53 protein-coding genes and 1 other RNA gene (2 of these 54 running past the window's edge) are annotated in these 57671 nt (G+C 59.9%); 19 read left to right on the top strand and 35 right to left on the bottom strand.

Annotated elements, in window-relative coordinates; translation table 11 throughout:
- Together serB and WDZ78_RS10270 are read left to right on the top strand one after the other, a co-directional pair.
- Positions 1 to 490, top strand: the 3' portion of a protein-coding gene (serB, locus tag WDZ78_RS10275) for a phosphoserine phosphatase SerB (protein WP_425672943.1). The gene continues 401 nt to the left of window position 1, outside the view; the window shows 490 of its 891 coding nt (coding positions 402–891); its start codon lies beyond the left edge, outside the window; the stop codon is at positions 488 to 490.
- Complete coding sequence (locus WDZ78_RS10270; RefSeq protein ID WP_020009339.1) at positions 487 to 1050, top strand: GNAT family N-acetyltransferase; 564 nt, start codon at positions 487 to 489, stop codon at positions 1048 to 1050. The genes serB and WDZ78_RS10270 overlap by 4 nt, the downstream gene beginning before the upstream one ends.
- Before the next feature lie 26 nt (positions 1051 to 1076).
- Here WDZ78_RS10270 and WDZ78_RS10265 read toward each other — a convergent pair whose 3' ends face one another.
- The 8 genes from WDZ78_RS10265 to WDZ78_RS10230 form a co-directional block, all read right to left on the bottom strand.
- On the bottom strand, positions 1077 to 1826 hold the full coding sequence (locus WDZ78_RS10265; protein WP_425672942.1) for an SDR family oxidoreductase: 750 nt from the start codon (positions 1824 to 1826) through the stop codon (positions 1077 to 1079).
- Positions 1827 to 1915: 89 nt separating this feature from the next.
- A complete protein-coding gene (locus tag WDZ78_RS10260) occupies positions 1916 to 3460 on the bottom strand; it encodes a Do family serine endopeptidase (RefSeq protein ID WP_020009337.1) in 1545 nt (514 codons plus the stop codon).
- Between the two features lie 212 nt (positions 3461 to 3672).
- Complete coding sequence (locus WDZ78_RS10255; protein WP_425672941.1) at positions 3673 to 4560, bottom strand: DMT family transporter; 888 nt, start codon at positions 4558 to 4560, stop codon at positions 3673 to 3675.
- Between the two features lie 132 nt (positions 4561 to 4692).
- On the bottom strand, positions 4693 to 5616 hold the full coding sequence (hflC, locus tag WDZ78_RS10250) for a protease modulator HflC (RefSeq protein WP_020009336.1): 924 nt from the start codon (positions 5614 to 5616) through the stop codon (positions 4693 to 4695).
- Position 5617: 1 nt separating this feature from the next.
- The gene (hflK, locus tag WDZ78_RS10245) at positions 5618 to 6736 is read right to left on the bottom strand and encodes an FtsH protease activity modulator HflK (RefSeq protein ID WP_020009335.1); all 1119 of its coding nucleotides are present in this window, start codon (positions 6734 to 6736) and stop codon (positions 5618 to 5620) included.
- A 143-nt stretch (positions 6737 to 6879) separates the two neighbouring features.
- Positions 6880 to 7407 carry a dihydrofolate reductase gene (locus WDZ78_RS10240; protein ID WP_425672940.1) on the bottom strand — a complete coding sequence of 176 codons (528 nt, stop codon included), beginning with the start codon at positions 7405 to 7407 and terminating at the stop codon, positions 6880 to 6882.
- Entirely contained in the window at positions 7404 to 8198 is a 795-nt protein-coding gene (locus WDZ78_RS10235; RefSeq protein ID WP_020009333.1) for a thymidylate synthase, read from the bottom strand. The genes WDZ78_RS10240 and WDZ78_RS10235 overlap by 4 nt, the downstream gene beginning before the upstream one ends.
- Before the next feature lie 91 nt (positions 8199 to 8289).
- Positions 8290 to 8598: a DUF2853 family protein gene (locus WDZ78_RS10230; protein WP_026363424.1), complete on the bottom strand. Its 309-nt coding sequence runs from the start codon at positions 8596 to 8598 to the stop codon at positions 8290 to 8292.
- A gap of 142 nt (positions 8599 to 8740) precedes the next feature.
- On the opposite strand from WDZ78_RS10230, the gene ssrA reads away from it, so the two are divergent.
- The 4 genes from ssrA (at position 8741) to WDZ78_RS10210 (ending at position 10427) form a co-directional block, all read left to right on the top strand.
- Positions 8741 to 9114, top strand: a transfer-messenger RNA (tmRNA) gene (gene ssrA, locus WDZ78_RS10225).
- A 229-nt stretch (positions 9115 to 9343) separates the two neighbouring features.
- Positions 9344 to 9856, top strand: coding sequence for an SspB family protein (locus tag WDZ78_RS10220; RefSeq protein ID WP_020009331.1), 513 nt, complete (start codon positions 9344 to 9346; stop codon positions 9854 to 9856).
- Positions 9857 to 9900: 44 nt separating this feature from the next.
- Positions 9901 to 10104, top strand: a complete 204-nt coding sequence (locus WDZ78_RS10215; protein ID WP_020009330.1) for a DUF4169 family protein — start codon at positions 9901 to 9903, stop codon at positions 10102 to 10104.
- 113 nt (positions 10105 to 10217) lie between these two features.
- A complete protein-coding gene (locus WDZ78_RS10210) occupies positions 10218 to 10427 on the top strand; it encodes a ribbon-helix-helix domain-containing protein (RefSeq protein WP_020009329.1) in 210 nt (69 codons plus the stop codon).
- 360 nt (positions 10428 to 10787) lie between these two features.
- Here the strand turns inward: WDZ78_RS10210 and WDZ78_RS10205 are convergent, their stop codons facing one another.
- The 4 genes from WDZ78_RS10205 to WDZ78_RS10190 form a co-directional block, all read right to left on the bottom strand.
- Entirely contained in the window at positions 10788 to 14498 is a 3711-nt protein-coding gene (locus WDZ78_RS10205) for an AsmA-like C-terminal region-containing protein (protein WP_020009328.1), read from the bottom strand.
- Between the two features lie 91 nt (positions 14499 to 14589).
- A complete protein-coding gene (locus tag WDZ78_RS10200) occupies positions 14590 to 16002 on the bottom strand; it encodes an FAD-binding oxidoreductase (protein WP_425672939.1) in 1413 nt (470 codons plus the stop codon).
- Between the two features lie 134 nt (positions 16003 to 16136).
- On the bottom strand, positions 16137 to 19283 hold the full coding sequence (locus WDZ78_RS10195) for an efflux RND transporter permease subunit (protein WP_425672938.1): 3147 nt from the start codon (positions 19281 to 19283) through the stop codon (positions 16137 to 16139).
- Entirely contained in the window at positions 19280 to 20428 is a 1149-nt protein-coding gene (locus WDZ78_RS10190; RefSeq protein WP_425672937.1) for an efflux RND transporter periplasmic adaptor subunit, read from the bottom strand. Before WDZ78_RS10190 ends, WDZ78_RS10195 begins: the two co-directional genes overlap by 4 nt.
- Before the next feature lie 224 nt (positions 20429 to 20652).
- Here WDZ78_RS10190 and WDZ78_RS10185 point away from each other — a divergent pair, with 224 nt between their 5' ends.
- The 5 genes from WDZ78_RS10185 (at position 20653) to WDZ78_RS10165 (ending at position 25731) form a co-directional block, all read left to right on the top strand.
- Entirely contained in the window at positions 20653 to 21063 is a 411-nt protein-coding gene (locus WDZ78_RS10185) for a carboxymuconolactone decarboxylase family protein (RefSeq protein ID WP_153315526.1), read from the top strand.
- Positions 21064 to 21163: 100 nt separating this feature from the next.
- The gene (locus tag WDZ78_RS10180) at positions 21164 to 23638 is read left to right on the top strand and encodes an ATP-dependent helicase (protein ID WP_425672936.1); all 2475 of its coding nucleotides are present in this window, start codon (positions 21164 to 21166) and stop codon (positions 23636 to 23638) included.
- A 104-nt stretch (positions 23639 to 23742) separates the two neighbouring features.
- Positions 23743 to 24555: a glycosyltransferase family 25 protein gene (locus WDZ78_RS10175; RefSeq protein WP_087744553.1), complete on the top strand. Its 813-nt coding sequence runs from the start codon at positions 23743 to 23745 to the stop codon at positions 24553 to 24555.
- Positions 24556 to 24826: 271 nt separating this feature from the next.
- On the top strand, positions 24827 to 25309 hold the full coding sequence (locus WDZ78_RS10170) for a DMT family transporter (protein ID WP_004430816.1): 483 nt from the start codon (positions 24827 to 24829) through the stop codon (positions 25307 to 25309).
- Positions 25306 to 25731: a DMT family transporter gene (locus tag WDZ78_RS10165; protein ID WP_425672935.1), complete on the top strand. Its 426-nt coding sequence runs from the start codon at positions 25306 to 25308 to the stop codon at positions 25729 to 25731. The genes WDZ78_RS10170 and WDZ78_RS10165 overlap by 4 nt, the downstream gene beginning before the upstream one ends.
- A gap of 63 nt (positions 25732 to 25794) precedes the next feature.
- Here the strand turns inward: WDZ78_RS10165 and WDZ78_RS10160 are convergent, their stop codons facing one another.
- Positions 25795 to 27066, bottom strand: a complete 1272-nt coding sequence (locus tag WDZ78_RS10160; protein ID WP_425672934.1) for a tlde1 domain-containing protein — start codon at positions 27064 to 27066, stop codon at positions 25795 to 25797.
- Positions 27067 to 27522: 456 nt separating this feature from the next.
- Between WDZ78_RS10160 and pncA the strand changes: the two genes are divergently transcribed.
- Positions 27523 to 28149: a bifunctional nicotinamidase/pyrazinamidase gene (pncA, locus tag WDZ78_RS10155; RefSeq protein ID WP_020009318.1), complete on the top strand. Its 627-nt coding sequence runs from the start codon at positions 27523 to 27525 to the stop codon at positions 28147 to 28149.
- Between the two features lie 45 nt (positions 28150 to 28194).
- Here pncA and WDZ78_RS10150 read toward each other — a convergent pair whose 3' ends face one another.
- Entirely contained in the window at positions 28195 to 28431 is a 237-nt protein-coding gene (locus WDZ78_RS10150; protein WP_020009317.1) for a DUF2164 domain-containing protein, read from the bottom strand.
- 179 nt (positions 28432 to 28610) lie between these two features.
- On the opposite strand from WDZ78_RS10150, the gene WDZ78_RS10145 reads away from it, so the two are divergent.
- Both WDZ78_RS10145 and WDZ78_RS10140 read left to right on the top strand, forming a co-directional pair.
- Positions 28611 to 29330, top strand: coding sequence for an AzlC family ABC transporter permease (locus tag WDZ78_RS10145; RefSeq protein ID WP_020009316.1), 720 nt, complete (start codon positions 28611 to 28613; stop codon positions 29328 to 29330).
- Positions 29327 to 29641, top strand: coding sequence for an AzlD family protein (locus WDZ78_RS10140; protein WP_065655824.1), 315 nt, complete (start codon positions 29327 to 29329; stop codon positions 29639 to 29641). The genes WDZ78_RS10145 and WDZ78_RS10140 overlap by 4 nt, the downstream gene beginning before the upstream one ends.
- Here the strand turns inward: WDZ78_RS10140 and WDZ78_RS10135 are convergent.
- Positions 29638 to 31479 carry an aminopeptidase P family protein gene (locus tag WDZ78_RS10135; protein WP_425672933.1) on the bottom strand — a complete coding sequence of 614 codons (1842 nt, stop codon included), beginning with the start codon at positions 31477 to 31479 and terminating at the stop codon, positions 29638 to 29640. The genes WDZ78_RS10140 and WDZ78_RS10135 overlap by 4 nt on opposite strands.
- Positions 31480 to 31772: 293 nt before the next feature.
- On the opposite strand from WDZ78_RS10135, the gene WDZ78_RS10130 reads away from it, so the two are divergent.
- A complete protein-coding gene (locus WDZ78_RS10130) occupies positions 31773 to 31946 on the top strand; it encodes a hypothetical protein (RefSeq protein ID WP_003522343.1) in 174 nt (57 codons plus the stop codon).
- A gap of 148 nt (positions 31947 to 32094) precedes the next feature.
- Here WDZ78_RS10130 and WDZ78_RS10125 read toward each other — a convergent pair whose 3' ends face one another.
- From WDZ78_RS10125 to WDZ78_RS10115, 3 genes are all read right to left on the bottom strand, one after another.
- On the bottom strand, positions 32095 to 32973 hold the full coding sequence (locus WDZ78_RS10125; protein WP_425672932.1) for a 50S ribosomal protein L11 methyltransferase: 879 nt from the start codon (positions 32971 to 32973) through the stop codon (positions 32095 to 32097).
- Between the two features lie 80 nt (positions 32974 to 33053).
- Entirely contained in the window at positions 33054 to 33662 is a 609-nt protein-coding gene (sco, locus tag WDZ78_RS10120; RefSeq protein WP_004430794.1) for a cytochrome oxidase assembly protein Sco, read from the bottom strand.
- A 139-nt stretch (positions 33663 to 33801) separates the two neighbouring features.
- Complete coding sequence (locus WDZ78_RS10115) at positions 33802 to 33960, bottom strand: hypothetical protein (protein WP_425672931.1); 159 nt, start codon at positions 33958 to 33960, stop codon at positions 33802 to 33804.
- A 226-nt stretch (positions 33961 to 34186) separates the two neighbouring features.
- Here WDZ78_RS10115 and WDZ78_RS10110 point away from each other — a divergent pair, with 226 nt between their 5' ends.
- Entirely contained in the window at positions 34187 to 34654 is a 468-nt protein-coding gene (locus WDZ78_RS10110; protein WP_003522339.1) for a chemotaxis protein CheW, read from the top strand.
- Between the two features lie 35 nt (positions 34655 to 34689).
- Here the strand turns inward: WDZ78_RS10110 and WDZ78_RS10105 are convergent, their stop codons facing one another.
- Genes WDZ78_RS10105 through gcvA form a run of 3 tightly spaced genes read right to left on the bottom strand, consistent with a single transcriptional unit; the run spans position 34690 to position 36782 of the window.
- Complete coding sequence (locus WDZ78_RS10105) at positions 34690 to 35181, bottom strand: CreA family protein (protein ID WP_020009310.1); 492 nt, start codon at positions 35179 to 35181, stop codon at positions 34690 to 34692.
- 46 nt (positions 35182 to 35227) lie between these two features.
- Positions 35228 to 35836 carry a 3'-5' exonuclease gene (locus tag WDZ78_RS10100; RefSeq protein ID WP_045016901.1) on the bottom strand — a complete coding sequence of 203 codons (609 nt, stop codon included), beginning with the start codon at positions 35834 to 35836 and terminating at the stop codon, positions 35228 to 35230.
- Positions 35837 to 35879: 43 nt separating this feature from the next.
- Positions 35880 to 36782 (bottom strand): transcriptional regulator GcvA, encoded by a 903-nt coding sequence (gene gcvA / locus WDZ78_RS10095; protein ID WP_425672930.1) that lies wholly within the window; start codon positions 36780 to 36782, stop codon positions 35880 to 35882.
- Between the two features lie 197 nt (positions 36783 to 36979).
- Between gcvA and WDZ78_RS10090 the strand changes: the two genes are divergently transcribed.
- Positions 36980 to 37909, top strand: a complete 930-nt coding sequence (locus WDZ78_RS10090) for a DMT family transporter (RefSeq protein ID WP_026363422.1) — start codon at positions 36980 to 36982, stop codon at positions 37907 to 37909.
- Positions 37910 to 38089: 180 nt separating this feature from the next.
- Positions 38090 to 38623, top strand: coding sequence for a GNAT family N-acetyltransferase (locus WDZ78_RS10085; protein WP_020009306.1), 534 nt, complete (start codon positions 38090 to 38092; stop codon positions 38621 to 38623).
- Between the two features lie 6 nt (positions 38624 to 38629).
- Here the strand turns inward: WDZ78_RS10085 and WDZ78_RS10080 are convergent, their stop codons facing one another.
- From WDZ78_RS10080 to WDZ78_RS10040, 9 genes are all read right to left on the bottom strand, one after another.
- Entirely contained in the window at positions 38630 to 39523 is an 894-nt protein-coding gene (locus tag WDZ78_RS10080; protein WP_425672929.1) for an aminoglycoside phosphotransferase family protein, read from the bottom strand.
- A gap of 64 nt (positions 39524 to 39587) precedes the next feature.
- The gene (ligA, locus tag WDZ78_RS10075; RefSeq protein ID WP_425672928.1) at positions 39588 to 41762 is read right to left on the bottom strand and encodes an NAD-dependent DNA ligase LigA; all 2175 of its coding nucleotides are present in this window, start codon (positions 41760 to 41762) and stop codon (positions 39588 to 39590) included.
- A gap of 116 nt (positions 41763 to 41878) precedes the next feature.
- Entirely contained in the window at positions 41879 to 43552 is a 1674-nt protein-coding gene (gene recN / locus WDZ78_RS10070) for a DNA repair protein RecN (RefSeq protein WP_020009303.1), read from the bottom strand.
- A 15-nt stretch (positions 43553 to 43567) separates the two neighbouring features.
- A complete protein-coding gene (locus WDZ78_RS10065; protein WP_004430771.1) occupies positions 43568 to 44434 on the bottom strand; it encodes an outer membrane protein assembly factor BamD in 867 nt (288 codons plus the stop codon).
- A 233-nt stretch (positions 44435 to 44667) separates the two neighbouring features.
- Positions 44668 to 45627, bottom strand: a complete 960-nt coding sequence (gene lpxC / locus WDZ78_RS10060; RefSeq protein ID WP_004430769.1) for a UDP-3-O-acyl-N-acetylglucosamine deacetylase — start codon at positions 45625 to 45627, stop codon at positions 44668 to 44670.
- A 272-nt stretch (positions 45628 to 45899) separates the two neighbouring features.
- A complete protein-coding gene (gene ftsZ, locus WDZ78_RS10055; protein ID WP_425672927.1) occupies positions 45900 to 47657 on the bottom strand; it encodes a cell division protein FtsZ in 1758 nt (585 codons plus the stop codon).
- 91 nt (positions 47658 to 47748) lie between these two features.
- Positions 47749 to 49080 carry a cell division protein FtsA gene (gene ftsA / locus WDZ78_RS10050; protein ID WP_004442783.1) on the bottom strand — a complete coding sequence of 444 codons (1332 nt, stop codon included), beginning with the start codon at positions 49078 to 49080 and terminating at the stop codon, positions 47749 to 47751.
- The gene (locus WDZ78_RS10045; RefSeq protein ID WP_425672926.1) at positions 49077 to 50009 is read right to left on the bottom strand and encodes a cell division protein FtsQ/DivIB; all 933 of its coding nucleotides are present in this window, start codon (positions 50007 to 50009) and stop codon (positions 49077 to 49079) included. The genes ftsA and WDZ78_RS10045 overlap by 4 nt, the downstream gene beginning before the upstream one ends.
- Positions 49997 to 50923: a D-alanine--D-alanine ligase gene (locus WDZ78_RS10040; protein ID WP_425672972.1), complete on the bottom strand. Its 927-nt coding sequence runs from the start codon at positions 50921 to 50923 to the stop codon at positions 49997 to 49999. The genes WDZ78_RS10045 and WDZ78_RS10040 overlap by 13 nt, the downstream gene beginning before the upstream one ends.
- A gap of 544 nt (positions 50924 to 51467) precedes the next feature.
- Here WDZ78_RS10040 and WDZ78_RS10035 point away from each other — a divergent pair.
- Positions 51468 to 52772 (top strand): MFS transporter, encoded by a 1305-nt coding sequence (locus WDZ78_RS10035; protein WP_187772463.1) that lies wholly within the window; start codon positions 51468 to 51470, stop codon positions 52770 to 52772.
- A 72-nt stretch (positions 52773 to 52844) separates the two neighbouring features.
- Here the strand turns inward: WDZ78_RS10035 and WDZ78_RS10030 are convergent, their stop codons facing one another.
- The 5 genes from WDZ78_RS10030 to ftsW all read right to left on the bottom strand — a co-directional run.
- Complete coding sequence (locus tag WDZ78_RS10030; protein ID WP_112278301.1) at positions 52845 to 53648, bottom strand: GGDEF domain-containing protein; 804 nt, start codon at positions 53646 to 53648, stop codon at positions 52845 to 52847.
- Between the two features lie 151 nt (positions 53649 to 53799).
- Positions 53800 to 54765 (bottom strand): UDP-N-acetylmuramate dehydrogenase, encoded by a 966-nt coding sequence (murB, locus tag WDZ78_RS10025; protein WP_026363421.1) that lies wholly within the window; start codon positions 54763 to 54765, stop codon positions 53800 to 53802.
- On the bottom strand, positions 54762 to 56177 hold the full coding sequence (murC, locus tag WDZ78_RS10020) for a UDP-N-acetylmuramate--L-alanine ligase (protein ID WP_020009295.1): 1416 nt from the start codon (positions 56175 to 56177) through the stop codon (positions 54762 to 54764). Before murC ends, murB begins: the two co-directional genes overlap by 4 nt.
- Positions 56174 to 57310: an undecaprenyldiphospho-muramoylpentapeptide beta-N-acetylglucosaminyltransferase gene (murG, locus tag WDZ78_RS10015; protein ID WP_020009294.1), complete on the bottom strand. Its 1137-nt coding sequence runs from the start codon at positions 57308 to 57310 to the stop codon at positions 56174 to 56176. The genes murC and murG overlap by 4 nt, the downstream gene beginning before the upstream one ends.
- Positions 57311 to 57316: 6 nt before the next feature.
- Positions 57317 to 57671: the final stretch of a putative lipid II flippase FtsW gene (ftsW, locus tag WDZ78_RS10010; protein ID WP_004430748.1), read on the bottom strand. Its footprint extends 800 nt past the window's final position; only the last 355 of its 1155 coding nucleotides appear in the window; its start codon lies beyond the right edge, outside the window; the stop codon is at positions 57317 to 57319.

Here is a 57671-nt window from a genome sequence, read left to right as displayed (position 1 = left end):
GCTGAAGGGCCTGCCGGTCTCCGTCATCGATGACGTCATCGAAAAGCGCATCACGCTGACCCCGGGCGGCAAGGAACTGATCGCCACCATGAAGGCGAAGGGTTATTACGCCGCCCTCGTGTCCGGCGGTTTTACCGTCTTTACCGGCCGCGTCGCCGCCATGCTGGGTTTCGATGAGAACCGCGCCAATCTGCTGGGTGAGGCCAATGGCGAACTTGATGGCACCGTTGCCGAACCCATCCTCGGCAAACAGGCCAAGGTGGATGCACTGAACGATATTGCCACAAAACTCGGCATTTCGCCGGAAGAGGCAATGGCGGTTGGTGATGGCGCCAACGATCTGGGCATGCTGCATCTGGCCGGCGCCGGCGTCGCCCTGCACGCCAAGCCCGCCGTTGCGGCAGAGGCACAGATGCGCATCGACCATGGCGATCTGACCGCGCTTCTTTACATCCAGGGCTACCGCAAGACGGATTTTGTCATTCCATGATCATCCGTGAGACACAAAGGCTCATTCTGCGCGAGTGGAAGGAGAGCGACCGCAATCTGTTCCGCGAGATCAACGCCGACGAAAAGGTCATGGAATTCTTCCCCTTCCGCCGCAGCCATGCGGAAGCGGACGCCGTGCTGGAAACCATCAACGGCATGATCCGCGGCAGCGGTTACGGCTTTTACGCCATGGAACTGCGCGAGACCGAAGAAGTCATGGGCTTCTGCGGCATTTCTCCCGTCATGAACCTCGACCCGCCCTTCCCGCTCGGAACCATGGAAATCGGCTGGCGGCTCGCCACCCGTTACTGGGGGCACGGCTATGTCACGGAAGCGGCGCAATCGCTGCTCGTCATGGCCTTCGATGAAAAGGAGACGCCGGAAATCGTCTCCTTTGCCGTGCACAACAACCAGCGTTCAACGCGGGTGATGGAACGCATCGGCCTCAAGCGTGACCCTTCACGCGATTTCGACCATCCGCGCGTGCCGGAAGACACCCATCCGCATCTGCGCCCGCATGTGACCTATGCGTTGACGCTGGAGGAATGGCGGGCGCGATAAGCCCCCCTGCCCGCCAGTCCCAGACATTACTTCACCGCCGCATTGCCGCCATCGGCAAACAACGCCGCTCCGGCGACGAAGCTCGCCATGGGGCTCGCGAGGAAAAGTGCTGCCTGCGCAATTTCTTGCGGCTCAGCGATACGTTTCATCGCATGCAGGCCAGCGGCCCATTCCTTCTGCGCCGCATCGCCGGCTGCCGGTGTATCAACCCCGCCGGGCAGCAGCGCATTGGCGCGAATGCCGTTGATGGCATAATCGGCGGTTATGCCTTTCACCAGCCCCATCAACGCCGCCTTCGCAGCCCCATAAGCCGCCATGCCTGGTATGCCGACGCTGGTGCCGACGAAGCTTGAGGTAAAGACGATGGAGCCGCCGCCACGCATCAACATCAGCGGTATCTGGTAACGCGCGCCCAGAAAGGCGGAGGTAAGATTGATGTTGAGTACATCATCCCATTCCGCAGGCGAAATCTCCGCCAGCGGCCTCATGGCTCCCACCGCACCGGCATTGTTGACGGCGATATCGAGACCACCGAAAACGCTCACGGCCGCCTCTGCCAGCCGGGAATGGGTTTCGGCAAGACCAGCATCACCCGCGACCGCGTGGACGCGGCCGCCGGTCTCACGAATGTCGGCGGCAACCTCCTGCAGCGCCTTTTCGCCGCGCGCATTGAGAACGACAGCCGCGCCGTGAGCGGCAAACAGCACCGCCGTCGCCCGGCCTATGCCGGATGACGCGCCGGTGATGATGGCAACCTTGTTTTCGAGCAATTTCATATCCTTGGCCTCCGTTTGATGGAGCCCAAGGATTAGAGAGCGGCCGGAATGACAGCCACCCGATTCCTGACGGAACAGACGAAGGGCGTTTATTCCAGCGGCAGCGCCACAACGCGCAGATTGCCCTGGGCATCGGCCACCATCATATGCGCATTCTTGCGGCCTTCGGATTTCAGGCCGTTGACGCGCACCAGCACGTCGCCTGGAACCTCCATGAAGTCCTGCCCGACCTCGACGATGATATCGCCGGCCTTCATGCCCTTCTGTTCGGCGGGCGAGCCCGGATCGACGCTGGCGACAAGCACGCCTTCGACGCTTTCGGCAATGCCCTTTTCGGTACGCAGCTCGTTGCTCAGCACCACGAGATTCATGCCGAGCACGCTCTGCGGCGCCTCACGCACTTCCGGCGTCTGGTCCTGCGCCTGATCGTCGGCGCCGCCATCATCTTCCGGTGCGACCACGCCGCCATCGCCGTCTTCGCTCTGCTGATCCTCGGCCGAGGCCTTCTCATCCGTCGCATCCTGCAACTGGCCGAGCTTGACCTTGACGGTCTCCTCCTTGCCGTCACGCAGGATCACCACATCGACGTCCTTGCCGACAGGGCTTTCAGCGACGATCCGCAAAAGATCGCGCATCTCGTGAATATCCTTGCCGTCGAATTTCAGCACGACATCGCCGGCCTGGATCGGGCCATTTTCCACCGGGCCACCCTTGGCGACGCCGGAGATCAGCGCTCCCTTGGCGCTGTCCATGCCAAGGCTTGCCGCCACATCGTCGGTGACGGGCTGGACACGAACACCGAGCCAGCCGCGGCGCGTCTCACCGAATTCGATGAGCTGCTGGACGATATTCTGGGCAAGCTCCGTCGGCACTGCAAAACCGATACCGATCGAACCGCCGCTCGGCGAAATGATCGCGGTATTGATGCCGATCACCTCGCCCTTCATGTTGAAGAGCGGGCCGCCGGAATTGCCCTTGTTGATGGCAGCATCCGTCTGGATGAAATTGTCATAGGGGCCGGCATTGATATTGCGGCCCCGCGCGGAAATGACGCCCACTGTCAGCGAGCCGCCAAGCCCGAAGGGATTGCCGATGGCCATCACCCAATCGCCGATGCGCATGCTGCGCGAATCGCCGAATTTGACGGCCTTCAACGGCGTTTTCGGCTCCACCTTCAAGACGGAAAGGTCGGTTTTCGTATCGGTGCCAACCAGCGTCGCCTTGAGCTTCGAACCGTTAGGGAAAATCACCTCGATGGCGTCGGCGCCCTCGATGACGTGGTTGTTGGTGACGACGTAACCGGCCGGGTCGATCACGAAACCGGACCCCAGCGAATTGACCTTTTCACCGCCTTCCGGCTTCTGGCTGTCGAAATAATCCTTGAAGAATTCCTGGAAGGGCGAACCCTCCGGCAGTTTCGGCGGAACTGGACCCTTGCCGTCGGTCTTGACGTTCTGCGAGGTGGAAATATTCACCACCGCGTCCAGAAGCGGCTCGGCAAGATCAGCCACCGATTCCGGCCCATGGCTCTGCGCCCATGCCGCAACCGGTGCCGAAAGGCTACCCGCCACAAGCGCGATGCCCGCGACTGCGGCGATGCTGCTGCGAAAAGGCGAAAGAAGGGTCACGGCCATAAGCGTCCTCGCGTTTCAAATAGTCCTGCCCTGCATATATCGGCAAAGCATAAGGCGGAATGATGAAGTGTAAAAATACCTTTTCGTGAACAGGCAATTGATTCCGGCACCTCTTCGCGCACCTCAAAGCCGTACAGAAAAGCGTGCGCGAGGCAAACACCTATTGTCAATTGTGCTCGTTTCCAGAGAAAAACGCGGAGGATATGCTGAAATTATCGTGCGGACGAAACCTTCCGGCTGGCCATTATCCCGGCAGCACCGCTCACGAGAACAAGAAAATAGCCTGCCCACAAAACCAGAACGGGCTGCTCCGAGAAAAATAGGTAGCCGAACAATAAACTCCAGAGCAATTGGGTATATTGAACTGGCGCGATGACAGAAGATTGCGCCATTCGGATCGAAAGCGTCAGGCACAATCTTCCGATTGCGAGCAACGCACCTGCCCCGATGTAAAAGAGCCATTCAACCGGTGTCGGAGGAGTGTAGCGTTCCGGGAGAAGAATTCCGGTGATGAGAACGAGAATGACGACAGGCAGCATGGTATCCGCCAACGGAGTCGACTGGGTCCTCCATTGTCTCACCATGATCGTCGATGCGGATTGCGCGAGAGCTGCCGCAAAGGCAAGGACAACGGCCAAACTGTCCATCGCGCCGCTCGGCTGAAGAACGAGCAGGACGCCGGCAAGGCCGAGAACGGCGGACAACCATTGAAGACCGACAGGACGCTCGTTCAAAAACACCAGAGCCAGCAATATCGTGATGATTGGGCTCGTGAAGCGGATCGAATAAACGTCGGCGATTGGCATACGCGAGATCGCATATAGTGTCAGCCATATCATGGCAACGGACATGAGACCTCGCGCGGACACAATCGCCCACCCCTTCACCGAGTTAATTTTGAATCCGCCCAATGGCTTGGCAAGCAACAGACCAAAAAAGACGGCGAAAACTCCGGAGAAAAAAAGGACTTGAGGAAGAGAGTGCAAACCGCTGAGAATTTTTGAAGCGGTGTCCATCAATGAGAAAGCTGCAAATCCAAGTATGGCAAAAGTAAAAGCAGCTATATAATTGTCGCTATCATGCCCAGACGTGCGCAACATCTTTCGTTTTTCCAGATTATGAAAGACCGAAGATTATTGTCGATGACCCACAGTTTTATGAATGTCACAGCGCAATGGCTCAAAAAGAAAGGGCCGGTAAAACCGGCCCCTCCAAAATCATTTTATCCGTTATCAGTTCGCCGGTGCCGGCGCAGGTGCGGCAGGCGCCGTGGACGGAACACCGTCGATGTTGTTGAAATAACGGAAGAAGGTCGAGTCCGGAGACAGGACCAGCGTCGTGCCGGTTCCGCTGAGCGAGCTGGAATAGGCCGCCATCGAGCGATAGAACTCGAAGAAGCTCGGGTCACGCTGGAAAGCCTCGCCGAACACCTTGTTACGCTCCGCATCGCCCTCACCCCGAAGCACTTCGGACTGGCGACGCGCGTCGGATTCGAACTCCACCACCTGACGATCGGCGATAGCGCGACGGCGCTGCGCTTCTTCGTTACCACGGGCGCGGATCAGTTCGGCCTCGGCCAGACGTTCCGACTTCATGCGCTCGAAGGTCTGCTGCGAGACTTCCTGCGTCAGGTCGGTACGGCGGATGCGCACGTCGACAATGCTGATGCCGAGCGATTCCGCATCGGGACGCAGATCGTCACGCACTTCCTGCATCATCGATGCACGCGCATCCGAGAGCGCGGATTCGAAGCCACGCAGACCGTAAACCCGGCGCAGCGATGCGTCGAGACGGGTGCGCAGACGCGATTCCGCCGACATCTGGTCACCCGAGACCGTCTGCCGGAAGCGGCGCGCATCCGTGATGCGATAGACCACGAAGGCATCGACCTCGTAGAATTTACCGCCGGAGACCTGAACACGGATATTGTCGTGATCGAAGCGCAGCGCGCGGTTCTCGATATATTGCACCCGGTCAGCGTCCATGAAGGCGAATGGCAGCTTGAAATAGAGGCCCGGCGCGGTTTTCACATCCTGAATTTGACCGAAGCGCACGACGATCGCCTGCTGGCGCTCGTTGACGACGAATATCGACGAATAACCGAGGAAAAGCACGACGGCGAGGCCGACGAGAATGGCCGTAAGACGGTTGCCCATATTAGTTGCCTCCCTGCTGTGCCGCGCCCGGATTGCCGCGCATGATCTCGTTCAGAGGCAGATAAGGCACCACACCCTGTTTTTCGTCGATGATGACCTTGTTGGAGCCCTTCAGGACCTGTTCCATCGTTTCCAGGAACATGCGCTGACGGGTTACATCAGGCGCGGTGCGATACTGGTCGTAGATGGAGATGAAACGCTGCGCTTCACCCTGCGCCTCGTTGACGACACGCGACTTGTAGGCGTTCGCTTCTTCGAGGATCTGCGCGGCCTGACCGCGGGCGGCACCGAGCTTTTGGTTGGCGTATTGGTTGGCTTCCTGAACGAAGCGGTCTTCGTCCTGTTCGGCGCGCTGCACTTCATCGAAGGCGTCGGCCACTTCGCGCGGCGGCGCCGCGTCTTCAATAGCCACCGCATTGATGGAGATGCCGGCCCCATAACCGTCCATGGTGGACTGGATGATGGTGCGCACATCCGCTGCGATCGCCTGACGGTTATCGCGGAAGATGTCCTGTGCCGGACGACGGCCGACGACTTCGCGCATGGCGCTTTCGGAAACCTGCTGCAGGGTTTCAGCCGGGCTGTCGACGTTGAAGAGGTAGGATTTCGGATCGGAGACCGTATAAAGCACCGAGAACTGCACATTGACGATGTTCTGGTCGCCGGTCAGCATCACGCCGCTCGACGAGGAAGACGAAGCGCGCGAACCGATATTCTGCTGCTGCTCGGTCACCTTGACGATTTCCACCGTCTCGATTGGCCAGAGATGGAAATGCAGGCCCGGCATCGAAATTTCGTCCTTCGGACGGCCGAAACGCAGCTCCACGCCGCGCTCGTCCGGCTGGACGGTGTAGATGGACTGGATGCCGAGGAAAACCAGCACGACGAGAACCACGATGGCGACCGCGCCGCCGTTGAAGCCGCCGGGCAGCACATTCTTGAAACGGTCCTGGCTGCGCCGGATGATCTCTTCCAGATCGGGCGGGCCGCCATTGCCGCCGCCACCGCCGCGAGGCCGGTTAGGCCCCTGCCCCCATGGGCCGCCACCGCCGCCCTGGTTGTTTCCTCCACCGCCGCCGCCCCAAGGGCCGCCGCCGCCATTCTGATTGCTCCAGGGCATCAATACCTCTTTATAAAAGCCTCTCCCGGTTCCGTTCGAAAGCGATTGCTCGCGTGCGGCGGGAATATCGACCCGTTATAAGAAGGAGAAGCGTCCGTTTCAACGCAGAGGTGGTAACTAAATACCCAATAAGGGTAAATAGTTCACTTTGACGCGGCTCTTCGCACATAAGTGGTAAACAGAACCGGATAATTGTCCTTTTCCCCTGCGGGAGCGGGGATTTCCTCGGTTTTCTCAAAAACGCCGGGATCGATTTCCGGAAAAAAAGTGTCCCCATCCAGCTCTACCGCCACATGGGTGACGGAAAGTTGATCGGCAAGGGGCATGGCCTGACGGTAAATCTCACCACCGCCCGCCACGAAAACCTCGTCCACACCCAGTTCCGCAGCCTTGGCTTTTGCAAGCTTCATGGCCTCGTCCAGCGACGAGACGACATCCACACCTTGAGGCCGGTATCCGGCATTGCGGCTGACGATGATGTGCGGACGGCCCGGCAGGGGACGCTCGCCGACGGATAAAAACGTCTTGCGGCCCATGATGAGCGGCTTGCCCATCGTCATCGCCTTGAAGCGCTTGAGATCGGTGGAAAGCTTCCACGGCATGTCGAGGTCGCGGCCAATGACGCCGTTTTCCGACACCGCAACGATGATGGTGACGCGCGGCTCACTCATACCGCGATCGGCGCCTTGATGCTTGAATCAGCCTCGTAGTTCTCAAGCGTAAAGTCTTCGAACTTAAAGGAGAAAAGGTCCTTCACATCAGGGTTGAGGCGCATCGTCGGCAAAGCCTTGGGCGTGCGCGTCATCTGCAGCTGCGCCTGTTCGAAATGGTTGGCATAGATATGCGCATCACCGAGCGTATGGACGAAATCCCCCGGCTTCAGCCCCGTCACCTGCGCCACCATCAGCGTCAGAAGCGCATAGGAAGCGATATTGAAGGGCACGCCGAGGAAGATATCGGCCGAACGCTGGTAAAGCTGGCAGGAAAGCTTGCCGTCGGAAACATAGAATTGGAACAGGCAATGGCAGGGCGGCAGCGCCATCTCGTCCACCAGCGCGGGGTTCCAGGCCGAGACGATGTGGCGACGGGAGTTGGGATTGGTTTTAAGGGCCTCGATCAAAAGTGTGATCTGGTCGATATGGCGTCCGTCAGGCGCGGGCCAGGAGCGCCACTGCGCGCCATAGACGGGGCCGAGATCGCCGTTTTCGTCAGCCCATTCATCCCAGATGGAAACGCCGTTTTCCTTGAGATAGGCGATATTGGTATCGCCCTTCAGGAACCACAGGAGTTCATGGATGATGGATCGCAGATGCAGTTTCTTGGTGGTGAGAACCGGAAAACCTTGCGCAAGGTCAAAACGCATCTGGTAACCGAAAACCGAGCGCGTGCCCGTGCCGGTGCGGTCTCCACGGTCGGAGCCGGTTTCCATGACATGCCGGAGAAGATCGAGATATTGTTTCATGCGTTCTGCCGCCGATTCCCTGATATCGAGGGAATATAATAGCACAGGGCGGCAGAACCAATCACCTAATGCGGGCTATCCCCGGATCAAATCAAAGCGACTGAAGCTTACCCAGTTCCTTGGCGACCAGGTAATAGAAAGTCACGCGCGACTTGGAGCGGTCCGCGGCCATCGCCTTGGCGACAGCATCGATTGCCTGATCGGCCGTACCGTCAGTCACGCCGAGCTTCTTGCCGCACCAGCTCGCCTTCACGCGCGCAAGCTCCTCCGGATCGGAAGCGGACACCAGCGAGGAATCCCGGTTGCGCAGGGCAATGCCGAGATGCTTGACGATCTTGCCGACAATGGCTTCGTCGGCTGCGGCGTCGTATTTCTTCACATCTGCGAGATAGTCAGTCATGTCCACTCCTTCGTGTGTCCCCGGCCCGGTGTTGCTTCTGGTGACCGGTTGCATGGAGAATGGGACAGCAATCACTCGTCGTCAAGAATTGTCTAAAGTGCGGGCGGCAATCACGAAACCTTTTCATGGAATTGTCATCACCCCCCTTTTCTCGGGCGGTCGAAACGCCTATATGAGCCTTGCCGGGGCAACCCGGCTATGGCGATAAACGGTCGGTGTAATAAACCTATTGGACCCGGGGGCGGTACCCGGCGCCTCCACCAAAAACCGGCGGACTTTCATGAAATGAAGGCCGGCTTTTGATGGGGGCGAAATAGGATCGACAAGGGCGTAAAGATCGAACTTTTGCTCGGCATGATACCGCCGTTATCGGGTCACAAGTGTAGTTGCAAATGACAACAACGCTAAGGAATACGCTCTCGCTGCCTAATGGCGGTGCGGGAATTCCGCTCTAAGTCCTCACGGTTAGCCCCGTGAGGCGGGGTTCGGAGGTACCTGGCAACAGAAACCTCCACCTTCTCCATTTTGCCTGAATTGATTATATGATAGCTGACTTGCGAACGGCGTCGGCTTTTCCGTTGCTGCCGTTCAGGACATTGCGTATACTTGGGCAACGCGTGAGCGTCAGGATCGGAAATGATCCCGGCTCGAGGATTACGCTAAGATTCAAAGTGTTACAGCGTCCTTGGCGCGCAGGCCGCGCCACACATGAAAAGACGTTTGAATAAGGGAAAGACAGGACCGCATGGGGCAGGATCATATCCGTTACGACATTCTCGCACAGGATGCCCTTCGCGGCGTTATTCGTAAGGTTTTGGGTGAAGTGGCCGCAACCAGCCGCCTGCCCGGCGACCACCATTTCTTCATCACATTCCTGACCGGCGCGCCGGGCGTGCGGATTTCCCAGCACCTCAAGGCGAAATATGCCGAACAGATGACCATCGTCATCCAGCACCAGTTCTGGGACCTGAAAGTAACCGAAACCGGCTTCGAAATCGGCCTCTCCTTCTCCGATACGCCGGAAAAGCTGGTCATTCCCTATAACGCCATCAGAGGTTTCTACGATCCTTCCGTCAATTTCGAACTCGAATTCGACGTGCCTCTGGCCGAAGAGGAAGAGATGGAAGAGGCCGAAATCACCGCTTATCCCGTTTCCCATGAGCCGAAACCGGCTGCTGCTTCCGAAACGCCCAAGGCCGGCGAAGAAAAGAAGGAAGGCTCGGTCGTTTCGCTGGATGCCTTCCGCAAGAAGCAATAACGGCTTTTACCCAGAGCTTACGAAACCCGAGGAGACATATCCCCATGGCGGCCGATATCGTCAATCTGCGTCAGTTTCGGAAACAGAAAGCCCGTAGCGAAAAAGAAAAGCAGGCGGAGCAGAACCGCCTGTCCTTTGGCCGCACCAAGACGGAAAAAAATCTCACATCAGCCCTGAACGAAAAAGCCGAAAAGGCGCTCGATCAGGGGCGGCTCGAAAAAACCGATGACGGGGTCGGCAAAGACTGACAAGCCGACGGACCGCCGCTGATTTCGGGACCATCGGAAAAGAATCGCAAAACAGGGACTTGCGGGGGAGATATGATTCAGACCTCCAACCGGATCCACCGGAGACCGATCTGATGATCCGCAAGCACTCCGCGACGTTGCACGGCCACCGCACCAGCATTTCACTCGAGGATGCCTTCTGGGACGAACTGAAAATCATTGCGGACAGACGCAAGATCAGTTTCGCGGCCCTGCTTGCCGAAATAGATGACAGCCGCTCCGCCGACAGCAATCTGTCCTCGTCGCTGCGGGTTTACGTGCTGAACTGGCTGAAGAACCGCTGAGATGTTGTGACGTGCGGTAAAGACGCGCAATCGATCACGACCTGCGATGCCTCTATCCGGATTTGTCGTCCCGGACTACAAAAATTACTGCCGAAAACTCGTAACGCCGTGAAAGCATTCATTAAACATTAGCGGCCTAGTCTGCGCTGCAAGGCATTTCCCGTATTGCGTAGCCTTGCTTTCAAATACTGTTTCCAGACCTTTCCCATCCCCCACATCCACCACGAGGCGTTCCCGGGTTTTCCCCGTTAGGGAACGAGTTTGCCGTCATATTCTCGGCGCAGCCTCGAGGATGATGCAACGTTCGGGGACAGGTTTCCGCACTTTCGCAAGGCCGATCAGTTTCCCCCGCCCGCAAGCTTACGGCGTGGCGGGAGCGTTTTCTGGCGCCAGTTGCCGGATGGCGTTTTCTGTGGGAGGCACCACCAGAACCGGCGCGGATTGCCGCTCGGGTACCGGCTGCCCCTGTTCCTGCTGTTGTTGTTGCAACCGCTCCTGCTGTTCCTTTTCCTGGCGCAGACGTTCTTCGGCTGCCGCCTTCAAACGAGCCTCTTCTTCAGCCTTGGCCTTGGCTTCCGCCTCTGCCCGCTCCTTCTCGGCCTGCCGCTCGGCCGCCTGAGAGCGATAAAGCGCAACTTCGCGACGCAGGCGCTGCTTTTCAAGAACGCTCGCCTGCATGGCCTCCACCCGGCGGCGTTCCTTTTCGAAAGCCCGAAGCGAGAGGTAATTGCTGAGCGCCGAAACATCGGTCGTCAAAGCCGGCGCGGCAAGCGGACCGTTATAGTTGAGACGCACAGACGGCTCGGCCCCTGCAACTGTTTCAGTGCCGGGATTGAACAGAAGATCGAGGTCGCCATTCACGGTCGCGGCGGCAATATCGACAGTCGCATCAGCAGTAAGCGTGACACGATCGATCCCCGCACGCAGATTCTGGAAATGAAGCGCACCGCCATTCAGCGAGAACGGCAAGGCCACATCGCCAAGCCCGATTTCACCCTGCCACAGGTTCTGGTCCACCAGCGGCCGCACTTTGGGAGCGTCGATCGGCTGCTGCAAACCATCGGCCGCCTGCAGGATCGGCGGCAAGGCTCCGGGATTAAGCCCCTTCACCACGAGCCCGCTGGCCCTGATTTCACCCGAGCCACCCGCCGATTTCAGCATTTCACCAACGCTTTTACCCGTCGATTCGGCCGTCAGGTCGATGGCCGCCCGGCCTGTCGCAACCGGCCCGTTGGCATTGGCCCACAGGATCGGCTCCGGATTGGCGTCGGTAACCGCTATCTTGGTGCGGAAAATGCCCGCACCTTCGCCCGTCGACATGGCAAGCCGCCCCGTAAGCTTGCCGCCCATGAAGGTGCCGGCAACATCGTCGAGCGAGAGACTGCCCGCATCATGCGTGACCTTGGCCGAAACGCCGGTGACGGTACCGAAGGGACCGGCCTCGAAACTCTCCGCTTTCAAGGCCAGTGAAGCCTTGAGCTGCGGGAAAGCGGCCATGGCCAGAGGCTTTGCGTTGAGCGCGCCGGTTTCCGGATCGATCACCGGCCCATAGATCGCATCACCCAGCCAGGCGAGATCGGCCGTTCTGACAGAGAGATCACCAGCCACAGGATAGGGTGCGGCACGCTGAACAGTCAGATTGCCCGAGAAAGGGTTTCCGCCCGCCTGCCCGCCGATAGAAGAAAATGCGATCTTTTGTCCATCGACAGCCACTTTCGCATTGGCCTTCAGCGCCATGCCGCCGCCAAGCTGCGGCAGACCGACGGCGTTCATGATGAGGTATGGCTCGATATCAGCGCTTTCGAGCGCCACATCGGCGCTGCCTTCGCCGAAATTGGCGGCCGAAACGGCAAAGGAACCGTTCATCGAAAAATGCGTGCGTTCCGTCGAGAAGCGCAGTTCCGTCTGGGCGGGCGAGCCGAGCGTGCCGTTGAGCTTGACGGAGAGAAGTCCCTCGCCATCCGCATCGAAGGGCAGCGGATCGAGCCCCGCCTGGCCGAACAGGATCGCCGTCGACTGGTTCTTCAGGACGGCTTCCAGCGACATGGCCGTATCATCGGTGATCGACAGGAAATCCGGCATCTTGGCAACGGCCGAGAGCCGGCTGCCGTTGACGGTGCCGGAGACGGCGACATTGGCCCCGCCATTTTCGCTGTTGACGGAAACATCCATGGCAAGGTCGGAATTGGCGTACCATGGCGCGCTCGCCGCCAGACGGCTGAGGAATGGATGGTTTGGCAATTTCTGCTGCAGCATGGTGAAGAACGGCTGCATATCCGCTGCATGCAGGTTCACCGTGCCCTTGCCGGCATATTTCAGCAGCGAACCCTGCAATTGCCCTCTGGCCTTCACCTCCGCGCCGGCAATATCACCGGCCGTCATGTTTTCGAGCGAGAGAACCCCACCAGCCATGGTGAAGGCGGTTTCGACGTGATTGGCGGTCACACCGGCCATGTTGAACCGGTCGGCCTTGAATTTCGCGGTAATGCGGTGGTCGAGGACGGAACTGCCGACCTGATCGCCAAGCGCCAGACTGCCGAGCGCCCTCAGCGCATCGAGATCGATTTCGTTGCCCGAGAGATCGATGGAGAGATTGGAAGTCTTGCCGTCGGAGCGCCGCTCCAGCTCGCCCTTCAACGAGGCATCGCCGATTGCAAGCTCCAGTTTGTCGAAACGCTGATTGAGCGTCGTCAAAGAAACATCGGCGGAAAAACCGGCGGCATTGAGCTGGCGGATCGCCGGATCGACGGAACCGGAAAGCCAGTTCGCCAGCCCTGAAGGCTGGTTGGAGGCGAGCAGCAGATTGCCGTTGAAAGCGGGCCCGCCAAGCAGCGTCAGCGATCCCTTGGCTTCAAGCTGCGTCCTGCCCGGCAACGTCGCCACGGCATTCACCACCTGCCAGCCGCTGCCTTCCGGGCGCACATCCAGCCGGATGTCGCGGATGGTCGTATCGTCGGAAACAAGCGCGGGAAGGCTGATGCTCGCCTTGCCCGGCACCGGCGGCACCGGAATGCGGGCCACCATGGCCGCAAAGGCCTCGATGCGCTGGCGCACCGAGGCGGTGGGCTGGCGCGAGGTCTTGCCCGTTTGCACGACAGGCGGCGCGAAGCGGGCGACATCGATCTGCTGGCCATCGGCCGTCAGCAGGAATTCCGGCTTGGCGCCGGTATCGAGCGTCGCTTCACCGGTCACGACATAGGGATTTTCGCTGCCGCCGAGTTCCATGCGGTAACTCGGGATACGCACGCTTTCATTGGTGAGTTCAAAGCTGCCGCGGGTACGCGGCGAAGAAAACAACGATTGCCCCGCCTGCTGCTTCTGCTTTTCATCCTCACGGAAACTGAAGGAGAAGGAACCGCTATAAGCGGGCTTCCCCGCCGTTGCAGCAATCGCGCCATCGAGATCAACCTCGACCGGATGCTCATCCGGCACCACGCGGACCCGCAGCCCCATGCGGCCGGCGGCGTAATCCGGCTCGCTGCTGGAGAGGGAGAAGGAACCCGGATGCCCGTCAATGGCGGCGCGCCCTTCGGCCTTCCACGGCCCGGCCAGCGAATTGGCGGACATGTCGGCGTTGAGACCCGTCACCACGCGATTGCGGCCGGATTGCTCGTCGATGAATTCGATCTGCCCGCCTTCAATCTGCACGCTTTCCAGAACGACGGTGCGGGCGGGAATTTCCGCCCGGCTGCCGCGCATCCAGTCCAGCGTGCCGTCTTTCAGCAGCCTGATCTTCGCCTTGGGCTCCTCGATGCGCATGTCGAAGATACGCGCCTCGCCGGAAAGGAAAGGCGCAAGCTCGGCATCCATGGAAAAACGCGCGACCTGAATGAGCGGCGATCCATCCGCATCCGTGCCGGCGCGCACATCATGCAGCGTTACCGAGGGGAAAGGCAGAATGCGGGCCTCAACGCGGCCATGCACAACCACCTTCTTGCCAAGGATACGGCTTGCCTGGTCTTCAAAATCGCGGCGGAAATCCGTCCAGTCGACGAAATAGGGAATAAGCAGCGCCGAGAACAGCACCACGGCCAGCAGTCCGCCCAGAAAAACCAGAATACGCCCGAGCACTGACCTGCATCTCCCTTCGCGAACGCTGCAAACCTATTCTTTTCTGCCTTAACGGCAAGCAGCCTTTTGTACCAATCAATTGTGAGGATGATCAGACAAGCCGGAACAACTTGCCCGGATTGAAGATATTATCCGGATCGAGCGACGTTTTGATGGCGCGCATCACATCCAGTGCATTGCCGGCCTCTTCGGCAAGGAAACTCATCTTGCCCTGGCCGATGCCGTGTTCGCCGGTGCAGGTGCCGTCCATGGCGATGGCGCGGCGGTTGAGACGGGCGACGAAGGCTTCGGTTTTCGCGACGCTTTCGGCATCCTTGCCATCAAACAGAATAAGGACATGGAAGTTCCCGTCACCCGCATGACCGACGATCGGCGCGAGAAAACCGTTCTCCTCAATATCCCGCTGCGTTTCCACCACGCAGTCGGCGAGGCGCGAAATCGGCACGCAGACATCGGTGGACAGCCCATCGAGATGCGGCGCGAGCGCCCGGGACGCCCAGTAGGCGTCATGACGTGCTTTCCAGAGCTTGTTGCGCTCGGCGGCATCGATCGTCCAGCGGAAATCGATGCTGCCGCATTCGGCCGCGATCTCGGCAAACTGCTGCGATTGCAGCGCCGCCGTCTCCTCGGTGCCGTGGAACTCCACGAACAGCGTCGGCCTTTCCGCATAGTTCAGGCCGGAATAGGCGTTGCACGCCCGCACCTGCACCTCGTCAAGCAATTCGATGCGAGCGACCGGAACGCCCATCTGGATCGTCATGATGACGGCATCGCAGGCCGCCTTGATCGTGTCGAAGGTGCTGACACCGCCGGCGATCTTTTCCGGAATGCCCTGAAGCCGCAGCGTCACGGAGGTGATGACGCCAAGCGTCCCCTCGGCCCCCACGAAAAGCCGCGTCAGGTCGTAACCGGCGGAAGACTTGCGGGCGCGGCGAGCCGTGCGGATTTCCTCACCATTGGCGACAACAGCGGTGACGGCCAGCACATTGTCCTTCATCGTGCCATAACGAACGGCGTTGGTACCGGAGGCGCGCGTCGAGGCCATGCCGCCGATCGAGGCATTGGCGCCCGGATCGATCGGAAAGAACAGGCCGGTATCGCGCAGATAAACGTTGAGGTCCTCACGCGTAACACCCGGCTCCACCGTTACGTCAAGATCTTCGGCATTCACCTCAATGATGCGATTCATCCGGCTGAAATCGATGCAGATTCCGCCGTTGGGCGCATTGACCTGCCCTTCCAGCGAAGACCCCGTTCCGAAGGGAATGACCGGCACCTTGTATTGGGCGCAGGCCTTCACCACGGCCTTCACATCATCGGCGCTTTCGGCAAAAACGACCCCGTCAGGCGCCTGCAGGGTCAGATAGGTGGTGGTGTGCCCATGCTGCTCGCGAAACGCCTGGCCCGTCTGGACCTTGTCGCCGAGCTGCTGCTTCAGCACCGCGAGCGCAGACGCAATGCCCTCTTCATTCCGCTCACCCGCCACAACATCTTTCAGCGCCATTATCCGTCTCCACCGCAACATCTGCCCGTAACGGATTCGATCCGTTACGAAATTCCGTCAGGTGGTATGGGATAAGGTTAACGCTTTGTCCAGCATCGCGATTGCGCCTCATGCGGTTTGGCGACAACCCCACCTTATTCCGCTGCGAGCAACGGCTTGTCCTCCTCCAGCGCCTTGCGGCGGGCGGCAAGTTCGAGTTCGCGGTGGAGGCGGATTTCCTCATCCGCCTGCGGCTTGGCAAAGCGAGCGATAAGCAGATAGGAGACCGGCGTGATGTAAAGCGTCACCAGCGTCGCGAAACCGAGACCGCCGACAATGACCCAGCCGAGCGCGATGCGTGCTTCCGCACCTGCCCCCTGCGCCAGCACCAGCGGCACGCCGCCCAGAATGGTGGCGATCATCGTCATCATGACAGGGCGCAGGCGGATGCTGGTGGCCTTTTCGATGGCTTCCCGCACGGTCGCACCCTGATCGCGCAGATGGTTGGCGAATTCCACGATCAGGATGCCGTTTTTGGCCATCACGCCAACAAGCAGCACGAGACCGATCTGGCTGTAAACATTGAGGCTGGAACCGGTAACCAGCAGCGCGATGACGGCGCAGGCAAGGCCGAGCGGCACCGTCGTCATGATAATGACCGAACTCAGGACGCTTTCGAACTGCGCTGCGAGCACGAGGAAGATGATGACGATCGCGAAACCGAAGGTCAGCAACATGCCGCTGGAATTCTCCTCAAGCGTCGCCGCCTCACCGAGAGGCAGCAGGCGCGCGCCGGGCGGCAGGACGGACTGCGAAAGCTCATTCACCTTTTCCAGGGCCTGGCCGAGCGAAACGCCGTCCTTCAGGTTGGCCGTGAAGCCAACGGAGGGCAATTGCTGCTCGCGGTTGAGCTGCGGCGCGACCGCGTTTTCCTTCAGCGAAGCAATGACCGACATCGGCACGATCTTGCCGTCGCCCGTTTTCAGGAAGACATTTTCAAGATCGGTCGGATCGTTGATCGGCCGGGTGGAGGACAGGAGCCGCACCGGGATTGCATCGCCATCGACGAAAACATCAACGACCGAGCGTCCTTCGAGCAGCGACTGCATGGCGCGTGAGAGCCCGGTGATATCGATGCCGAGATCGGAGGCGCGCTCGCGGTCGATCGAAACGGAAAGCTGCGCCTGATTGGGCTCATTGTCGAAACGCGGCGTATCGAACAGGCCGCTTTCCTCCATGGAAAGCAGCAGTTTCTGCGTCGCCGCCGTCAGCGCCGCATAATTGCTGCCGACCATCGCCATCTGCAAACCGTTACCGGCGCCACGAATACGCAGGCTGTTCGGCTGCATTGCACTGCCGCGCAGCGCCGGCACCTTGTTGGCGGCGGAAGTGACGTCAGCGGCGATCTGGTTCTGGGTGCGCTCGCGGTCGGCCCAGGGGGCGAGCGTCAGCACCATGAAACCGGTATTGGAGGAACCGTTCATGCCGGTGATGGAATAGATATTGCGGATTTCACCACTGTCGCGCAGCGGCTGCAGGTTTTCCTCAATGCGCTGCAGCTGGTCGCGCGTATATTCGAGACTGACGCCCTGCGGCGCGGTGACCCGCATCATGATCGAGGCACGGTCCTCGCGCGGCGTCAGTTCGTTCTGGATCATGCCGAACGCAATCCACGACAGGCCCGAGAAGATCAGCGCCACGATAATCACGATCAGTGGATTGTTCAGGCAAGCGGAGAGCGTTGACTTGTAGGTGGAGGCAAAGACATTGCCGAACCAGGCGAGCGGTCCGGTCGGTTCCTTCAACCCCTCCTTCAGCATGCGGGAAGCCAGCATCGGGCAGAGCGTCAGCGCCACGATGGAAGACAGGCCCACGGCGAAGGCCAGCACGAAACCGAATTCGCGGAACAGGCCGCCCAGCTGACCCGGCAGGAAGGAGAGCGGAATGAAGACGGCCGCAAGCGTCGCCGTCGTTGCGATGACGGCGAAAAAAACTTCCTGCGTGCCGAGAACGGCAGCGGCCCGCGGCCCCATGCCTTCCGCCCGGCGGCGCACGATATTTTCCAGCACCACGATGGCGTCATCGACCACCAGACCGGTGGCAAGAACGATCGCAAGAAGCGTCAGAATATTGACCGAGAAGCCGACCATGTAGATGGCGACAATGGTGCCGATCAGCGCCACCGGCATGGTAATCGCCGGAATGAGGGTGGCGCGCCAGTCGCGCAGAAAGAGATAAAGCACAACGACGACGATTATCGCCGAAAGCCCGAGCGCCAGCTCGACTTCGTGCAGCGCGCCCTCGATGAAGACGGCGTCGTCGCTGGTGACGATGATGCGTGTGCCATCAGGCAGATTGGAAGACATGGCATCGACGGCGGCCTTCACGCCGGTGGAAATATTGAGCGTGTTGGACTGCGCCTGCCGGATGACGCCAAGACCGACACCCTGCACGCCATTGGATCGCAGCGAGGTGGATTCGTCATCCGCGCCGAGCATAACGGTCGCCACATCGCGTAGGCGGATATTGTTCTTGATGAGGAGATTGGAAAAATCCTCGGGCTTCGTCAGGCTCGCCGTGGCGCGCACGACGATGTCCTGCGTCGTGCTTTTCAGCGATCCCGCTGGCACGTCGAGTGCCGCGCTGGCGAGCGCGTTGGAAACATCGGTGACGGTCAAACCACGGCTGGCCAGCGCCGCCTGATTGAGGTCGACGCGAAAAACCTTCTCCTGATCTCCGTAAAGCTCGACATCGGCAACGCCGTCGACAGCAGCCAGACGGTCGATGATCTCGTCATCCACCAGCTTGGTCAGATCTTCCATGCTGAGCGTCGACGAGGTGACGGCAAGGCGCATGATCGGCTGGCTGTCGGAATCCGCCTTGATGATCTGCGGCTCGTCGGCATCATCGGGCAGCTGATTGGTGACGCGGCCGATGGCGTCGCGCACATCGTTGGCCGCAACGGCCATGTCGACATTGTCGCCAAATTCCATCGTCACGCGGCTGGTGCCGAATTGCGAGTTGGAAGCGATGGATTTGATGCCGCTGACACGCGCCACCGCACCTTCGATGGTCTGCGTCACTTCCTGGTCGATCGTCTCAGGTGCAGCACCTTCATAGGTGGTCCTGACGCTGATCGACGGCCGGTCGACGTCAGGCAATTCGCGCACCTCGACGCCAACCAGAGCGGCGAGACCAGCCACGACCAGCAGCGTGTTGAGGACCGCCGCCAGAATAGGCCGGCGCACGAACAATGCGGTGAAAGCGAGCTTGGAATCCTGACCGGAAGGCGACTGCGTCATTGGCTTGCGACCTCCTCCGGCTTCGGTTGTTCGCCGACGCGGACAGCACCGCCTTCACGCACGCGCTGAAGGCCCTCGATCACGACAGGCTCGCCTTCCGCCAGCTCCGCCTTGACGAGAACCGCATCAGGGTTGCGCTGCACGATCTGCACCCGAACCTTGTTCGATTTGTTGTCGGTGACGCGCCAGACATAGGAGCCTTCCGCATCCCACTGCACGGCCAGAGGATCGACCGAAGCATAGGTCTCCCCGGCAAAACGCATGGTGACGCCGAAGGACATGCCGGCCCTCAGTTCGTCCTTCTCGTTACCGAACTTCGCCCGGATGCGGATCGTGCGGCTTGCCTCATCGACACGGTTGTCGACAGCTTCGATTTCGCCCTTGAAGGTTTCGCCGGGACGCGAAATGGAGGTCGCCTCCACCGGCATTCCGACCTTGATCACGGTTGCAAACCGCTCGGGCGCCCAGAAATTGACGAGGATTTCCGACCGGTCGTCGATGCTGACGATGGTTGACTGTGTGGTGACGTTATCGCCAATATTGGCGGCGACGATACCGGCCACGCCCTCAATCGGCGCGACGATGTCACGGCGCCTGAGATTGAGTTCGGCGGTGCTGAGCGCCAGCTTGGCGGATTCTTCGGCAATCTGCGCATCCATCACATCGAGGCGGGAAACGGATTTCAGGTTCTTGTAGGAACTGGATTTTTCAATCGCGCTGCGCAGCGCGACCTGCGCCTTGTCGCGTTCGATCACCTGCTCTTCGTCATCGAGCCGCGCAAGCACCTGCCCCTTCACGACGCGTGCGCCGGCGGCCGTGCGGATTTCTGAAAGCGTGCCGGAGGTCTGCGGCATAACGACAACCGACTGGATCGCCTGGCCGTTGCCGATTGCGTTCAGCCGGTCATTGACCGTGCCTTTTTTCACCGGAGCCGTCATCACCAGGGTGGCGTTGCCGTTGCGCCGCGAACCAGCATTCTGACCTGTGGGCGAACCGGCCGCTGCGACCTCTATCGCGCCTGCCGGCGTTTTGCCGAGCCCGATGCTGGCGAGCACATTGCGGGCGTCGGGCGAATAAAAGCCCCAGAGACAGAGCCCTGCCCCCACCACGGCCAGACTGACACCCACCTGTTTCCAGACCCGCATATAGTTCTCCGGTTGATCATCGCAGCATAAACCAGCCCCTGAAGCGAAGGCTTCGGGACAGCAGCAGTATTCCCCCTCGTTTAGAACGAGGCAACGCACAAATCCGTTTCTTACGTAATTGTAATTTGTGATGGATTCTCGTCGAACACACGACGAGGGCCATTTTTATCGCAAATATTCTTCAGCGCGGTAATCTGCCCCCAGGAAAAGAGCCGGAGAAAGCCATGAGCACCGTCACGAAAGCACAAAATCCCGAAGCCGATCCGCGCGTGAAGGCGGTGTTTGACGACATCCGCACCACCCGCAAATCTGACTTCATCAACAATATGTGGCTCTACCTTGCCTTCGATCCCGATCTTCTGGAAAAGACATGGGCCGAGGTCAAGGCGGTAATGGCGACACCTTCAGCCCTCGACCCCTTGGTGAAGGAAATGCTTTACATCGCGGTGTCCGTCACCAATGGCTGCTCCTATTGCGCCCATTCCCACACGGCCGCCGCCAAAGCCAAGGGCATGACGGGCGAACAGCACGCCGATCTCCTGCGGGTCATCGCGCTGGCCGCCAAGACCAACCAGCTTGCGGTGGCGCTGCAAGTCCCGGTGGATGCCGCTTTTGATGCCGACAGGCAGGCATGATGCAAAAAATGCCTTGGAATAGGCGTTTTGACCGACGATACCGGAATAAAAGCAGAACGCGGTTCTGGCCTTTATATCCCGAATCACTACATTGGGCCGCATGAGCAACAGTTTCGACGATATGCCGTTCTTCGATGAAGAACCCGTGACGCCGCGCAGGGCGACGAATAATGCAGGCGCGGAAAGCGGCGGCGGGCTCGGCATTGCCGCCCGCGCCATGGCTGCGCGCGATCAGACGCGTGCCGCGCCCGATTATCTTTCCGGCCTCAACCCCGAACAGCGCGATGCCGTGGAAACGCTTGACGGACCCGTTCTCGTCCTCGCCGGCGCCGGCACCGGCAAGACCCGCGTTCTGACGACCCGCATCGCCCATATTCTCGCAACCGGCCGCGCCTATCCCAGCCAGATCCTTGCCGTGACCTTCACCAACAAGGCGGCCCGCGAGATGAAGGAACGTATCGGCGTTCTGGTCGGCGGCGCTGTCGAGGGCATGCCATGGCTCGGCACCTTCCACTCCATCGGCGTCAAGCTTCTGCGCCGCCATGCCGAACTCGTCGGCCTGAAATCGGATTTCACCATCCTCGATACGGACGACGTGGTGCGGCTGATCAAGCAGCTTATCCAGGCCGAAGGTCTTGATGACAAGCGCTGGCCCGCCAAGCAATTCGCCGGCATGATCGACGGCTGGAAGAACAAGGGGCTGACCCCGCCGGATATTCCCGAGGGTGACAGCCGCGCTTTCGCCAATGGCAAGGGCCGCGAACTTTACACCGCCTATCAGAACCGGCTGAAAACGCTGAACGCCTGCGATTTCGGCGATCTTCTGATGCACCCGATCAGCATCTTCCGCCGCCACACGGATATTCTGAAAGAGTATCACCAGAAGTTCCGTTACATTCTGGTGGACGAATATCAGGACACCAATACGGCGCAATATATGTGGCTCAGGCTTCTCGCCCAGCGCGCCAAGGGTGAGCCGCAGAACGTCTGCTGCGTCGGTGATGACGACCAGTCGATCTATGGCTGGCGCGGCGCGGAAGTGGACAATATCCTGCGCTTCGACAAGGATTTTCCCGGCGCCAAGGTCATCAAGCTCGAACGCAACTACCGCTCCACCGAGCATATTCTCGGCGCAGCCGGCCATCTCATCGCCCATAATGAGGGCCGCCTCGGCAAGACGCTGTTCACCGAGCGCAGCAGCCCTGACGATGAAAAGGTGGTGGTGCATGCCGCCTGGGATTCCGAGGAGGAAGCCCGCGCGGTCGGCGAGGAAATCGAACAGCTTCAGCGCAAGAACCACAAGCTGAACGACATGGCGATCCTCGTTCGCGCCTCCTTCCAGATGCGCGAATTCGAAGACCGTTTCGTGACACTCGGCCTCAATTACCGCGTCATCGGCGGCCCACGCTTTTATGAGCGCCTCGAAATCCGCGACGCCATGGCCTATTTCCGCCTCGTCTGCCAGCCGGCCGACGATCTGGCCTTCGAGCGGATCGTCAATACGCCGAAGCGCGGCCTCGGCGATACGACCATCCGCAACCTCCACGACTATGCCCGCGCCCGTGATATTCCGATGCTGGCGGCAGCGGCCGATATCATCGAGACCGACGAGTTGAAACCGAAGGCGCGCAAGGCGCTGTTCGATGTGGTGCAGGATTTCCGCCGCTGGCAGGGCCTCCTGGAAAACACCGAACACGCCACGCTTGCAGAGCAGATCCTCGACGAAAGCGGCTATACCGCCATGTGGCAGGCCGACAAGACGGCCGAAGCGCCCGGACGGCTGGAAAACCTAAAGGAACTCATCCGCTCGATGGAAGCCTTCGAGAGCATGCGCGGCTTCCTCGAGCATGTGGCGCTCGTCATGGATGCCGAGCAGAACGAAAATCTCGATGCCGTCTCCATCATGACGCTGCATTCCGCCAAGGGCCTGGAATTCGACACCGTCTTCCTGCCCGGCTGGGAAGAAGGCCTGTTCCCGCACCAGCGGGCTCTGGACGAAGGTGGTCGCTCCGGTCTGGAGGAAGAACGCCGCCTCGCCTATGTCGGCATCACACGCGCCAAGAAGCTCTGCCATATCTGGTTCGTCTCGAACCGGCGCATTCACGGGCTGTGGCAATCCACCCTGCCCTCGCGGTTCCTTGATGAACTGCCGCCGGCCCATGTGGATGTCGCCGCATCCGACAGCAATTACGGCGGTTATGGCGGACGCGGCGGCTACGGCCAGTCGCGCTTCGACAAGGCCGACCCCTTCACCAACAACTATTCCACCCCCGGCTGGAAGCGCGCGCAGCAGAACCGCAGCGACGCCACCCGCGACAATTGGGGCACCCGCTCCGGCCATGCGGTGGAACGAATCGGTTACGGCGAAAGCGGCCCGCGCACCCGTACGATAGAGGGCGAGCTGGTGGCGAAATCCGTCGCGGACAAGCCGTCGAAATTCTTTGTCGGCGACCGCGTTTTCCACCTCAAATTCGGCAACGGCAATATTTCCGCCATCGAAGGCAACAAGCTGACGATCGACTTCGATCGCGCCGGACAGAAGCGCGTGCTGGATGGATTTGTGGAAAAGGTTTGATTCGACAACTATGAGTGCCCGCAGACCGCTTTTTCCGTAGCCCACGTCATGCCGTTGCAATAAAGGAGTTGCAATGGGGATGTGAAAACCGGGTGAGGACTGCTTTGCATATATTACCGAAAAGCCAGCGCAAGCTTGCGGTTTTCCTGATCAACATGGACAGCGCCACCAAACGCCTCGCGGATATGAACGCCCGCCTTGACGCCATGGGGCTGAAGGCGGAGCGCGTCCCCGGCGTCAATGGCAGGGAACTGAATTACCCGATCCCGGAATTCAGCGAGATTTCCTACATGCTCATGCATGGCCGCCGCACCTCGCCGCCGGAAATCGGCTGTTATCTCAGCCATGTCGCCTGCGCCCAAAAATTCACGGAAGGCGACGCCGATATCGCGCTCATCCTTGAGGATGACGTGGTCTTCGATGATGATTTTCTCAACGCCATCGATGAGGCGGTGCTGAACGGCGGCGACTGGGATCTGCTGAGGCTGACAACGGTCAGCAATGGCCGGAAATTTCCGTTCCGCCCGCTTTCCAATGGTCGTTCGCTCGCCATTGCGATCACGCGGGAAAAAGGGTCGGGAGCCTATCTCGTCAACCGCCGCGCCGGAAAATGGATATCGAAACTGATCCCCATGCGGCTCGCCTATGACATCGCATTCGATCTGGAATATCTCGCGGGCCTCAAGGCGGCGTTCATCTCCCCGCTTTGCGCCACGCAAGATGCGGACGGAGAAAGCCAGATCCAGAACAATCTGCGCATCTACCGCCTCCCGCGCTGGCGTTATTTCACCGTACTGCCCTATCGCGCCTTTCTGGAAACCAGTCGTTTCCTGCTGCGCGGCATCCGCTTCGTCATGGCGAAGGCGAAGGTGGCTATGGGAGGCGGCAAGGGCAAGACCGCTCCAGCCAGTCATTGAATTATCTATCTTACACTTCGCCGGGCGTGAATCCGACAAGATAGACGGCCGCGACCACGGCTGCGAGAAGGAAAATCGAAACGACGAAAATCGTCATCCGGTTCAATGGTTTGCGCGTCGTTTTCTTCATGGTGGAATAATGCGCGGCAGGGTGGCTTGTTCCGCAACGCACAGGATAATGTCGCGTGAAACATCAAAGCGGCGCAATTCGATTCCGCTTCAGGCACATATCGGCTAAAGCTCGGGTTCCTCTTCAGCTTTCCGGCCCGCCATGACAGACACGACGCATCCACGCCTCAACCCGCTGCATCTCGCCGCCGCCTTCGCCAGCGGCTGCCTTTTGACATTGATGGTGCATTTCAACGGTCAGCTTGCCCATTACGGCAATGCGCTGTTTTCCTCCTGGACAGCGCATGGAACCGGCACGGTGGCCGCCCTGATCTATCTCGCCATCATGCGCCCGAAGAAAGACGCAGCAGCGCCGGCAAAACCGAAAGCGCCGCTCTGGGCCTATTGCGGCGGGGTGGTGGGTGCCGCCATCGTCATCCTCACTTCCACCGCCGTCAATTCGCCGCTGGCGCTTTCCGGCACCATTGCGCTTGGGCTTGGCGGACAGGTGATCTTCAGCCTCCTGGCTGATCTTTTCGGCCTCTTCGGCCTGCCCAGAAGAAAGCCGGACCTGCGGGACATGGCGGCGGTGGCCCTGATCCTCTGCGGCAGCGCGCTTATCATCCTTGTGGGGAGAACGGCATGACACTCTGGATCGCCATGGCCTTTACAGGCGGCGTCTTCGTGGCGCTGAGCCGCCAGATCAACGGCCGCCTCAGCCTGTCGAACTCGCCGCTCATCGCCTCTTTCTGGAACCACATTGTCGGTTTTGGTGTGCTGACCGTCATCGGCCTCATCGTCGGCGACCTCATTCCGCCGGGCGCGGCCGATGCGCCATGGCTCGCCTTTATCGGCGGCCCGATCGGGGTCGTTTTCATCGCTTCGGGAAGCTGGCTCATACCGCGCATCGGCGCGGTCAATACCGCCCTTCTGGTCATCAGCGGCCAGATGGTTTCAGGCGTGGTTCTTGATCTTTTCAGCGATCATCCACCGAAAATCTGGGCAAGCGCACTTGGGATTCTGCTGATCCTGGCCGGCATGGTGCTCACACAGCGGCGCAGTCGCTAAAGCATTTTCAGTAAAAATGCGCAGCGGTTTTACGTCCGGAAAATGCGTAGGACTTAAGAAAGCTCAGGAGTCGCTGCCGCGCGAGAACATGCCGATCAGGGTCTTGCCACCGCTTTTACCGCCGCTGCTGGCAAGTGTCGGCCGGTTGCCGTTCAGCTTCGGCACCACCACCATGCGCTTGACTTCGCCGCGCTTGAAGGCCGCAAGGAAGCGCGAATAATCCCGGAACACCACGCAGCCATTCGATTCGCCGCGTTTCGCCAGCATGTAGGTGTGCGCCAGAAGACCGTCGCGGCCGTGCGGGTTGACGCCGTTTTCCGGTGTCAGGCGAATGGCTTCCACGCCGTGGAACCGCGCCTCACGCATGGTCAGACGATAGCTGGAGGGCGGCGTCGAACCGCGCATTCTCACATGCACGTAATCGGGGTTGTCACGCATCTTGCCGATGCCGGAATGCGCTTCCAGCTTTTCTCCATTCGGCATGTGCACGACACCGGAGGAAATATCGTAGATCGCCGTGCCGTTGCCGCGATCCGGCCACGGAACCGCATCCATCTTGCTCGGCTCGCGTATCGGATTATCAGGCTTTGCAAAGGCGAGCATGGCGCCGGTGCTCTGCTTGGGCGGCGCAGGTGCGCGAAGGGGAACCGGCGCATCAAAAGCAGGCGCAGAAGCAACCTCGGCCCTGGACGGTGTAGCGGGACGCGGTGACGGCTCGACCGCCTGAGCCGTCGCGACTTCAGGACGGAAGCTCGGAAGCGGCACGTCATCGGGCAGCAGGCTGCTTGCTTCTTCCTCGATCTGCGGCCGCGCCAGCGCCACTTCAAATGCCGGATGTTGCGGAACGGCGCTCTGATAGGCGACCTCGGAGGTGCGTCCAAGCGCCGAATCGACAATTGCCGAGGGCTTGAGCGTGGCAAGTTCCTTCACGGTCGCCTGCCCTTTCGCATTCGCCGCCGCACCGAAGCGCTCGCCGAACTCCTTCGCACCGATCTCGGGCATGATGCCGGCAAGGCGAACAGCCTTCTGCTGGCCGTGGCTGTGGTCGCTCAAACGGGAAAACTTGCGGATGTGAATATCTCGCGCTGCCGTGCGGGCAATCGCCGTTTCAGCCGAATCGAGCCTCGTCACCAGGGTCTTTTCAAACTGTCCGACACCATGCGAGGCAGCGGCCATGCTGTGCAGCGAGGCAAAGGCTGCGACTGCGAAAAGGCTGGCAAAAACGCCGCCGCCGAGAAGCGCGGACATCCGTCCGAGCGAAGAGGATTTGCCTCCCTTGGCGGAAGACGAACCGGCAAAGCCGGCACCATTATAGGCCGCAGCAGAAAACGCCATGATACTCGTTACTCGAACCGTTCACGCATACCCGGCCGACGCCGGAGGGATTTTGGGACATCCGAAGAGCGGGCGGACACCACGCCGGTTTCGGAATTGACTGGTTCGAAGCATGACGAATTATGGTAACCAAAGTGTTTACGAGTCCCTGCAAAAATATTTCGTTAAGGTCTGCGCATTGTAAGGCGAAGGGAAAACAATGACTTGCGCGGGTACTGCGTGCATCCGCACTGCATCGTCCCGGGAAATGCCCCTTAAAGAGGCGTCATCAGCCTTAAAATTTCCGTCGCCGCACTGTCAGGTAAATTCCGACTTGGCCGGAAATTTGCTGCAAATGCGGCAGGACTGCGACAGGGCGAGCCCCTGCCGGAAAGACGCGTGCCTGCAGGATAGGTCGAAAGGGGCTTGATCCGCCAAAGCCGGCTTGGCATCCTGCCCTCAAAAGGGAGGCACATCATGAAGGCGCTGCTGCTCATCGATATCCAGAACGGGTTTTGCCCGGGCGGCAACCTGGCCGTTGCCGATGGCGACCAGGTCGTGCCCATCGCCAATGCCCTGATCGACAATGGCGGTTACGATCTCATCGTCGCCTCGCAGGACTGGCACCCGGAAAATCACGGCAGCTTCGCCTCGCAGCATCCCGGCAAGAAGCCCTTCGACATGGGCGAACTCTCCGGCAAACCGCAAATGATGTGGCCGGACCATTGTGTGCAGGGCACGTCGGATGCGGAATTCCACCCGGATCTGAAGACGGAAAACTTCGATTACATCCAGCAGAAGGGCGAAAACCCCGCCGTCGACAGCTATTCCGCCTTTCGCGACAATGACCAGGGCGCGACGACGGGACTGGCCGACTATCTGAGCCGCCAGGGCGTCACGCAACTCGACGTCTGCGGCCTCGCCACCGATTACTGCGTCAGCTTTTCGGTCCTCGATGCCCTCGACATGCTGCCTGATGTGAAAGTGCGTTTCATCGAAGATGCCAGCCGCGGAATCGATTCCCAGGGCATCAAGGCCGCGATTACCACCATGCGGGAAAAGGGCGCAATCGTTCTCAAAAGCCGCGACATATTGCGGGATTAGGCCCCGTTCCTGTGCTCGTCACAGGGATGAGGAAGGAGAGTGCCGTTACCGCGGCTTCGCCTTCTCCAGCACGTCGATATCGCCCGCCGCATCCTCAAGGCGTCTCAGGATCGCCGCATGCGCATCCCGAAGCCCTTGATTGTAAAACACATATCCCATTTCTTCGGCCAGAAAATCGACGAATATCTCCGCCTGTAGATGGCCGATCTCGGTTTCGGTCTCACGGGCAAGATAATCCCTGATACGTGCGGCCAGCGCGGCCTTTTCCTGCTTTTCCAGCATCGATCTTCCATCGTCTGACTGTTGAGGTGCGCGGGAAGACGGCGGTGAAGCCGCCCGGCACCGGCCATATGGGGCGATACCGTAACGGAAGCTTCAAGTTAATCAATCGATCCATTCATGCAATTCGTTTGCCAGCCGGCCGGCACGGCGATAGAGCGGCGGGCAAGGAGTTTCCAGACATGTTCAATGCAGATTTTCGCGAGGGATTGAAGAGCGGTTTCCCGATCGCCCTCTCCGCCGCCCCCTTCGGTGCGCTGTTCGGCGCGGTCGCAGTCGATAACGGGCTGAGCGTCACCGAAGCCACGATCATGAGCGGCACCGTCTATGCGGGCGCAAGCCAGCTTGTCGGTATCGAACTGTTCGGCCAGAAGGTTGCACCCTGGCTGATCGTTCTTTCCGTCTTCGCCGTCAATTTCCGCCATATCCTCTATTCGGCTGCCATTGCCCGGATGATCTCGAACTGGTCTTTCCTGCAGAAGGCCGCGGGTTTCTTCGTGCTGGTGGATCCGCAATTCGCCGAATCGGTCAGGAAATACGAGAATACTGGCACGGTGGGCTTTTCCTGGTACATGGGCTTTGCCGCGCCCGTCTATGTGCTGTGGCTGGCCATGACCATCCTCGGCGCATCGCTCGGCAATATGGTCGGCGATCCGAAAGCCATTGGTCTCGATGTGCTGCTGCCGATCTATTTCATGGGCATGGTATTAAGCTTCCGCCAGCGGGAGAATTTCTACCCTGTCATGCTGGCAAGCGCGGTTGGCGCAACGGTTGCATATCACATCGTCGGTTCACCGTGGCATGTGAGCCTCGGCGCAGTCGCCGGAATTCTCGTCGCGGTCCTTTATCCGCCGAAACCGAACGGCGGGACGAATTCTGAAAGCGGGGTGGAAACGCCATGAGCGATATGCTGCACACCGATACGCTGATCCTGATCGCGCTCGCCGCCATCGCCACCTACCTCACCCGCATCGGCGGTTATGTGCTGATGACGCGGATGAAATCCATCCCGCCGCGCATGGAGGCGGGACTGAACGCCGTTCCGGTCGCGGTTTTGACCACGCTCGTCGCACCCGCCTTTTTTGAAGGCGGGTACGAGGTGAAGATCGGCATGGTGGCGGCGCTTCTGGTCTGTCTGCGGTTTCCCGGCCTGACGATGCTGGCCGTCGGCTGGGCCATCGTCATCGCCATCAGGCATTTCGGGCTGCTTTAAGCGACCCGCTCCAATGGCTTCGTGGCGGCAACGAGCCACGCCTTAACCTCCTCGTCGGTGATCAACGGAGAAAGCTTCTCCAGAACCCCGGCGTGATAAGCGTTCAGCCAGTTGAGTTCTTCTTCTGTCAGGAGAGCGGTGACCACCAGCCTGCGGTCGATGGGGCACCAGGTCAGCGTCTCGAAGGAGAACATCGGCTGGTCCCCGCCAGCCACCTCTTCCGCCTCGCGCACAAAAATGAGGTTCTCGATGCGGATGCCAAAAGCGCCGGGCCGGTAATAGCCCGGCTCGTTGGACAGGATCATGCCGGACAGCAGTTCCTGCGTCGAAAGCCGCGAAATACGCTGCGGCCCCTCATGCACCGAAAGATAGGAGCCGACGCCGTGGCCGGTGCCATGGGCGTAATCCGCTCCCGCTTTCCAGAGCGCGATGCGCGCCAGCGGATCGAGATCGCAACCGCGCGTTCCCTTGGGAAACCGTGCGGTGCTGATGCCGATCATGCCCTTCAGCACCAGTGTGAAGAAACGCTTCTGCTCGTCCGGAACGGCGCCGATAGCAACCGTGCGGGTAATATCAGTGGTGCCGTTGACATATTGCGCACCGGAATCGACGAGAAACATCTCCCCATCAGCAAGTGTGCGGTCCGTATCCGTCGTGACGCGGTAATGGATGATGGCGGCATGTTCGCCGGCGCCTGAAATCGTGTCGAAAGACACGTCCTTGAGCGGGTTTTGCAGCCCCTGCCCCACCTTGACGCGAGCGGCCTCCAGCGCCCTGACGGCGGCGATTTCGGTAACGCTGCCGGGCTGCTGGCGGTCCAGCCAGCAGAGATATTCGACCATGGCCGCCCCATCCTGCACATGGGCGGCTGCCGAGCCGGCCAGCTCCGCCTTGTTCTTGCGCGCGCGCGGCAAGCGGACAGGATCAGCCTCCTCGATCAGGGCGCCACCCGCCGCGGTGATTGCGCCGGTCAGCGCCACCGGCGTCAGATCGGCATCGACCATCACCCGCCCCTTGGCGCTGGCAATGGCGTGCAGGCGATCTGCGATCTTCGACGGCGGCAATTGTGTCGCGAGCTGCGCCAGATAGGCTTCGGTCTCGATGCCGGTCTTGCGCTTGTCGAGAAAAATATCCGCCCTGCCATCCGCATAGATGATGGCGCGAGCGAGCGGATGCGGCGTATGCGGCACGTCATTGCCGCGAACGTTGAAAATCCAGGCGATGGACGACGGATCGGTAACCAGCAGGGCATCCGCGCCCTTTGCCGAGACCGTTTCCGCCAGCGAGGCGATCTTTTCCTTCGCCAGCTTACCGGTAAAGGCCTCGGGCTGGATAACGACAGGCTCAAGCGGCTCGGATGGACGATCCCGCCACAGGGCATCGAGCGGGTTCTTCTCGAGGAGAACGACCGAGCCGCCCTTGCCGGCAAGCACCTTTTCCAGCCGCTTCAACTCCGCGCCGGTGTGCAGCCACGGATCGATGCCGAGCCGGAAACCCTGTGGGGCATGTTCGGCCAGCCAGACGGAGGGCGGCGCGCCAACCAGATCGCCGCCGCTGAAGACCGATTGATCGACCTGCGACTTCAGCTGCGTCGTATAACGGCCATCGACAAAAACCACCGCCTGCGTGCGTGTCACCAGCGCAATCCCGGCGGAACCGGTAAAGCCGGTCAGCCATGAGAGGCGCTCGGCGCACTCAGGCACATATTCTCCCTGATATTCATCGGCGCGCGGCACCAGAAAACCGTCGATGCCGAGGGCGTCGAAACCGGCGCGCAGCGCCTCGACACGGGCCTTGCCGAATTGGGGCGCGGATTTGTTTTCGAAGGTCTGGAACATGAGCGTCTTTCGGGAACTGTCATGAGAAAAACTGGACGGTCGCGCCATCAAATCATTGGCGCGCAACGACAATGCCATGCGGACAAAGCCGGTTTCAAGCCATATATGACAGATGGGATTGCGGCGATAAATTGTGCATGTTTCGCGAAATAAGTAATACTCAAGGCAATATGCCATGCGAAAAACGCATATCTACCCTGAGATATCCCCTCTAACCAAACAAAAACACATCGCTTATCTTGAGGGCAACACAGCGAGAGAGACACTCTCCTGGCAAACAAGGATTTGAAGCAATGGCAAAATCTTTCCTCCGCACCGCCTTCGATCGCGTCGTTGAAGCACGCGAGCGTCAGGTCAGCCGCCACGTCAACGCCGCCCTTCTGAACCTCGACGACAAGTCGCTGGAAGCGCTCGGCATGAACCGCGCCGATCTGCGTCGCAAGGCAAAGTCCAGCTACGTATTCTGATAATGTCCGGTGCGGAGATCCTCCCTCCGCCGCACCGAACAGGAATACGTCGACCCGCTTGAGCAAACTCCTCCCATGTGCTCGCGGGTTTCCAGGCGGCGCGAAAGCGCCGCCTTTTCTTTTGCCCGAAAGGGATGCTGCGGAAGCTTCAGTCCTTGCGCAGGTGCAGCGTCACCCAGCCATTACGCCAGATCGTGCGAACATGGGAAAGCCGCGCGCCATTATAGGCGGAAAGCACTTTCCAGCGCTGCGACGCCAGAATGCCGGACAGGATGACGGTGCCGCCGGGCGCCAGATGCGTGACGAGCTGCGGCGCCATCTTGATGAGCGGCCGCGCCAGAATATTGGCGATGATGAGATCGAACGGGCCGTGCTTGCGGAAGGCGTCCGAGTGGAAGCCCGGCGCAGTCTCCAGCGCCATCCCGGAGACGATGCCGTTCAGCCGCACATTCTCCTTCGCCACCTTCACGGCGATGGGGTCGATATCCGTCGCAAGCACGGGAATGGGACGCATCTTGCGCACCGCAATCGCCAGAACGCCGCTGCCGGTGCCGAGATCGAGCGCATTGCGCACGGTCCGCGCCCGCAGAACCTCCTCGATCATCTCAAGGCAGCCGGCCGTCGTGCCGTGATGGCCGGTGCCGAAAGCCTGTCCCGCCTCGATTTCGATTGCCAGATCGTTCGCCCGTACCTTGTCGCGATCATGGGCGCCATGCACGATGAAACGCCCTGCCCTGACCGGCTTCAGCCCCTCGAGCGACTTGGCGATCCAGTCGACGTCAGGAACGGTCTCCTTCTCGATGACGAGACCGGGAAAGGCAGGAGCAAGCAGCGCGCTGACACGCTCGCGGAACTCTTCTTCCTGATCGGCCATGAGATAGACCGAGGCTTCCCAGATATCGCGCTTCTCATCCACCTCGGTGGTGGCGATCGCGACATCCTCCTCGCCGAAATAGTCCGACATGAGATCGAGGATTTCACCCGCCTGGATTTCGGTCGTTGTGACGTAAAGTCGGATTTCGCTCACGGCGGGCTGCTTTCTCTGGCTAATAGTTCTGTGTCTGCCTTTGCCACAAAACCGCAGTCAGTCCAATAAGCCGCGCGTAATTAAACCTTCGTACCCTTCAGAAGATTCTGAAGTTTCTGCTCGGCGACATCGGGATTTTCACCATAGGCAATCGTCCCCGCAAACCGGCCATTGGCATCGAGCAGGATGACGGACGCCGTGTGATCCATGGTGTAATCGCCATTCGGATCCTTCTCGTCCACCGGCACCTTCTTGGCATAGATGCGGTAACCCTTCAGCGTCTCGGCAATTTTGTCGGCCGGGCCGGTGATGCCCGTGATCCGCTTCGAGACGTTGGAGACATATTGCTGCATGATCTCAGGCGTATCGCGCTCGGGATCGACAGAGACAAAATAGGCCTGCAGCTTGTCGCCGGCCGGGTCCACCTTCTCCATCCAGCCGTTCAGCTCGAACAGGGTTGTAGGGCAGACCTCCGGGCAATGGGTGAAACCGAAGAACAGCGCTGTCGGCTTGCCCTGAAAGGCTTTTTCGGTAATCGGCTGGCCGGTTTGCGCCGTCAGTTCGAACGGCACGCCATAGGCCGTCTCCACCATCTGCTCCCGGGTTTTTGTCATTTCGATCGTCAACCAGCTGACGACACCGGCGAGAACGAGCACGACGGCCCACAATACGATGCGAATATTTCTCATTTTCCAATCCTACCCCGAAAGCCGGCGGCATGTCGCAGGCCTGGCAGACAGATAACGAAAGGCGGTGGCGACGGCAAATCAACTGGGCGTATTTGAGCCGACCGCGCTGATTTGTCACAAATCCGCAACCGGGAAAACGTCAGAGGCACCAGGCGATGCCGCTCTGCACCGTGGACAGGAAAATATCCGTGCCATGCCGCACCCAGCCGTCAAAGGCAAGAAGCACGACGGCAAGCGAGGCTATAGCGGCAAGACTTGCCAGAATAAACTTCAGCGGATGGGAAACGAGCGCGTTCATATGCCTATCATACCCTGTTTGCGTGGGCGCGAAAACCGCCAAAATACTGGGTTTTGCCGGCAGAACCGACGCAATTGTTAGGGAAAGTTTAAAATCTTGCTGTGCATTATGACCATAGCGGTTTTTAAAGCCTCGACATGATGTCTCCCGGTCCATTCTCCGGCCACCGCATAAAGCTCAATCCTGCGCGGGCCTGTTAGAGAGCCATCAGAGGAAACCTGCCGTCATGTCCAACGCCATCAAGCAATCCGGCGCATATCTCGAAATCGTTTCCTTCCATCTGGGCGATCAGGAATTCTGCATCGACATCATGGCGATCCGCGAAATCCGCGGCTGGGCGCCGGTTACCCCGATGCCGCACACGCCGCCCTATGTTCTTGGCCTCATCAACCTGCGCGGCGCCGTCATTCCCGTCATCGACATGGCCGGCCGCCTCGGCATGAAAATGACCGAACCCTCCGAACGCTCCGCCATCATCGTCACCGATATCGGCGGCAAGCTGGTCGGCCTTCTGGTGGAACAGGTCTCCGACATGATGACCATCCGCTCCGAAGACCTGCAGCCCGCGCCCGATATCATTCCGGAAGAACAGCGCAGCTTCTGCCGCGGCATCGTGGCGCTGGAAAAGAGCATGGTCTGCTTCCTCAACCTCGACACGGTCATTGCCGACGAACTGGCGCGCGAAGCAGCCTGATCCAAGCATCGATAGGGTAATTGCAGGGGCGAGCCTTACGGCTTGCCCTTTTCCCATGTGACCTGCTGGTTATAGAGCGGCACCGTGGAAATCGCCATCTTGGCCGAACCGTCAGTCAGCTCCCGTGCATGCACCAGATAGATAAGCGTGTCATTGGCCTTGTCATAGACGCGGCTGACGACCAGCTTCTTCCAGACCAGCGACATGCCCTGTCGGAACACTTCTTCCCCGCCCTTCGAGAGATCGATATCGCCGATCTCCACCGGTCCCGTCTGGCTGCAGGAAATGGCGTTGTTTGATGGGTCTTCAAACCAGTTGCCGTTCTTCAGCCGGTCGATGACGCCGCGCTCGAAATAGGTCACATGGCAGGTCACGCCCTTGATCTTCGGATCGGCAATCGCCTCGATGACGATGTCGTTGCCGATCCAGTCGACGCCAACTTCACCGACAACCTGCGAATGCGCGGCAGTGACCGGAAGCAATGCCAGAAAGCCCGCAAACAAACCCGACAGAGTTTTCATCGTCATCGCATCTTCTCCGTTACGCTGCTTCAAACATAAGTGCGCGGAACGGTTACGCAACCCGGGAGACGGCGCGTTTTTTCATGCTGCAGGGCTGGTAGCCGGTGGAGGTGAGACGGCCTGCGACCATGCCGATCTTCTCCGGCAGGTCGCGGATATGGGTGACACGCAGCGCCTTGGCCGCCGCAATCGACGCCGCCGCGCAGACAACGGCATCTTCGGCGGCATTATGGTGCACGAAACGCAGCTGGAGGTGATGGGCAATGACATTCAGCTTATGCGATTCAAGCTGCGGCCAGACGTGCCGGGCGATCTTGACGCTGCACAGATAAGAAAGATCCGGATAGGACTGCCGGTACTTGTCGAACGACGCCCGCATGACGCTGAAATCGAAGGCGGCATTATGGGCGATCATCGTCGCACCGTGGAAGTCGTCGATGAACTCCTCCATCACCTCAGGGAATTCCGGCGCGTCCTCGACATCGGCAGGGCGAATCCCGTGTACGGCGATGTTGAAGGGCGAAAACCGCATGTCCTTCGGCCGGATGAGACGCTCCTCGACGCGAACGATCTCGCCGTCCTCTATCCAGGCAAGCCCGACGGAGCAGGCGCTGCCCCGTTCCTCATTGGCGGTCTCGAAATCGATGGCGATGGTTTTCAAGAGTGATTCCCGTTGTTTCATTCCGGCATAAACCGGATTTACCTCAAAGAGAACCGGCCTCGGCTGATCGCGCCTCCGAAAGCATCCAGTCGATGAGCGTCACCAGATCGGGATTATCGAGCATACGCCTGGGATAAACGAGGAAATAGGCAAGCGTGCTGGCCATGTCCTTGCCGAAGGGGGCGATCAATGCGCCTTCCGCAAGCTCGCGGGAAACGAGCGAACGCCGGGTCAGCGCAATGCCGTGCCCGGCCTTGGCCGCATCCAGCGCGCCGTTGCTGTCGATGAAGACGGTGCCGCCGGAGGCGTCGACATCACGCGCGCCCGCCGCCTCCAGCCAGCGCCGCCATTCATTGCGGTTTTCATCATGCAGCAGGGGAACGGACTTCAGATCACCCGCCTCCTGAAGCGGCCCGTATTTTTCAAGAAGCTGCGGCGAGCAGACCGGCAGCGTGCTGTCATCGATGAAGCGGATACTCTCAAGCCCTTCATACCGGCCAAAACCATGCCGCACCGCCAGATCGACGTCGTCCCTTGAAAAATCCACCAACCGGTTCGTCACGCTGATGCGGACATCCACATGCGGGTGTTGCTGCTGGAAGGCCGGCAATCGCGGCATCAACCATTGCACGGCGAAAGTCGGGGTGCAGCTGAGCGTCAGAACGGTGATTTCGGAGCGCGCCGTCAGTTCAGCCGTCGCCTCGCGCATCATCCGGAAGGCAGTGCGAAGCGCGCCGTAATAACGTTCCCCTTCACGCGTCAGCTGGATGCTGCGCGGTTTGCGGGAAAAAAGCTGCACACCGAGCCGTGCCTCCAGCTCCCGGATTTGCAGGCTGACCGCGCCCGGCGTGACATTCAGCTCATTGGAAGCAAGCGTGACGCTGCGATACCGCGCTGCGGCCTCGAAGGCCTGCAGTCCTTTCAAAGAAGGAAGTTCGGTTGCCATAATTTAGCTCATCTCAATTATCGCACGAGAAACAATCGTTTGAAAACACCATAAAACAGGGAGTAAATAGACGCAATAAGACCTGAAACGCACTAAAAACCGCCCATCTTCGGTTTGAGGTAAACTCAACCGATATCGGGTGGATGGCGGCGATCCCGCCTGCGATCATGTCGATGCTCATGCTTTGGGAGATGATGATGGCGATACAGAAACAGATGGATGCCAGTGAATGGGCGATGCTTGTCGCGCTTTCGCTCCTGTGGGGCGGATCATTCTTTTTCATCGGTGTTGCGGTCAAGGAATTGCCGCCCGTCACCATCGTCACGCTGCGTGTCAGCCTTGCGGCGATCGCGCTTCTGTTCGTCTGCCGCATCATGGGCCTTCGCCTGCCGCGAGAATGGACGGTGTGGCGTGCGTTTTTCGGCATGGGCCTGCTGAATAACATCATTCCCTTCTGCCTGATCGTCTGGGGTCAGACCCATATTGCCAGCGGGCTTGCCTCGATCCTCAATGCCACGACGCCGCTTTTCACCGTCATCGTCGCCCATTTTCTGACCGCCGACGAGAAGATGACCGGCAACAAGCTCACCGGCGTGCTGATCGGCTTTGTCGGCGTGGCGACCATGATCGGCCCGGCCGCCTTTACCGGCTCATCCGGTCTATGGGGCCAGATCGCCATTCTTGGCGCGGCCGTCTCCTATGCCTTTGCCGGCATTTTCGGCCGCCGCTTCAAGGCCATGGGCGTGCCGCCACTGATGACCGCCACCGGCCAGATTTCCTCTTCAACGCTGATGCTGATCCCGGCCGCCCTTCTCATCGATAAACCTTGGACACTCGCCATGCCGAGCCTCGGCACATGGGGCGCGCTGATCGGCATCGCCCTGTTGTCGACAGCGCTCGCCTACCTCATCTTCTTCCGTATTCTTGCCAGCGCCGGCGCCACCAACCTTGCCCTCGTCACCTTCCTCATCCCCGTCAGCGCCATCCTGCTCGGTTCGCTGCTGCTCGGGGAGCAACTGGAAATGAAGCACTTCGCCGGCATGGCAATGATCGCCGCCGGTCTTGCAGCGATCGACGGCAGGCTTCCGGCAAAACTCAGAAGCCTGCTGCGCAACGCACCGGCTTGACAGCGCTACACGGCAAAAGCATTCTGCGCGCATGATCGCGAAACAGAACACCACCCGTCGCCATACCATCACCGGCCACCCGGCAGGGAAAGGTATGGCGTCGCGTTAAGCGATCCATTTCCACCCTGCCAATAGAGCAGGGTTTGCAAGCCTGCTCCCATACCACCCAAGGAGACAGGCATGCAGAACGTGAAATTTGCCGATAATGAAGATGATCAGTTCCAGTTACGCGACATCCTCCTGCGCGCGCCACGTCTGGATGATGCCGAAGCCCTGACCGAACTGTTCAACCTGCCGGGCGTCCGTCACGGCACACTGCGGCAACCTTTCCAGTCTGTGGAAAAGACCAGGAAGGCGATGGAGAACCGCGGTCCGAACGATATTTCGATCATAGGAGAATGGCGCGGAAAGGTCGTCGCCAATGGCGGACTGTTTCGCAGGGCCGGACGACAGGCCCATATCGCCGATCTGGCGATCAGCGTTCACGACGATCTCGCGGGAAAAGGGGTAGGGTCGCACCTTCTTGGGGCGCTGATCGACACCGCCGATAATTGGCACGATATCCGCCGCATCGAACTCAATGTCTTCACCGACAATCTTCCGGCAATCCGGCTTTACGAAAAATTCGGTTTCGAACGCGAAGGCACCCTGCGCAACGATGCCTATCGTGATGGAAAATTCGTCGATGCCCATGTGATGGCACGACTTCGATAGGCGCTTTCAGCGTAGTAAGTGATCCGCAAACACTTCCCGAATGGTCCGTCGCGACCATTCGGCCATTTTTTCGTTCCGGTCGCGCTCGGCATCCAGCACGATCAGCGCCTTCCACAGCGCCCAGCCGCGCCCGCGCTGCCATGTGGCATCATCAAGCTCCAGCGCCCGGCGAAAAACGGCGCGGCTTTCGGCATTGAGTACATTCCAGGCGAGAATGAGATCGGAAGATGGATCGCCGACGCCCGAACCGCCGAAATCGATGACGGCTGAAAGGCGGCCGTCCTGCATCAGCAGATTGCCCTCGGCAATGTCGCCATGCACCCAGACACCCCGCCCCTGCCAGCGGCTGGAAAGCGCCAGTTGCCAGATCTCCATGGCCAGCGCATGATCTACCTCATCGGCAAGGCGTGCTGCCGAGGCCCGCGCCTCCCCGTCATAGACCGAGAGGGACCCGCCGCGATGAAAGTTATGCGCGCCCGCGCGTGGGCCATCCGAAGCATCCACGCCGTGCAATGTTTTCAAAAACGCGGCGACATCAATGGCGAACGTCGAAAGATCGACGCGCCCCAGATGCCGTGCCATAGGTTCGCCTTCAAGCCAGCGGTAGACGGACCAGCAGAACGGATAGTCCTCTCCCGGCTTTCCCAGCGCCAATGGTGCAGGGATCGGGAAAGGCAGGAACGGCGCAAGCGCCGGCAGCCACCGGTGCTCCTTTTCCACCTGTGCAACATAACGGGCGGCACTCGGCATGCGGATCAGCATATCGTCACCGAGACGAAAACTGCGATTATCCCAGCCGCTCAGTTCGACCGGCCGGACATCGAGATCAGCCCATTGCGGAAACTGGCTGGTGACCAGCGCCCGAACCTGCTGTGGCGTGACGACAATACGGTCATCCATACTGTGCTCTCCGTCTCAGGCGCAAAGCTTTAGCGGCAGAGGACAACATCGCCATGACGGCGCATCAGCCGCCGATCAGCGCCAGCCACTCGTCCTCGTCCATGGTCTGCACGCCCAGTTCAGTCGCCTTGGCAAGCTTGGAACCGGCCCCCGGCCCTGCCACCAGAATATCGGTCTTTTTCGAGACGGAACCTGCAACTTTGGCGCCGAGGCTTTCGGCCCGGGCCTTCGCCTCATCGCGGGTGAACTTTTCCAGCGAGCCCGTAAACACGACCGTCTTGCCTGCCACCGGGCTGCCTTCGGTGGAGGGCTTCTCGGCCTCCTTCGGGCGAAGCTCCCGTATCAGCCGGTCGATGACATCGAGATTGCGTGGTTCCTTGTAGAACTCGATGATCGCGCGGGCCACCACCTCGCCGATGCCGTCAATGCTGTTAAGCTCGGCCCAGGCATCGCTCGCCGGATCGGCCGCCGCCTTCATGGCCTCCTCGAAATGCTCATAGGTGCCGTAGGAGCGCGCCAGAAGCTTCGCCGTGGTTTCTCCCACATGACGAATACCGAGTGCGAAGATCAGCCGGTGCAGGTCGATCTCGCGGCGGGCATCGATGGCGTCGAACAGCTTCCTGACACTGACCTTGCCGAAGCCGTCGATATTTTCGAGCTTGGTGAGCGTAGACGCCTCCTGCCGAACCTTCAGCGTAAAAATATCCGGTGCGGTCTTGATCGACAGAGTGGGATCGTCGCTTTCGAAGAAGAAGTCGATCTGCTTGGTGCCAAGCCCTTCGATATCGAAGGCATTGCGCGAGACGAAATGTTTCAGGTGCTCCACGGCCTGCGCCCGGCAGACGAAACCGCCGGTGCAGCGCGTGACCGAATCGAGCTTGCCGGTCTTTTCGTTGCGCTCCCGCACCGCATGGCTACCGCAAACCGGACATTTCTCTGGGAATGCATATTTCACAGCCTCGGCCGGGCGCTTTTCCAGAAGCACATCCAGCACTTGCGGAATGACGTCCCCGGCGCGCTGCACAATGACCGTGTCGCCAATGCGTATATCGTGGTCCTCCGGGCGGATGCGCTCGCCGCTATTGCCGATACCTTCGATATAATCGGCATTATGCAGTGTCGCATTGGTGACGACGACACCGCCGACGGTGATCGGGGTAAGTCTGGCAACCGGCGTCAGCGCCCCGGTGCGTCCCACCTGGATTTCAATATTCTCAACCGTGGTAAAAGCCTGTTCGGCCGGAAACTTGTGCGCGGTCGCCCAGCGCGGGCTGCGCGAGCGGAAGCCCAGTCTCTCCTGAAGGTCGAGCCGGTCGACCTTGTAGACCACACCGTCGATATCGTAGTCGAGATCGGGCCGGGCGACGCCGATTTCATTATAATGTTCAAGCAATTGTTGGGCTGAGGTGAATCGCTTCATCAGCGGATTGACCGGAAAACCCCAGGCCCGGAATTTCTCGACAATACCATATTGCGTATCGGCGATGCGCGTCGGCTGGCCGCCATTCGAGACCTCGCCAAGCGCATAGGCAAAGAACCTGAGCTTGCGTTTCGCCGTCACATTGGCGTCGAGCTGGCGCAGCGAACCGGATGCCGTGTTGCGCGGGTTCACATATGTCTGCTTGCCTTCGGCCTCCATCTGAGCGTTGAGCGCCATAAAGTCGCTCTTGGCCATATAGACCTCACCACGAACCTCCACCACATCGGGCGCGTCCGAAGGCAGCTCGTTCGGGATTTCCTTGATGGTCCTGATATTGGCGGTGACGTTTTCGCCCGTCGTGCCGTCACCACGCGTCGCCGCGGTCTTCAGCCTGCGGTTCTCGTAGCGGATCGACATGGAAAGCCCGTCGATCTTCGGTTCAGCCGTAAAGGCGATGGAGTCATCAGGCAGATGCCCGAGGAAGCGATAGACGGAACTGACGAAATCGCGCAGATCCTCTTCCGAAAACGTATTGTCGAGCGAGAGCATCGGCCGCGCATGCACGATGGGCGCAAAGGTCGGAAGCGGCGCAAAGCCGACTTTCTTCGATGGGCTGTCGGCCCGCACCAGCGCTGGAAAAGCCGTCTCGATGGCATCGTTGCGCCGTTTCAGCGCATCATAATCGGCGTCCGAAATCTCCGGCGCGTCCTTGCCGTGGTAAAGGGCATCATGGCGCGCAAGCTCGGCCGCCAGAAATGCGAGCTCGGAAGAGGCTTCAGGCTCGGTGAGGTTTTCGACGGATTTCTGGTCTTGCGACATGACGGCCTCTTTTCGGAATTACCGAACGCTTTTAGCCGAAATAACAAACATTAAAAACAGTTTTGCCGCTGGACTCACAACACCGAACGACGCTCCCACGGCATTGTCGCGAAAGGTCAGTCCTTGGCTGCGAGCAGACGAGCGGCCGCAGCCCTCGCCTCGTCCGTTACCGATGCGCCGGCGAGCATACGGGCGATTTCTTCGGTGCGGTGTTTCGGCTCCATGGTGGCCACGCGCGTCGCGATACGCTCGCTGCCGTCGCCGGATGGGCCCTTGGAAATGAGGAGATGAGTGGCCGCCCGTGCCGCCACCTGCGGCGCATGGGTGACGGACAGGACCTGCACGGTTTTCGACAGTCGGCGCAGCCGCTGGCCGATGGCATCCGCCACAGCGCCGCCAACGCCAGTATCGATTTCATCGAACACCAGCGTCGGCGCCGAACCGCGATCGGCGAGCGCCACTTTCAACGCCAGCAGGAAACGGGACAGTTCGCCACCTGATGCGACCTTCATGATCGGACCGGGACGCGTGCCCGGATTGGTCTGGACGTGAAATTCCACGGTATCGATACCGTCGGCCGTCGCCTGCTCAGGATCGGAGGTCACCTCGACGGTAAATCGCGCCCGCTCCAGCTTCAGCGCCGGAAGCTCGGCCATGACAGCGTTGGAAAGCGCTTCCGCCGCATTGCGGCGTTTGTCGGAAAGCGACTGCGCGGCACGGTCGAAGTCGGCCTTTACGACGCCGAGATTGGCCTCGAGCTTGCCGAGCTTCTCTTCACCGGCATCGAGATCAGCGAGATCGGCCACCATTTTTTCGGCGAGAGCCGGAAGGTCTGGCACGGCGACATTATATTTGCGGCCAGCGGCGCGCAGCGCAAAAAGGCGCTCTTCCACCCGCTCCAGCTCGCGCGGATCAAATTCGGTGCGGCGCAATGCCGCCTCCACTTCCATCTGCGCATTGGAAAGGTTGTCCAGTGCTGCATCCAGCAATTGCACGGTGTCTTCGAGCAGGCCGGGAGCCTCGTGGCTCTTGCGCTCAAGCCGGCGCATCATGGATGCAATGACAGGCACGGGAGAGGCATTGCCGTTCAGGAATTCGCTGGCCTCGGCAATATCGCCGGCGATGCGTTCGGATTTCTGCATCACCGCCCGGCGCTCTGCCAGTTCTTCCTCTTCACCGTCACGCGGCGAGAGCGTTTCCAGTTCCTCAACGGAAGAGCGCAGGTAATCCGCCTCGCGCGCCGCCGCCTCCACCTTGGCGCGGTGCGTCTTCAGAGCCCGGTCAGCATCTTTCCAGGTGCGGTGGAGACCCTGAACAGCGCGAGCCTCATCGCTCAGCCCGGCAAAGGCATCCAGCAGCGTGCGGTGGGCATCGGTGTCGACAAGCGCGCGATCATCATGCTGGCCGTGGATTTCGACCAGGAATTGGCCGAGCTGGCGCATCATCTGCACGCTGATGGCCTGATCGTTGATATAAGCCTTGGTGCGCCCGTCGGAGGATTGCACGCGGCGGAAAATCAGGTCGCCGTCGTCATCGAGACCGTTTTCGCGCAGGAGAAGCCGGGTCGGGTGATTGCTCGGGACCTCGAAAGTGGCGGTAACCTGTCCCTTTTCTTCACCGTGGCGCACAAGGCCGCCATCGCCGCGGCCGCCAAGCGCCAGCGAGAGACTATCGAGAAGAATGGATTTGCCCGCACCCGTCTCGCCCGTCAACACGGAAAGGCCTGCCTCGAAACCGAGGTCAAGCCTTTCGATCAGAACGATATCGCGAATCGAGAGCTGGACCAGCATGGCCTATGCCCCGTCTCAGGCGCCGATAAGCTTCTTACCGGCGCGCGAAATCCAGGACCCCTTGTTTTCACGCGGCTCCAGCCCCTGACCCTTCAGCAGCTTGTAGGAATCCGCATACCATTGGCTATCAGGATAGTTGTTGCCGAGAACGGCGGCCGCTGTCTGCGCTTCGTCCACCAGGCCCATGGCGTAATAGGCTTCGGTCAGACGCGCCAGCGCTTCCTCGATCTGGTTGGTGTTCTGGTACTGCTCGACGACGATGCGGAAACGCGAAACGGCGGCGAGATATTCCTTGCGCTCAAGGTAATAACGACCAACCTGCATTTCACGGCCGGCGAGCTGGTCGCGGGCGAAACGGATCTTGGCCTGTGCGTCGGCGACATATTCCGAATCGGGGTAGTCGTTGACGACCTTGTTCATAGCCTCGACGGTGCGCTGTGCTGCGCGCTGATCCTGCGTCACGTCGGAAATCTGCTTCGAATAGGCAAGGCCGATCATGTACTGAACATAAGCGGCGTCCTTCGAGCGCGGATATTGTCGCAGGAAGCGGCTGCCATTCGTGATGGCCACATCGTTCTTGTTGGTGCGCGTAGCAATGAAGGTCTGCATGACAAGCGCCTTCTGGCCCCATTCGGTAAAGGGATATTGCTTGTCGATCGCCTCGAACTTGCGTGAGGCCTCCGTCATGTTGCCGGCGTTCATGTTGGCAAGCCCCTGCTTGTACAGAACATCAGGCGGATCGGATTCGAAGCCGAGCTTGGTAATGTCGATATCCGGATCGGACTGGCAGGCCGTGACGACAACACTTGCGCCGACCAACATCAACGAAACGGCGATCCCCCGCATCGTACCCTTCATTGCACCAGACCCTACATGCTTCATTCGACAGTTCCCACTTCCCGCGCAAATACATAAGCATCGGCTTTGCACTGGCGTTCTAGCCATAAAAGCATCCGCAGGGCAACGCAATGATGACGCATTAACGCATTTTTATGGCATCGACCCATGCAATCGCATGAATATCAGACGATATAACGCAACTTCTTGTTCGCATCACGAAAAAGCCGCCCCAAGGGGAGCGGCTTTTTCTGTCAATTGATAGCCTGCGAAGGAACTCAAGCAGACCAGGGTGCGAATTCCGGCATGTTGACCGCAACGAATTCGCGGGCGCGTACCATCTGGTTGCGGGCAGCCGGAGCCTCGACGATCTCGTAAGCGGTGCGGTCGCTCAGCAGGGCCTTCAGCGCATTCGCATTGACCTTGTGGCCGCCGCGATAGGACCGGTAGCAACCGATGAACTGCGCGCCGGCAAGCGCCAGGTCGCCCACGGCGTCCAGCGTCTTGTGACGGACGAATTCATCCTTGGCGTAACGCAGGCCTTCCATGTTGATGACGCTGTTGTCGTCGGAGATGACAACCGAGTTCTCAAGCGAGGAGCCGAGTGCGTAACCGGCAGCCCACAGGCGCTCAACATCACGCATGAAGCCGAAGGTGCGGGCGCGCGACAGTTCGTTCTTGAACGTATCCGCCGTCAGGTCGCCCTTCCAGGACTGCTTGCCGATCAGCGGCGTGTCGAAATCGATGTCGACTTCAAAACGCGTGCCGTCATAGGGACGGAACTCCGCCCAGGACGCGCCCGAATCGATGCGCACCGGCTTGGTGACGCGAATGTAACGGCGCTTCACGCCGAGGTTCTTGATGCCAACAGATTCGATCGCTTCGATGAAAGGTGCGGAGCTGCCGTCCATGATCGGCGCTTCCGGACCATCGACCTCAACGACAAGGTTATCAAGACCCATGGCGTAGATGGCAGCCATGACGTGCTCGATCGTCGCTACTGACTGGGAGAGCGAACGGCCGAGCACGGTGCACAGATCGGTATTGCCGACATTGGCCGAAACCGCCTTAAGCTCTGTAACGCTGCCATTATCGTGAAGGCGGTGGAAGACGACGCCCGTTCCGGCTTCTGCAGGCTGGAAGGTCATCGAGACCGGATTGCCGGAATGCACGCCAATGCCTTTAAGCTGAACAGCATGTGCGATAGTTGTCTGAAATCCGAGCAGTCCGATAGTCATGCGTCTATGCCTTGTTTTGCAAACCGCGCTGCTTCAGCCAGCGCCGTTCAAGTTTTTCAAGCCGGTTTTTAACGACCGGAAAAGTCAATCTGTTCCTTCACCCAGCCTCATACATACGCACATGTAGGTGCCACGACAAATCACTGTTCGTTTCGGATTGTTACATGCGCAAGCCATTGAAAAAGCGAATTAATTTAGTGTTAATAACGTAAAATAAACAAAACGCCCGGATCGTGTGATCCGGGCGTTTCAAGGGGCTTATGGAATCGCCTTTAGTTGGACTGGCGGCGCAGGAAGGCCGGGATTTCCAGCTGGTCATCGTCGTGATGGCTGGACGAGGCAGGCGTTGCACGGCCGTGGTCGTCAAGCTGGCCGCGACGCGGTGCGTAGAGGCTTGCTTCCGGCGAAAGCGGTGCGCGGCGCTGCTGAGGAGCCATGCTCGGCGCATCCATCATGTCGGACGGAACTTCTTCCTCTTCACGGCGACCAAGCGAGTTGGTGATGCGCTTCAGAAGACCCATCGGGCCACGCTCTTCCTGTGCGGCAGGAGCGGCATGGGTGCGGTGGTCCAGCTCGGCCTTTACGACCGGCGGGAAGTCTTCGACCTTCGGCATGCGAACCGGCTCGGGCTGACGGGCAACCGGAGCAGGCTCCTGGTAAACCGGCGCCTGCGGCGGCTGCATCCGCGGAGCCTGTGCGGCAACCTGTTCCGGAGCATGATAGACCGGCGCCTGCGCAACCGGCGCCGGAGCGGCCTGCTGAACCGGCTGGGCCGGACGGAGGGCGGCCGGCGCTTCAGCCGGGGAAGATGCGAACAGCTTGCTCTGCGGACGGAAATCCTGGGCGGGCTGCTGGTGTGCGGCGAAACCGAGTTCACGTTCCATTTCGGCTTCCGCCGAACGAATGGTCTGAGCGATCGGGTCTACGGCCTTCGGTGCCTGCGAGACTGCTGCAGGCTGAACTGCGGCCGGAGCCGAAGCAACGGCCGCGGAAGGACGGATAAGCGGCTTGGCAACGGCAGCTGCGGCGCGCATATCGGCAATGTTCTGTTCGCCAACGCCAGCAACGCGGTCAATGCCGGTTGCGACGACGGAGACGCGGATGAGGCCTTCCAGCGCTTCATCGAAGGTAGCGCCGAGGATGATGTTGGCATCCGGGTCGACTTCTTCGCGGATACGGGTTGCAGCCTCGTCGACTTCGAACAGGGTAAGGTCGCGACCACCGGTGATGGAGATCAGCAGGCCCTGCGCACCCTTCATCGAGGTTTCGTCGAGCAGCGGGTTGGCGATCGCCGCTTCCGCAGCCTGCATCGCACGGCCCGGACCGGAAGCCTCGCCGGTGCCCATCATTGCGCGGCCCATTTCACGCATGACCGAGCGAACGTCGGCGAAGTCAAGGTTGATGAGACCTTCCTTCACCATCAGATCGGTGATGCAGGCAACGCCGGAGTAAAGAACCTGGTCAGCCATGGCGAAGGCGTCCGCAAAGGTCGTCTTGTCATTGGCAATACGGAAAAGGTTCTGGTTCGGAATGACGATCAGCGTATCGACGGACTTCTGCAGTTCCTCGATGCCCTGTTCGGCAAGACGCATGCGGCGGCCGCCTTCGAAGTGGAAAGGCTTGGTGACGACGCCGACCGTCAGGATGCCCTTGTTGCGGGCTGCCTGTGCGACGACCGGGGCAGCGCCCGTGCCGGTGCCGCCGCCCATGCCGGCGGTGACGAAGCACATGTGGGTGCCGTTCAGGTGATCGATGATCTCATCGATGCACTCTTCAGCAGCAGCGCGGCCGACTTCCGGCTGCGAGCCGGCGCCGAGGCCTTCGGTGACGTTGACGCCGAGCTGAATGACCCTGTCTGCCTTCGTCATGGTCAGCGCCTGCGCATCCGTGTTGGCGACGACGAAGTCGACGCCCTGGAGGCCGGCCGTGATCATGTTGTTGACAGCGTTACCACCACCGCCACCGACACCGAAGACGGTGATGCGTGGCTTCAGCTCTGTGATATCAGGCTTCTGCAGCTGTATCGTCATTTTAACATTCCTTCTTTCTCTGGCCGCATCGCCCCGCTGGCCGATTCTTGAAACTCAACTCTGAAACCTCCGGCTTGCGCCACGAGGCCACTCAAAAACTCTCTTTCAGCCATTGCCCCACCCGGGCTATCCGGCCGCTACCGTTACCAAACGGCGAGAACATTCCGCCTTGCGCCGCATGAATTTCGATATCCGCCACCTGCGGATAGATCATCAGTCCGCAGGCGGTTGAAAATGCCGGTCCCTTCGCCGCTACCGGAAGACCTGCTACCCCCATGGGGCGGCCGATACGAACGTTGCGGGCGAGAATGCGCCGTGCCGTTTCCGGCAGCCCCGTCAGCTGGCTTGCGCCGCCGGTCAGGACAACGCGCTTGCCGACAATTGGGCTGAAGCCGGACTTCTGGATACGATCACGGATCAATTCCAGCGTCTCTTCGATACGCGCCCGCACGATGCGGGTTACAAGTGCTCTTGAAACTTGCGATGGTTGATCGCGATCATCTTCGCCAATCGGCGGGATCGAAATCATGTCGCGCTCATCCGCGCCATTCAGCAAAGCCGAACCATGCACCACCTTCAGTCTCTCCGCATCTTCGATTCGTGTCGAGAGGCCACGTGCAAGATCTGTGGTGACGTGATGGCCGCCAAGGCCGATCGCGTCGGTGTGAATGAGACGGCCTTCGGCGAAAACCGAAATCGTCGTGGTGCCGCCGCCCATGTCGATGGCCGCACAGCCAAGCTCGACCTCGTCATCGACCAATGCCGCAAGACCGCTGGCATAGGGCGTTGCCACCATGCCCTCGACCGAGAGATGCGCGCGATTGACGCAAAGCTCGAGGTTCTTCAGCGCCGTGCGTTCGACAGTCACCACATGCATGTCGACACCGAGAAGATCGCCATACATCGACAGCGGATCACGAATGCCGCGCTCGCCATCCAGCGAATAGCCTGTTGGCAGCGAATGCAGGATCGCCCGATCCTGACGCATGGACTGCTGGCTCGCCGCCACCAGAACCTTGCGCAGGTCGCTTGCTTCCACTTCCTGTCCGCCGAGATCGATGCTCGCAGTATAGATGTCGCTTGCCAGCCTGCCGGCGGAAACATTGACGATCAGGCTGTCGACGGTCAGGCCCGCCATGCGCTCGGCCGCATCCACCGAAAGACGGATGACACCTTCCAGCGCGTCGAGATCGGCGATCACGCCGGACTTCACGCCCCGCGAACGCTGGTGGCCAATGCCGATGATTTCCACCTTGTGGGTACGGCCGGGCAGAATTTCGCTTTCCTGGCGCGGCGTCAGCCGGCCGATCATGCAGACGACCTTGGTCGAACCGATGTCGAGCACCGAGACGATGTGGCTGCGCTTGGAGGAAAGCGGCTTCAGGCGAGGCAGGCCGAAATGGGAAGAACCGAAAAAGCTCATGTGTTCTTCTCCGCTTTCTTGAGAGCCTTGGTGCGCGCGTCGACAGCAGCCTGACGGCGCTCCGTCGCGCCTTCGGTCAACTGGATCGTGGTGCGATCCGCCAGCCGCAGATCAACGGCGGCGACATCACGGGACAGGACCTTTTCCTCTAGATCGAGCCGCGCCAGCAATTGCAGCGCCTGCGGCAGGTTTTCTTCCGGCAGCTTGACGACGATGCCGTTGTCGAGATGCAGATCCCAGCGGCGGCCGGCAATGCGCACATAGGCGCGGACGCGGTTGCGGATTTCCGGCCAGTCGGCCAGCTGCTCAACGAAACCGGCGGCGCCCGTTTCCGCGTCACGTCCGACGAACAGCGGCAGGGCGGCAAATTTATTGTCACGCAGCGGCGCGATCACGCTGCCGCTTTTTTCGATCAGCGACAGTTCCGTGCCGTGCTGCCAGATGCCGAAGGCCTGGCGCTCTTTCAGGCGAACCTCGATCGTCTTCGGATAGACCTTGCGGATATCCACGTCTTCCACCCAGGGGAGCTGCACGAGCTTGCGGCGCGCTGCATCGATGTCGAGCGCGATCAGCGACGTGCTGCCATCGAGGCCGAGAAGCTGGAAAACATCGATTTCGGATGTCTGCAGATTGCCGGAGACCTTCACGTCCTCGACCGCGAACCCCGCAGCGGAGGTCGTCGCCTGCGTAACGATATTCGTGTGGCCGCCGAGCGACATACCGTAAAGCCCGGTTACCGCGTAAAAAGCGATGGCCGAAATAGTGCCGGTATGGGCGGGAATATGGATGCGTCCGGTCGCGAGGCTGACGCAGAAACGCACGACGCGACGCATCGGACGCGGCAATACCCTGCGATCGTCAGCATTGGCCGCCGCCGCATATTGCTCGCGCTTTTTTGCCGTCGACTTTTTGCCGATCACCGCAAACACGAAGCGTCCTCCACCATCCAGCTGACAAGGTTACCAAAGGAGCGGCCAGCATGGGCCGCCATTTCCGGCACCAGGGAGGTCGGCGTCATGCCCGGCTGCGTATTCACTTCAAGCCAGATAACTTCGCCATCTTCTGAGAAGCGGTCGTCGTAACGAAAGTCTGAACGGCTTACGCCACGGCACCCGATCGCCCGATGCGCCATAACCGCCAGTGTTTGAATTTTTTGGTAAATTTTCGGTGAAATTTCTGCCGGAATGACATGCTTTGAGCCACCGGCAGCGTATTTAGCGTCATAATCATAGAAATTGTGACCGAGCGGCACCACTTCGGTAACGCCAAGCGCCTCGCCGTCCAGCACACCGCAGGTCAGTTCGCGGCCATGAATATAACGCTCGACCATGACCTGATCGCCGTAACGCCATTCGGACGAGGTAAGAATCTGCGGCGGATGCGACTGGTCTTCCTTGACGATGACAACGCCGAAGCTCGAACCTTCACGCACCGGCTTCACCACATAGGGCGGCGCAAGCGGGTGTTCGCTGGTGAAATCGAAGCGGTTCATGACGCGCTCGGCGGCGACGGGGATGCCGGCAGCGGCGGCAACCTTCTTGGCCTGCGCCTTGTCCATGGCTAGTGCGGAAGCCAGCACGCCGGAATGTGTATAGGGAATGGCCAGATATTCGAGAATACCCTGAATAGTGCCGTCTTCACCGAAGGGACCGTGCAGCGCATTGAAGGCGACATCCGGACGCAGCTCGTCGAGTACGGCCGCGATATCGCGCCCTACATCGACACGGGTGACCTTGTAGCCCTCGTCTTCCAGAGCCTGCGCACAAGCATTGCCCGACGACAGGCTGACCGGCCGCTCCGACGAAAACCCACCCAAAAGAACAGCTACGTGCTTGCCGCCCATCGAACCCTCTGACACCAACTCTCCGTTACGAACCACGCTCCGAACCGACCGAATTTGAAGAACGGTGATTCTGGCACATGACCCTTGAGATCAGTTAAACGCCATTAAGGTTAATGAATCGTTTACTTTCGTTAACCGCCGCGCCCAACGTGCCGAGTTTCGTTAAAGAATCAGCACCGATCCGGATTCCCTCCTTGGAATCAGAGAGTTGCATGGATTGCAACATGCAGATTTTCAATGATCGGAAATAAAATCGCACGAGCACGTCTGCTGCTCCGCGATAAAGGCAAGGTCGAAACGTTAACGGAGGGGATTATTCCCCAGGGAAAATTATCTGGCGTTTCAGCGTTTTAAAACCGCCGCCTGAATCAGTCTCTCAATCGCTGAAGCGCATCTGACAGCACGCAGCCGAGCCTGTCGCATTCATCAATCACATTATTTGCATTATTTCTTTTTTAGCATTCCATAGGAACAAAAATTGCGTTAACGCAGTCATCGCCTCCTTAGGCATGACATTGCAATCATCAAAAATGGAACCAATACCATGACCGACGCGATATCTCCGGTATCGCCGACCGCTGACAATTCGAACGCTGTAAAGACAAATTCGCCTGCACGAGTTCTCACTGCCAGCCTGGTCGGCACGACCATCGAGTTTTTCGATTTTTACGTTTACGCCACGGCCGCAGTGCTCGTGTTCCCCGCCTTGTTCTTCCCGAACAATGACCCGATGACGGCGCTTCTGGCGTCCTTCGCCACCTTCTCCATCGCCTTTTTTGCCCGCCCGCTCGGCGCTGTGGTCTTCGGCCACTATGGTGACCGCGTCGGCCGCAAGACGACGCTTGTCGCCGCCCTCCTCACGATGGGTGTATCGACGGTCGTGATCGGCCTCCTGCCCTCCTATGAAACCGCCGGCGTCCTTGCGCCGCTGTTGCTGGCGCTGTGCCGCTTCGGCCAGGGCTTTGGCCTTGGCGGCGAATGGGGCGGCGCCGTCCTGCTCGCCACGGAAAACGCTCCTCCCGGCAAACGCAGCTGGTACGGCATGTTCCCGCAGCTTGGCGCACCTGTCGGCCTGTTCCTCTCCTCCGGCGTCTTCTGGATCCTGCTGCACTTCATGTCGCAGGAAGCCTTGCTCAGCTGGGGCTGGCGCATTCCCTTCGTCGCTTCGATCATTCTGATCGCGGTTGGCATGTGGGTTCGCCTGTCGATTACCGAGACGCCCGACTTCCAGAAGGCGATCGAAAAGGAAGAACGTGTGGCCGTGCCGGTGGCGGAACTGTTCCGCAACCACAAGCGCAGCCTCGTGCTCGGCACCTTCGTGGCGCTCGCCACCTTCGTTCTGTTCTACATCGGCACTGCCTATCTGCTGTCCTACAACGTCAAGGTCCTGAAAATCCCGTTCCTTGACGCGCTGGAAGTGCAGATCCTCGGCTCCATCGTCTTCGGCATCTTCATCCCGATCGCTGGCAAGCTCGCCGAAAAATTCGGCCGCCGTGAAATTCTGATCATTACGACGGTGCTGATCGGCCTGTTCTCCTTCCTGCTGCCCAGCCTGATGACCGGTGGCGAAGGTTCGATCTTCGTCTTCGCGGCTCTGGCCATGATGCTGATGGGCATGACCTACGGCCTAATCGGCACGGCGCTCGCAGCCCCCTTCCCGACCCGGGTGCGTTACACCGGCTCATCGATCACCTTCAACATGGCCGGCATCTTCGGCGCATCGCTGGCGCCTTACATCGCCACATGGCTGCAGGTGAATTACGGCATGGGTTATGTCGGCTATTACCTGTGCGTATCCGCCCTCATCACGCTGGCCTGCATTCTGCTTTCCCGCAAGGACGAAGTCTGAGCCAAGCGCAGCCCAACAGGAAAAGCCGCGAAACCGGGTTTCGCGGCTTTTTCCATTCTACGATAGCAAATCCTATGCGACGGTCTGGCGGCTGACCTTCTGGCCGGCAAAACAGATGCGATTGCGCCCCGATCGTTTCGCGTCGTAAAGCGCCATATCGGCATTGTGCATGACTTTCTCGAAAATCTCCCAATTCGCCCGGAAAGCCACACCCATAGAGACGGCGGTCCTGATCCGCATGCCCTGGAAATCCACCGGTGTCGCCGCGATCCTCGCACGCGCCTTTTCGCAGAGCTCCAGAAAATCCTGCGGAGCCAGCTCCTGCACAACGACGAATTCTTCTCCACCCAGGCGCGCGATATAGGCGGTTTCATCGAAACAATCGCGGATCATGGCGGCGACACTGGAAATAACCATATCGCCAGCCAGATGGCCGTATCTGTCATTCACCGATTTGAAGCGATCGATATCAACGAAGGCGACACAATATTGCGTATCGAGACGGGCGCAGTTGGCGTAAAGCCCCAGCCTGTTGTTGAGGCCGGTCAGCGCGTCGGTGTGGCTGAGATGCAGAAACCGCTCATGCGACTGGGCAAGCAGCTTCACTTCGCGCGCATTGATCCAGCCGATGATCAGAGCCAGGGTAAACGCGATCGTTGCCGACAGGGTCGTGCCGAGCATCAGCCCATTCGCAAGGTCGGTCACCAGCCCCAACAGCGACAGAATAAAGAGCCCCGCCGTATCGATCACGACGGCGATAATGGTGACCAGAACCGCCACACGCAGCGCAAAATCGAGCGGTTCCAGCCGCTGGCGGCCTTCAGGCGTCGCAACCGAAAAACTTATGCTTTGGATCAGTTTATGCCAGAGACCCAACTTAACCCCCAACGGGTTTAGATGTCGCGTGAATTAAAATTGCCTAAAATACCAAAAAGCTGGATAATGAACCCAGATATTCTTGTCACCCGATAATAAAACATAAGTATTGACCGGGCGTTACCATAAACACCCGGCCGAAAAGGAAGCATCAGCTCCCTAGAAACGGTTCCACCTCACGGCCCGGCATGAAAAGCCCTAGCCGCTTGATTTCCCACTCCAGCCGGATGCCCGACTTCTCGAACACGCGCTTGCGGATGGTCTCACCCAGATATTCCAGATCGTAGCCGGTCGCATGGCCGGTATTGATCATGAAATTGCAATGCAGTGATGACATCTGCGCGCCGCCGATAACCAGACCGCGGCCGCCCGCCTCATCGATGAGTTCCCATGCGGAATGACCTTCGGGATTCTTGAAGGTCGAACCACCGGTCTGCTCGCGGATCGGCTGCACGGTTTCGCGGTGATGGCGAACGGCATCCATATCCGCGCGAATTTTCGCCTTGTCTTCCGGATAACCCTCGAACAACGCGCCGGTGAAGATCAGGCCCTTGTCGGCGCCGGAATGGCGGTAGCTGTAGCCCATATCGGCATTGGAAAGCACATGCTGGTTGCCCTGGCGGTCCACCGCATAGACTTCCACAACGCGCTCACGCGTCTCACCGCCGTTTGCGCCCGCATTCATGCGTAGCGCACCGCCGATGGAGCCGGGAATGCCGTAATAAAAATGGAAGCCGCCAATGCCGTTATCCATGGCCATGGCCGCAATATGCTTGTCCGGGCAAATCGCACCGGCCTTGATCCGGTTTTCGCCCGCAAGCTCCACCTGGCCGAAACCCTTCGCGGACAGGCGCACGACCACGCCCGGAATACCGCCATCGCGCACCAGAAGGTTCGAGCCGACGCCGACCACCGTCAGCGGCACGTCTTCCGGCAGGATTTTTAGGAAGGCGACCAGATCATCGGTATCGTGCGGCTGGAACATGACTTCCGCAAGACCGCCTGCCCTGAACCACGTCACGCGGTCCATGGGCGCATCCGGTGTCAGACGTCCCCTCAGTTCGTTTACCCCGTCGCCGAGCCTCCCCAGCAATTTAACCCCATCGACCTGTCTCATTCAGACTTTCCTGATATGCTCTTCAATTCCGAAGGCAGCGCCGCTGCCCATTGCGTGATATTTCCAGCCCCCAAGAGAACCACGAAATCACCCGGATTCGCAATGGCTGCAACCTGCGACGCAAGGTCTTCCCGCTTTTCGAGAAAACGGGCATCGCGGTGGCCGGCGGCCTTGATGGCCGAAACCAGCGCTTCGGAGCTTGCGCCTTCAATGGGATCTTCGCCCGCAGCATAAACCGGGGCAAGAAGAATCGTATCCGCATCGTTGAAACAATGCGCGAAATCGTCAAACAGGCTGGAAAGGCGGCTGTAGCGGTGCGGCTGATGCACGGCGATGATGCGGCCCTTGCAGGCCTCCCGCGCCGCCGCCAGCACAGCCTTGATCTCGACCGGATGGTGGCCGTAATCATCGAAGACCTGTACGCCGTTGGCTTCGCCCGTCAGCGTGAAACGCCGCTTGACGCCGCCGAAGGAGGCAAGGCCCTTCTTGATGTCGGCTTCGGAAATGCCAAGACGATTGGCAACCGCGATTGCAGCCGTCGCATTCGACACATTGTGGCGGCCGGGCATCGGCAGGACGAGGTCCTTGAAGGAGAATATTTTACCGGTGCGACGGCGACGGATTTCCACGTCGAAGACTGAGCGTGTGCCATCGATGCGCACATTCGAAAAACGCACATCGGCCTGCGGGTTTTCACCGTAGGTGATGACCTTGCGGTCCTCGATCCGGCCAACCAATGCCTGCACTTCGGGATGGTCAAGACACATGACGCCGAAACCGTAGAACGGCACATTCTCGACAAACTGGCGGAATGCGGCGCGCACGGCGTCGAAATTGCCGTAATGATCCAGATGCTCGGGATCAATATTGGTAATGACGGCCACGTCGGCCGGCAGTTTCAGGAAGGTGCCGTCGGATTCGTCGGCCTCCACCACCATCCACTCGCCCTCGCCCATGCGGGCATTGGTGCCATAGGCATTGATGATGCCGCCATTGATGACAGTCGGGTCGAGATTGCCGGCTTCCAGCAGGGTCGCGACCATGGAGGTCGTCGTGGTCTTGCCGTGGGTGCCGCCGATGGCGATCGCATTGCGGAAGCGCATCAGCTCGGCCAGCATTTCGGCACGGCGAACGATTGGCAGGTGTTTTTCCCGCGCGGCGATGAGTTCCGGATTGCTCTTCTTGATGGCGGTGGAAACCACCACGACCTCGGCGTCACCGATATTGTCCGCCGTATGGCCGACAAAAACCTCGATACCCTTGTCGCGCAGGCGCTGCACATTGGCGCTGTCGGCCTGATCGGAGCCCTGAACGCGGTGGCCGAGATTGTGAAGCACCTCGGCAATGCCGCTCATGCCGATCCCGCCTATGCCGATAAAATGGACAAGGCCTATGGCTTTCGGCATCTTCATGCCCCAACTCCTTCATTCTTCTTCTTGAATTCCTGTACGGACTGGCCGGAGGCAATGGCCTCCACCAGATCGGCCAGCACATCCGCCGCATGCGGTTTACCCGTCGCCTTGGCCGCCGCCGCAGTCGCGGACAAACGATCCGGCTCGGAAAGCGCCGACGACAACAGGCCGGAGAGCTTCTGCGGTGACAGTTCCGCCTGTTTGATGACACTTGCCCCGCCGGCTGCCGAAAGTGCTGCCGCATTGGCGGCCTGATCGTGATCCAGCGCATGCGGATAAGGCACGAGAATGGACGGGCGGCCGATTACCGAAAGCTCCGACACTGTCGAAGCGCCCGAGCGGCTGATCACCAGATCCGCCTCGCCGATACGCGACGCCATATCACCGAAGAAGGGCGAAACGTCAGCCTTCACGCCAAGCTTCTGATAGGACGCGATGACGCTATCCTTGTCTTCCGGACGCGCCTGCTGGGTGACGACGATGCGCTTGCGCTGCTCGTCTTTCAGCAGGCAGATAGCCGCAGGCACCGCACTCGAAAAGAACTGCGCGCCCTGGCTGCCGCCGAACACGACAAGCTGAAAAGTTTCATCCGCCTGCGACGGGGTATAGGGAATATCGGAAGCCGCCAGCACCGCCGGGCGCACGGGATTGCCCGTTGCAACCGTCTTGTCGGAATATTGGCCATTGGCAGGCGGCAGGAAGCCGCCGGCGATCGCCTTCACGCGTGTCGCCAGCGCCTTGTTGGCGCGACCCATCACAGCATTCTGCTCATGAATGATGGAAGGCACACCAAGGCCGGTGGAGGCCAGAAGCGGCGGCACGGTGGGATAACCGCCGAAACCGACAACCGCAACCGGCTTCAGCTTCGCCACCAGACGGCGCGCGGCGCGCAAACCTACCCAGAGCTTCCAGAGCGAACGCGCCACGGAAATCGGGTTTTTCGAGCCGATGGTGGCAGACGGCACCACATGGATTTCATCCGCCGGGAACTTGCCCGCATAACGCTCGGCGCGGCTGTCGGTGACGAGATGCACCTGATAACCGCGCGCCTTCAGCGTATGCGCGAGCGCCTCCGCCGGAAACACATGGCCGCCGGTTCCACCGGCGGCAAGAAGAACAATACCCTTGCTCATGATCGTTTACTCCGCGGGAACGCCGGAACCGACGCGGAAGAAACTCCGCTCCTGCGCCCGCTTTTCGGGTCTGTGGCGCGTCAGCGCCAGAAGGAAACCGGCGGTCACGCATATCGCCATCATCGACGAACCACCGTAAGAAATCAGCGGCAAGGTCATGCCCTTGGCTGGCATCAGCTCCAGATTAACGCCGATATTGATCATCGACTGCATGCCGATCTGCAGCACGAGACCGGCTACGGCAAAACGGCAGAAATCGTCCTTCTCCTTGAAGGCGTGCGACAGGCCGCGCAACACGATGAAGGCGAAGATCGCAACGAGGAACATGCAGAAGACGATGCCGAACTCTTCCGCCGCCACC

This window comes from Agrobacterium sp. M50-1, from assembly GCF_049843495.1.
GTDB classification, from domain to species: Bacteria; Pseudomonadota; Alphaproteobacteria; order Rhizobiales; family Rhizobiaceae; genus Agrobacterium; species Agrobacterium radiobacter.
Note: the sequence above shows the minus strand (reverse complement) of the source record. Positions and strands in the feature narration are given on the sequence as shown.

Bases quoted from the DNA above. Each gene is read 5' to 3' on its own strand.
- WDZ78_RS10270 (WP_020009339.1), top strand. From the start codon at position 487: ATGATCATCCGTGAGACACAAAGGCTCATTCTGCGCGAGTGGAAGGAG.
- WDZ78_RS10265 (WP_425672942.1), bottom strand. From the start codon at position 1,826: ATGAAATTGCTCGAAAACAAGGTTGCCATCATCACCGGCGCGTCATCC.
- WDZ78_RS10260 (WP_020009337.1), bottom strand. From the start codon at position 3,460: ATGGCCGTGACCCTTCTTTCGCCTTTTCGCAGCAGCATCGCCGCAGTC.
- WDZ78_RS10255 (WP_425672941.1), bottom strand. From the start codon at position 4,560: ATGTTGCGCACGTCTGGGCATGATAGCGACAATTATATAGCTGCTTTT.
- hflC (WP_020009336.1), bottom strand. From the start codon at position 5,616: ATGGGCAACCGTCTTACGGCCATTCTCGTCGGCCTCGCCGTCGTGCTT.
- hflK (WP_020009335.1), bottom strand. From the start codon at position 6,736: ATGCCCTGGAGCAATCAGAATGGCGGCGGCGGCCCTTGGGGCGGCGGC.
- WDZ78_RS10240 (WP_425672940.1), bottom strand. From the start codon at position 7,407: ATGAGTGAGCCGCGCGTCACCATCATCGTTGCGGTGTCGGAAAACGGC.
- WDZ78_RS10235 (WP_020009333.1), bottom strand. From the start codon at position 8,198: ATGAAACAATATCTCGATCTTCTCCGGCATGTCATGGAAACCGGCTCC.
- WDZ78_RS10230 (WP_026363424.1), bottom strand. From the start codon at position 8,598: ATGACTGACTATCTCGCAGATGTGAAGAAATACGACGCCGCAGCCGAC.
- WDZ78_RS10220 (WP_020009331.1), top strand. From the start codon at position 9,344: ATGGGGCAGGATCATATCCGTTACGACATTCTCGCACAGGATGCCCTT.
- WDZ78_RS10215 (WP_020009330.1), top strand. From the start codon at position 9,901: ATGGCGGCCGATATCGTCAATCTGCGTCAGTTTCGGAAACAGAAAGCC.
- WDZ78_RS10210 (WP_020009329.1), top strand. From the start codon at position 10,218: ATGATCCGCAAGCACTCCGCGACGTTGCACGGCCACCGCACCAGCATT.
- WDZ78_RS10200 (WP_425672939.1), bottom strand. From the start codon at position 16,002: ATGGCGCTGAAAGATGTTGTGGCGGGTGAGCGGAATGAAGAGGGCATT.
- WDZ78_RS10195 (WP_425672938.1), bottom strand. From the start codon at position 19,283: ATGACGCAGTCGCCTTCCGGTCAGGATTCCAAGCTCGCTTTCACCGCA.
- WDZ78_RS10190 (WP_425672937.1), bottom strand. From the start codon at position 20,428: ATGCGGGTCTGGAAACAGGTGGGTGTCAGTCTGGCCGTGGTGGGGGCA.
- WDZ78_RS10185 (WP_153315526.1), top strand. From the start codon at position 20,653: ATGAGCACCGTCACGAAAGCACAAAATCCCGAAGCCGATCCGCGCGTG.
- WDZ78_RS10180 (WP_425672936.1), top strand. From the start codon at position 21,164: ATGAGCAACAGTTTCGACGATATGCCGTTCTTCGATGAAGAACCCGTG.
- WDZ78_RS10170 (WP_004430816.1), top strand. From the start codon at position 24,827: ATGACAGACACGACGCATCCACGCCTCAACCCGCTGCATCTCGCCGCC.
- WDZ78_RS10165 (WP_425672935.1), top strand. From the start codon at position 25,306: ATGACACTCTGGATCGCCATGGCCTTTACAGGCGGCGTCTTCGTGGCG.
- WDZ78_RS10160 (WP_425672934.1), bottom strand. From the start codon at position 27,066: ATGGCGTTTTCTGCTGCGGCCTATAATGGTGCCGGCTTTGCCGGTTCG.
- pncA (WP_020009318.1), top strand. From the start codon at position 27,523: ATGAAGGCGCTGCTGCTCATCGATATCCAGAACGGGTTTTGCCCGGGC.
- WDZ78_RS10150 (WP_020009317.1), bottom strand. From the start codon at position 28,431: ATGCTGGAAAAGCAGGAAAAGGCCGCGCTGGCCGCACGTATCAGGGAT.
- WDZ78_RS10145 (WP_020009316.1), top strand. From the start codon at position 28,611: ATGTTCAATGCAGATTTTCGCGAGGGATTGAAGAGCGGTTTCCCGATC.
- WDZ78_RS10140 (WP_065655824.1), top strand. From the start codon at position 29,327: ATGAGCGATATGCTGCACACCGATACGCTGATCCTGATCGCGCTCGCC.
- WDZ78_RS10135 (WP_425672933.1), bottom strand. From the start codon at position 31,479: ATGTTCCAGACCTTCGAAAACAAATCCGCGCCCCAATTCGGCAAGGCC.
- WDZ78_RS10130 (WP_003522343.1), top strand. From the start codon at position 31,773: ATGGCAAAATCTTTCCTCCGCACCGCCTTCGATCGCGTCGTTGAAGCA.
- sco (WP_004430794.1), bottom strand. From the start codon at position 33,662: ATGAGAAATATTCGCATCGTATTGTGGGCCGTCGTGCTCGTTCTCGCC.
- WDZ78_RS10115 (WP_425672931.1), bottom strand. From the start codon at position 33,960: ATGAACGCGCTCGTTTCCCATCCGCTGAAGTTTATTCTGGCAAGTCTT.
- WDZ78_RS10110 (WP_003522339.1), top strand. From the start codon at position 34,187: ATGTCCAACGCCATCAAGCAATCCGGCGCATATCTCGAAATCGTTTCC.
- WDZ78_RS10105 (WP_020009310.1), bottom strand. From the start codon at position 35,181: ATGACGATGAAAACTCTGTCGGGTTTGTTTGCGGGCTTTCTGGCATTG.
- gcvA (WP_425672930.1), bottom strand. From the start codon at position 36,782: ATGGCAACCGAACTTCCTTCTTTGAAAGGACTGCAGGCCTTCGAGGCC.
- WDZ78_RS10090 (WP_026363422.1), top strand. From the start codon at position 36,980: ATGGCGATACAGAAACAGATGGATGCCAGTGAATGGGCGATGCTTGTC.
- WDZ78_RS10085 (WP_020009306.1), top strand. From the start codon at position 38,090: ATGCAGAACGTGAAATTTGCCGATAATGAAGATGATCAGTTCCAGTTA.
- WDZ78_RS10080 (WP_425672929.1), bottom strand. From the start codon at position 39,523: ATGGATGACCGTATTGTCGTCACGCCACAGCAGGTTCGGGCGCTGGTC.
- ligA (WP_425672928.1), bottom strand. From the start codon at position 41,762: ATGTCGCAAGACCAGAAATCCGTCGAAAACCTCACCGAGCCTGAAGCC.
- recN (WP_020009303.1), bottom strand. From the start codon at position 43,552: ATGCTGGTCCAGCTCTCGATTCGCGATATCGTTCTGATCGAAAGGCTT.
- WDZ78_RS10065 (WP_004430771.1), bottom strand. From the start codon at position 44,434: ATGAAGCATGTAGGGTCTGGTGCAATGAAGGGTACGATGCGGGGGATC.
- lpxC (WP_004430769.1), bottom strand. From the start codon at position 45,627: ATGACTATCGGACTGCTCGGATTTCAGACAACTATCGCACATGCTGTT.
- ftsZ (WP_425672927.1), bottom strand. From the start codon at position 47,657: ATGACGATACAGCTGCAGAAGCCTGATATCACAGAGCTGAAGCCACGC.
- ftsA (WP_004442783.1), bottom strand. From the start codon at position 49,080: ATGAGCTTTTTCGGTTCTTCCCATTTCGGCCTGCCTCGCCTGAAGCCG.
- WDZ78_RS10040 (WP_425672972.1), bottom strand. From the start codon at position 50,923: ATGGGCGGCAAGCACGTAGCTGTTCTTTTGGGTGGGTTTTCGTCGGAG.
- WDZ78_RS10035 (WP_187772463.1), top strand. From the start codon at position 51,468: ATGACCGACGCGATATCTCCGGTATCGCCGACCGCTGACAATTCGAAC.
- murB (WP_026363421.1), bottom strand. From the start codon at position 54,765: ATGAGACAGGTCGATGGGGTTAAATTGCTGGGGAGGCTCGGCGACGGG.
- murC (WP_020009295.1), bottom strand. From the start codon at position 56,177: ATGAAGATGCCGAAAGCCATAGGCCTTGTCCATTTTATCGGCATAGGC.
- murG (WP_020009294.1), bottom strand. From the start codon at position 57,310: ATGAGCAAGGGTATTGTTCTTCTTGCCGCCGGTGGAACCGGCGGCCAT.